Origin of the sequence: Hydrogenophaga sp. RWCD_12, from assembly GCF_046604225.1 — a bacterium.
Classification (GTDB): domain Bacteria; phylum Pseudomonadota; class Gammaproteobacteria; order Burkholderiales; family Burkholderiaceae_C; genus Hydrogenophaga.
Genome location: NZ_JBKIXC010000003.1, coordinates 111,717 through 167,902 on the forward strand (window position 1 = coordinate 111,717; position 56,186 = coordinate 167,902).

The 56,186-nt window shown below is 66.9% G+C and carries 54 protein-coding genes (2 of these 54 cut by a window edge); 25 read left to right on the forward strand and 29 right to left on the reverse strand.

Annotated features, from left to right (window positions below; all coding sequences use genetic code 11):
* Nucleotides 1–431, reverse strand: the 5' portion of a protein-coding gene (locus tag ACLIJ1_RS12470) for an MFS transporter (protein WP_411366397.1). 787 nt of this gene lie to the left of the window's left edge; the window shows 431 of its 1,218 coding nt (coding positions 1–431); the start codon lies at nt 429–431; its stop codon lies beyond the left edge, outside the window.
* 78 nt (nt 432–509) lie between these two features.
* Between ACLIJ1_RS12470 and ACLIJ1_RS12475 the strand changes: the two genes are divergently transcribed.
* A complete protein-coding gene (locus ACLIJ1_RS12475) occupies nt 510–2,012 on the forward strand; it encodes a C13 family peptidase (RefSeq protein WP_411365856.1) in 1,503 nt (500 codons plus the stop codon).
* A 24-nt stretch (nt 2,013–2,036) separates the two neighbouring features.
* On the opposite strand, the gene ACLIJ1_RS12480 is transcribed toward ACLIJ1_RS12475, so the two are convergent.
* From ACLIJ1_RS12480 to xylF, 8 genes are all read right to left on the reverse strand, one after another.
* Nucleotides 2,037–3,041 carry a Gfo/Idh/MocA family protein gene (locus ACLIJ1_RS12480; RefSeq protein ID WP_411365857.1) on the reverse strand — a complete coding sequence of 335 codons (1,005 nt, stop codon included), beginning with the start codon at nt 3,039–3,041 and terminating at the stop codon, nt 2,037–2,039.
* A 50-nt stretch (nt 3,042–3,091) separates the two neighbouring features.
* Nucleotides 3,092–4,156: a substrate-binding domain-containing protein gene (locus ACLIJ1_RS12485; protein ID WP_411365858.1), complete on the reverse strand. Its 1,065-nt coding sequence runs from the start codon at nt 4,154–4,156 to the stop codon at nt 3,092–3,094.
* A gap of 51 nt (nt 4,157–4,207) precedes the next feature.
* Nucleotides 4,208–5,524: a xylose isomerase gene (gene xylA / locus ACLIJ1_RS12490; RefSeq protein ID WP_411365859.1), complete on the reverse strand. Its 1,317-nt coding sequence runs from the start codon at nt 5,522–5,524 to the stop codon at nt 4,208–4,210.
* Between the two features lie 34 nt (nt 5,525–5,558).
* A complete protein-coding gene (gene xylB, locus ACLIJ1_RS12495) occupies nt 5,559–7,007 on the reverse strand; it encodes a xylulokinase (RefSeq protein ID WP_411365860.1) in 1,449 nt (482 codons plus the stop codon).
* 12 nt (nt 7,008–7,019) lie between these two features.
* Entirely contained in the window at nt 7,020–8,195 is a 1,176-nt protein-coding gene (locus ACLIJ1_RS12500) for an ROK family protein (RefSeq protein WP_411365861.1), read from the reverse strand.
* 26 nt (nt 8,196–8,221) lie between these two features.
* On the reverse strand, nt 8,222–8,983 hold the full coding sequence (locus ACLIJ1_RS12505; protein WP_411365862.1) for an ATP-binding cassette domain-containing protein: 762 nt from the start codon (nt 8,981–8,983) through the stop codon (nt 8,222–8,224).
* The gene (locus ACLIJ1_RS12510) at nt 8,980–10,113 is read right to left on the reverse strand and encodes a sugar ABC transporter permease (RefSeq protein ID WP_411366398.1); all 1,134 of its coding nucleotides are present in this window, start codon (nt 10,111–10,113) and stop codon (nt 8,980–8,982) included. The genes ACLIJ1_RS12505 and ACLIJ1_RS12510 overlap by 4 nt, the downstream gene beginning before the upstream one ends.
* A 138-nt stretch (nt 10,114–10,251) precedes the next feature.
* The gene (gene xylF, locus ACLIJ1_RS12515; RefSeq protein WP_411365863.1) at nt 10,252–11,271 is read right to left on the reverse strand and encodes a D-xylose ABC transporter substrate-binding protein; all 1,020 of its coding nucleotides are present in this window, start codon (nt 11,269–11,271) and stop codon (nt 10,252–10,254) included.
* A 220-nt stretch (nt 11,272–11,491) separates the two neighbouring features.
* On the opposite strand from xylF, the gene ACLIJ1_RS12520 reads away from it, so the two are divergent.
* Genes ACLIJ1_RS12520 through ACLIJ1_RS12530 form a run of 3 tightly spaced genes read left to right on the forward strand, consistent with a single transcriptional unit; the run spans nt 11,492 to nt 15,443 of the window.
* The gene (locus ACLIJ1_RS12520; RefSeq protein WP_411365864.1) at nt 11,492–13,102 is read left to right on the forward strand and encodes a CRTAC1 family protein; all 1,611 of its coding nucleotides are present in this window, start codon (nt 11,492–11,494) and stop codon (nt 13,100–13,102) included.
* A complete protein-coding gene (locus ACLIJ1_RS12525) occupies nt 13,099–14,463 on the forward strand; it encodes a vanadium-dependent haloperoxidase (protein ID WP_411365865.1) in 1,365 nt (454 codons plus the stop codon). The genes ACLIJ1_RS12520 and ACLIJ1_RS12525 overlap by 4 nt, the downstream gene beginning before the upstream one ends.
* Nucleotides 14,460–15,443, forward strand: coding sequence for an aldose 1-epimerase (locus tag ACLIJ1_RS12530; RefSeq protein ID WP_411365866.1), 984 nt, complete (start codon nt 14,460–14,462; stop codon nt 15,441–15,443). The genes ACLIJ1_RS12525 and ACLIJ1_RS12530 overlap by 4 nt, the downstream gene beginning before the upstream one ends.
* Here ACLIJ1_RS12530 and tal read toward each other — a convergent pair.
* Complete coding sequence (tal, locus tag ACLIJ1_RS12535; RefSeq protein WP_411365867.1) at nt 15,418–16,359, reverse strand: transaldolase; 942 nt, start codon at nt 16,357–16,359, stop codon at nt 15,418–15,420. The genes ACLIJ1_RS12530 and tal overlap by 26 nt on opposite strands.
* 86 nt (nt 16,360–16,445) lie before the next feature.
* Between tal and ACLIJ1_RS12540 the strand changes: the two genes are divergently transcribed.
* Nucleotides 16,446–17,294: a MurR/RpiR family transcriptional regulator gene (locus tag ACLIJ1_RS12540; protein ID WP_411365868.1), complete on the forward strand. Its 849-nt coding sequence runs from the start codon at nt 16,446–16,448 to the stop codon at nt 17,292–17,294.
* 249 nt (nt 17,295–17,543) lie between these two features.
* Here the strand turns inward: ACLIJ1_RS12540 and ACLIJ1_RS12545 are convergent, their stop codons facing one another.
* The 7 genes from ACLIJ1_RS12545 to ACLIJ1_RS12575 all read right to left on the reverse strand — a co-directional run bounded on the left by ACLIJ1_RS12545 (nt 17,544) and on the right by ACLIJ1_RS12575 (nt 25,310).
* Nucleotides 17,544–18,545 carry an ABC transporter ATP-binding protein gene (locus tag ACLIJ1_RS12545; protein ID WP_411366399.1) on the reverse strand — a complete coding sequence of 334 codons (1,002 nt, stop codon included), beginning with the start codon at nt 18,543–18,545 and terminating at the stop codon, nt 17,544–17,546.
* A 14-nt stretch (nt 18,546–18,559) separates the two neighbouring features.
* Nucleotides 18,560–19,540 carry an ABC transporter ATP-binding protein gene (locus ACLIJ1_RS12550; protein WP_411365869.1) on the reverse strand — a complete coding sequence of 327 codons (981 nt, stop codon included), beginning with the start codon at nt 19,538–19,540 and terminating at the stop codon, nt 18,560–18,562.
* Nucleotides 19,537–20,448 (reverse strand): ABC transporter permease, encoded by a 912-nt coding sequence (locus ACLIJ1_RS12555; protein ID WP_411365870.1) that lies wholly within the window; start codon nt 20,446–20,448, stop codon nt 19,537–19,539. Before ACLIJ1_RS12555 ends, ACLIJ1_RS12550 begins: the two co-directional genes overlap by 4 nt.
* 128 nt (nt 20,449–20,576) lie before the next feature.
* A complete protein-coding gene (locus tag ACLIJ1_RS12560; protein ID WP_411365871.1) occupies nt 20,577–22,148 on the reverse strand; it encodes an ABC transporter substrate-binding protein in 1,572 nt (523 codons plus the stop codon).
* 28 nt (nt 22,149–22,176) lie between these two features.
* Entirely contained in the window at nt 22,177–23,400 is a 1,224-nt protein-coding gene (locus ACLIJ1_RS12565) for a M20 aminoacylase family protein (RefSeq protein ID WP_411365872.1), read from the reverse strand.
* Complete coding sequence (locus ACLIJ1_RS12570) at nt 23,400–24,380, reverse strand: ABC transporter permease (protein WP_411365873.1); 981 nt, start codon at nt 24,378–24,380, stop codon at nt 23,400–23,402. Before ACLIJ1_RS12570 ends, ACLIJ1_RS12565 begins: the two co-directional genes overlap by 1 nt.
* A 144-nt stretch (nt 24,381–24,524) precedes the next feature.
* Nucleotides 24,525–25,310, reverse strand: a complete 786-nt coding sequence (locus tag ACLIJ1_RS12575) for a DUF3047 domain-containing protein (protein WP_411365874.1) — start codon at nt 25,308–25,310, stop codon at nt 24,525–24,527.
* Between the two features lie 229 nt (nt 25,311–25,539).
* Between ACLIJ1_RS12575 and ACLIJ1_RS12580 the strand changes: the two genes are divergently transcribed.
* Nucleotides 25,540–25,881 (forward strand): ComEA family DNA-binding protein, encoded by a 342-nt coding sequence (locus tag ACLIJ1_RS12580; protein WP_411365875.1) that lies wholly within the window; start codon nt 25,540–25,542, stop codon nt 25,879–25,881.
* Between the two features lie 83 nt (nt 25,882–25,964).
* Here the strand turns inward: ACLIJ1_RS12580 and ACLIJ1_RS12585 are convergent, their stop codons facing one another.
* On the reverse strand, nt 25,965–26,885 hold the full coding sequence (locus tag ACLIJ1_RS12585; RefSeq protein WP_411365876.1) for a porin: 921 nt from the start codon (nt 26,883–26,885) through the stop codon (nt 25,965–25,967).
* Between the two features lie 230 nt (nt 26,886–27,115).
* Complete coding sequence (locus ACLIJ1_RS12590; protein ID WP_411365877.1) at nt 27,116–28,078, reverse strand: porin; 963 nt, start codon at nt 28,076–28,078, stop codon at nt 27,116–27,118.
* Between the two features lie 254 nt (nt 28,079–28,332).
* Between ACLIJ1_RS12590 and coq7 the strand changes: the two genes are divergently transcribed.
* Nucleotides 28,333–28,971, forward strand: coding sequence for a 2-polyprenyl-3-methyl-6-methoxy-1,4-benzoquinone monooxygenase (gene coq7 / locus ACLIJ1_RS12595; RefSeq protein WP_411365878.1), 639 nt, complete (start codon nt 28,333–28,335; stop codon nt 28,969–28,971).
* 16 nt (nt 28,972–28,987) lie between these two features.
* Here coq7 and ACLIJ1_RS12600 read toward each other — a convergent pair whose 3' ends face one another.
* Nucleotides 28,988–29,437, reverse strand: coding sequence for an OsmC family protein (locus ACLIJ1_RS12600; protein ID WP_411365879.1), 450 nt, complete (start codon nt 29,435–29,437; stop codon nt 28,988–28,990).
* 231 nt (nt 29,438–29,668) lie between these two features.
* On the opposite strand from ACLIJ1_RS12600, the gene ilvA reads away from it, so the two are divergent.
* Together ilvA and ACLIJ1_RS12610 are read left to right on the forward strand one after the other, a co-directional pair.
* Nucleotides 29,669–31,264 (forward strand): threonine ammonia-lyase, biosynthetic, encoded by a 1,596-nt coding sequence (ilvA, locus tag ACLIJ1_RS12605; protein WP_411365880.1) that lies wholly within the window; start codon nt 29,669–29,671, stop codon nt 31,262–31,264.
* A gap of 9 nt (nt 31,265–31,273) precedes the next feature.
* Complete coding sequence (locus ACLIJ1_RS12610) at nt 31,274–32,359, forward strand: nicotinate-nucleotide--dimethylbenzimidazole phosphoribosyltransferase (protein ID WP_411365881.1); 1,086 nt, start codon at nt 31,274–31,276, stop codon at nt 32,357–32,359.
* Between the two features lie 43 nt (nt 32,360–32,402).
* Here ACLIJ1_RS12610 and ACLIJ1_RS12615 read toward each other — a convergent pair whose 3' ends face one another.
* Nucleotides 32,403–32,852 carry a type II secretion system protein N gene (locus tag ACLIJ1_RS12615; RefSeq protein WP_411365882.1) on the reverse strand — a complete coding sequence of 150 codons (450 nt, stop codon included), beginning with the start codon at nt 32,850–32,852 and terminating at the stop codon, nt 32,403–32,405.
* 215 nt (nt 32,853–33,067) lie between these two features.
* Here ACLIJ1_RS12615 and gspG point away from each other — a divergent pair, with 215 nt between their 5' ends.
* The 12 genes from gspG to ACLIJ1_RS12675 all read left to right on the forward strand — a co-directional run bounded on the left by gspG (nt 33,068) and on the right by ACLIJ1_RS12675 (nt 44,345).
* Nucleotides 33,068–33,484 carry a type II secretion system major pseudopilin GspG gene (gene gspG, locus ACLIJ1_RS12620; protein WP_411366400.1) on the forward strand — a complete coding sequence of 139 codons (417 nt, stop codon included), beginning with the start codon at nt 33,068–33,070 and terminating at the stop codon, nt 33,482–33,484.
* The gene (locus tag ACLIJ1_RS12625; protein WP_411365883.1) at nt 33,481–33,939 is read left to right on the forward strand and encodes a prepilin-type N-terminal cleavage/methylation domain-containing protein; all 459 of its coding nucleotides are present in this window, start codon (nt 33,481–33,483) and stop codon (nt 33,937–33,939) included. Before gspG ends, ACLIJ1_RS12625 begins: the two co-directional genes overlap by 4 nt.
* Entirely contained in the window at nt 33,936–34,307 is a 372-nt protein-coding gene (gspI, locus tag ACLIJ1_RS12630; protein WP_411365884.1) for a type II secretion system minor pseudopilin GspI, read from the forward strand. The genes ACLIJ1_RS12625 and gspI overlap by 4 nt, the downstream gene beginning before the upstream one ends.
* A gap of 1 nt (nt 34,308) precedes the next feature.
* Nucleotides 34,309–35,013: a type II secretion system protein J gene (locus tag ACLIJ1_RS12635; protein ID WP_411365885.1), complete on the forward strand. Its 705-nt coding sequence runs from the start codon at nt 34,309–34,311 to the stop codon at nt 35,011–35,013.
* Nucleotides 35,010–35,978 (forward strand): type II secretion system minor pseudopilin GspK, encoded by a 969-nt coding sequence (gspK, locus tag ACLIJ1_RS12640; RefSeq protein WP_411365886.1) that lies wholly within the window; start codon nt 35,010–35,012, stop codon nt 35,976–35,978. Before ACLIJ1_RS12635 ends, gspK begins: the two co-directional genes overlap by 4 nt.
* A gap of 85 nt (nt 35,979–36,063) precedes the next feature.
* A complete protein-coding gene (gene gspL / locus ACLIJ1_RS12645) occupies nt 36,064–37,263 on the forward strand; it encodes a type II secretion system protein GspL (protein ID WP_411365887.1) in 1,200 nt (399 codons plus the stop codon).
* Nucleotides 37,263–37,802, forward strand: coding sequence for a type II secretion system protein GspM (gene gspM, locus ACLIJ1_RS12650; RefSeq protein WP_411365888.1), 540 nt, complete (start codon nt 37,263–37,265; stop codon nt 37,800–37,802). Before gspL ends, gspM begins: the two co-directional genes overlap by 1 nt.
* Before the next feature lie 5 nt (nt 37,803–37,807).
* Nucleotides 37,808–38,590, forward strand: coding sequence for a type II secretion system protein N (gene gspN, locus ACLIJ1_RS12655; RefSeq protein WP_411365889.1), 783 nt, complete (start codon nt 37,808–37,810; stop codon nt 38,588–38,590).
* 34 nt (nt 38,591–38,624) lie between these two features.
* A complete protein-coding gene (gspD, locus tag ACLIJ1_RS12660; protein ID WP_411365890.1) occupies nt 38,625–40,754 on the forward strand; it encodes a type II secretion system secretin GspD in 2,130 nt (709 codons plus the stop codon).
* A gap of 10 nt (nt 40,755–40,764) precedes the next feature.
* Nucleotides 40,765–42,207, forward strand: coding sequence for a type II secretion system ATPase GspE (gene gspE / locus ACLIJ1_RS12665; protein WP_411365891.1), 1,443 nt, complete (start codon nt 40,765–40,767; stop codon nt 42,205–42,207).
* 7 nt (nt 42,208–42,214) lie between these two features.
* Nucleotides 42,215–43,441 carry a type II secretion system inner membrane protein GspF gene (gspF, locus tag ACLIJ1_RS12670; protein ID WP_411365892.1) on the forward strand — a complete coding sequence of 409 codons (1,227 nt, stop codon included), beginning with the start codon at nt 42,215–42,217 and terminating at the stop codon, nt 43,439–43,441.
* Nucleotides 43,442–43,448: 7 nt separating this feature from the next.
* Nucleotides 43,449–44,345, forward strand: coding sequence for a 5'-nucleotidase (locus ACLIJ1_RS12675; RefSeq protein WP_411365893.1), 897 nt, complete (start codon nt 43,449–43,451; stop codon nt 44,343–44,345).
* A 21-nt stretch (nt 44,346–44,366) separates the two neighbouring features.
* Here ACLIJ1_RS12675 and ACLIJ1_RS12680 read toward each other — a convergent pair whose 3' ends face one another.
* Genes ACLIJ1_RS12680 through ACLIJ1_RS12690 form a run of 3 tightly spaced genes read right to left on the reverse strand, consistent with a single transcriptional unit; the run spans nt 44,367 to nt 48,634 of the window.
* On the reverse strand, nt 44,367–46,160 hold the full coding sequence (locus ACLIJ1_RS12680; protein ID WP_411365894.1) for a DUF1566 domain-containing protein: 1,794 nt from the start codon (nt 46,158–46,160) through the stop codon (nt 44,367–44,369).
* 48 nt (nt 46,161–46,208) lie between these two features.
* Complete coding sequence (locus tag ACLIJ1_RS12685; protein WP_411365895.1) at nt 46,209–47,996, reverse strand: DUF1566 domain-containing protein; 1,788 nt, start codon at nt 47,994–47,996, stop codon at nt 46,209–46,211.
* Between the two features lie 23 nt (nt 47,997–48,019).
* Nucleotides 48,020–48,634: a hypothetical protein gene (locus ACLIJ1_RS12690; protein WP_411365896.1), complete on the reverse strand. Its 615-nt coding sequence runs from the start codon at nt 48,632–48,634 to the stop codon at nt 48,020–48,022.
* Between the two features lie 137 nt (nt 48,635–48,771).
* Between ACLIJ1_RS12690 and ACLIJ1_RS12695 the strand changes: the two genes are divergently transcribed.
* The 3 genes from ACLIJ1_RS12695 to ACLIJ1_RS12705 are packed head-to-tail and all read left to right on the forward strand — an operon-like array spanning nt 48,772 to nt 53,229.
* Entirely contained in the window at nt 48,772–49,485 is a 714-nt protein-coding gene (locus ACLIJ1_RS12695; RefSeq protein ID WP_411365897.1) for a response regulator, read from the forward strand.
* A complete protein-coding gene (locus ACLIJ1_RS12700) occupies nt 49,482–51,401 on the forward strand; it encodes a sensor histidine kinase (protein WP_411365898.1) in 1,920 nt (639 codons plus the stop codon). Before ACLIJ1_RS12695 ends, ACLIJ1_RS12700 begins: the two co-directional genes overlap by 4 nt.
* A gap of 55 nt (nt 51,402–51,456) precedes the next feature.
* Nucleotides 51,457–53,229, forward strand: a complete 1,773-nt coding sequence (locus tag ACLIJ1_RS12705) for an ABC transporter ATP-binding protein/permease (RefSeq protein ID WP_411365899.1) — start codon at nt 51,457–51,459, stop codon at nt 53,227–53,229.
* Nucleotides 53,230–53,253: 24 nt separating this feature from the next.
* Here ACLIJ1_RS12705 and ACLIJ1_RS12710 read toward each other — a convergent pair whose 3' ends face one another.
* Nucleotides 53,254–53,694, reverse strand: a complete 441-nt coding sequence (locus ACLIJ1_RS12710; protein WP_411365900.1) for a hypothetical protein — start codon at nt 53,692–53,694, stop codon at nt 53,254–53,256.
* Nucleotides 53,695–53,875: 181 nt separating this feature from the next.
* On the opposite strand from ACLIJ1_RS12710, the gene ACLIJ1_RS12715 reads away from it, so the two are divergent.
* A complete protein-coding gene (locus ACLIJ1_RS12715) occupies nt 53,876–55,114 on the forward strand; it encodes an MFS transporter (RefSeq protein ID WP_411365901.1) in 1,239 nt (412 codons plus the stop codon).
* Between the two features lie 21 nt (nt 55,115–55,135).
* Here ACLIJ1_RS12715 and ACLIJ1_RS12720 read toward each other — a convergent pair whose 3' ends face one another.
* The 4 genes in view from ACLIJ1_RS12720 to ACLIJ1_RS12735 are tightly spaced (at most 19 nt apart) and all read right to left on the reverse strand, a layout consistent with a single transcriptional unit that may run on beyond the window.
* Nucleotides 55,136–55,516, reverse strand: a complete 381-nt coding sequence (locus ACLIJ1_RS12720; protein WP_411365902.1) for a hypothetical protein — start codon at nt 55,514–55,516, stop codon at nt 55,136–55,138.
* Between the two features lie 19 nt (nt 55,517–55,535).
* A complete protein-coding gene (locus ACLIJ1_RS12725) occupies nt 55,536–55,934 on the reverse strand; it encodes a VOC family protein (protein ID WP_411365903.1) in 399 nt (132 codons plus the stop codon).
* A gap of 12 nt (nt 55,935–55,946) precedes the next feature.
* On the reverse strand, nt 55,947–56,162 hold the full coding sequence (locus ACLIJ1_RS12730; RefSeq protein WP_411365904.1) for a hypothetical protein: 216 nt from the start codon (nt 56,160–56,162) through the stop codon (nt 55,947–55,949).
* A protein-coding gene (locus ACLIJ1_RS12735) for a LysE family translocator (protein WP_411365905.1) crosses the window boundary here: on the reverse strand, nt 56,159–56,186 show its 3' portion. It continues 614 nt past the right edge of the window; the window shows 28 of its 642 coding nt (coding positions 615–642); its start codon lies off the right edge, out of view — the gene reads right to left on this strand; the stop codon is at nt 56,159–56,161. Before ACLIJ1_RS12735 ends, ACLIJ1_RS12730 begins: the two co-directional genes overlap by 4 nt.

Consider the following 56,186-nt stretch of genomic DNA (forward strand, 5'->3'; position numbering starts at 1 on the left):
GTGGAGGTGACTGCGGTCGCGCGGGCCAGAAGCGGCGCCGGCACCAGCGACGGCAGCAGCGCTTGCTGTGCCGACATCTGGAACGGCCGGATCGCCCCCAGCACGGCCGACAGCACCAGCAGCCATTCGCGCGAGACGGCGAGCGCCAGCGTTCCCGCGACCAGCAGCACCGCCACCACCGCCTGAACGGACAGGCACACCGCCACGATGCGTGCCCGGTGATGCCGGTCGGCCGCGTGACCGGCCGGCAGGGTCATGGCCAGGGCCGGCAGGAACTGGAACAGCCCGACCAGCCCCAGGTCCCAGGCACTCGCGGTCAGCTCGTACATGTGCCAGCCGATGGTCAGCATCAGCATCTGCATGCCCGCCACCGCCGCCACGCGGGCACACCAGAAGCGGACAAAGGAGGGGTGAGCGAGCAGTTCGGGCATGCGTTCGAGGCTAGCACGCACGCACAGCCCCTTATGCACTGAACGACAATGCACCGTCAGCTGTCACACACCCCTTGCATGACCACCGATCACGCGCCGCTCACGCCAGACACCCCATCCGAAGCACCACCATCGCCACCACCGATCGACGGGTCTGACTCACCCGCCGAACCGCCGCCGGTACACGCGCCCGTCGGCCCGTCTTGGCGGCGCTGGTGGACCGAAGGACTGCGCGCCATGCTGTTGCGCCCGCTGCGCGAACTGCCGGTACATGTCGGGCCACTCGCCATGGCCGCCGTGCTGGTGCTGACCGCCTTGCTGATGCTGGCGGCCGACCGGGCAGCCTATCCCCAGGCGATGGACTTTTCGCCATACGGCTGGGGCTGGAGCCAGATCCACCTGCTGTTTCCGCTGGCGGTGGTCTGGTGGGTGTTTGCGTCGACGCGGCGGGGCCGCCGGCAGGACAGCCCGGTGGCGGCCTGGGTGCTGCTCAGCCAGCTGGCCATGGTCGGCCCGGCGCTGGTGATGCGGGGACTGGCTGCCGCCACGGGCCACGGCTGGATGCCCGCGCTGGCCCGCCAGGAGTGGGTCGGCTGGACCCTCTATGGCCTGTGCATGCTGTGGGTGCTGGTCATCTTCTGGCGGCTGGCGCAGGCACTGCACCAGTGGCGCGCCGTGCGGCTGGGGTTGCCGGCGCTGGTCCTGGGGGTGATGGTGCTGCAGAGCTGGACCCTGCGGACTTCCGCCTGGGAGCCCCGGCTGGACGCCGACAACGAGAACCGCCCCCAGCTGACCCTGAGCCAGTCGGTGTTCCTGGCGCAGGAAGCGCTGCTGCAGAAAACCCTGTCCGGTCTTGAGGAACGACCCGCCGCCGACGACATCCGCGTGTACGGCCTGGTCTACGCGCCCTATGCCCAGGACGTGTTCCAGCGCGAGAGCGACATGGTCGCCGAACGCATGGTCCGCCGCCTGGACGCGAACGGCCGCGTCGTGCGCCTGCTCAACCACCCGGCCGCGACCGAACAATGGCCCTGGGCCACGCCGCTAAACCTGCAACGCGCCATCCAGGCGCTGGCGACCCGCATGGACCGCGAGCGCGATGTGCTGGTGATCTACATGACCTCGCATGGCGGGCGCGACCACCACCTGTCCTCGTCGCACTGGCCGCTGGAGGTGGACGAGCTGACCGCCGCACAGCTGCGCCGGTGGCTGGACGACGCGGGCATCCGCTACCGCGCGATCGCGGTGTCGGCCTGCTACTCGGGCGGCTGGATCGATCCGCTCCAGGGGCAGGACACGCTGGTGATGACGGCCGCCGACGCGCAGCACACGTCCTACGGCTGCGGCAACCGTTCGGAACTGACCTTTTTTGGCAAGGCCGTGTTCGGAGAGTCGCTGGACCGCATGCTGTCGCTGGAGGCGGCCTTCGCCGACGCCGTGCCGCGCATCAAGGCCCGCGAAGTCGACGCGGGCAAAGACGACGGCTTTTCGAACCCGCAGATCGCGGTTGGCGAAGGCTTTCGCGCGCAGTGGGCGCGCTGGATGGCATCACGCGCTGCCGCGGCCGACGGCACGCGTTGAGCGCAGGCTCCGCGCCGCCCGGTATCAGGCCACCGTCTCCCAGCACCCGCTGCGTTCGGATCGCCAGAGCGCATCGATCACCTGCGCCTGGGCCACGGCATCGGCGAGTCCGTCGCCAGCCGGCGGCCCGCCTCCCCGCAGGCGGCGTGAAAACGCTTCGACTTCCAGCCGGTACTGGTCGGCCGCAGGCAGGGTCTCCACCGTCACGCTGCTGCCATCCAGCCGTCCTCCGACATCGAGCGCCAGCCGCATCTGTCCGCCACGCTCGGCGTTGAACGGAACAAACAGCTCGATCCGTCCGAGGGTGCCCACCACCTGCGCCCTCTGGAACGGCACGCACTGGGTCGACACCGTGAAACTCAGCTGCCGGCCCGCACCGAAATCCAGCAGCGCGCTCGTCAGCCGGTCGGTCCCGAGCACCGGGTCCCGGTCGACCAGCGACACGGCCCTCAGAGGTTCGGCTTCGAACAGATAGCGGCCGGCCAGAACCGCGTAGCAGCCAATGTCGTACAGCGCGCCGCCGCCCATCGCGGTCTGGTTGCGGATGTTGGCCGCGTCGTCGTTGAAGTACGAGAAAAACACCTGGACCGCCCGTGGCACGCCGATGCGCCCGGCCTGCACCAGGTCCCGCGCACGCTCCCATTGCGGGTGGTGGCGCACCATGAAGGCCTCTTCGATGTGCACCCGCGCCGCGGCAACCCTGGCACTCTGCGCCTCGGTGGTGTTCAGGGCAAAGGGCTTCTCGCACAGCACATGCTTGCCGGCCGCGGCGGCCTGCAAGGTCAGCGGAACGTGCAGATGGTTGGGCAGGGGGTTGTAGATTGCTTCGATGAAGGGATCGGCAATCAGCGCCTCATAGCTGCCGTAGGCCAGCGGAATACCCGCCAGACGCGCGGCGGCCTGGGCCGAAGGCAACGACCGCGAGGCAACGGCGCGCAGTTCGACCAGCGGGCTCGACAGCATCGCCGGGATCACCTGCTCGCGCCCGATCTTCGAGGTCCCCAGAATGCCCCAGACCACTGGCTTCATGCGGCCCTCCCGGTAGCGGTATGTGGTTGCATCACCGGTGATCCATCCACTCAGCGGAACAGGTAGTCCTTGTAGTACCCGGAGGTCACAAGGGCTTCGCGCCAGTTGGCCACATCCACCACGACCGGCTTCAACAGCAGGGAACGCATCGTCTTGACGCCGTTGTCGTAGGTCTTTTCGTCATTGACCTGCGGCTTCTTGTTGCTGAGCACTGCCTCCGCCATGGACGCCGCCGCCAACGCCAGCTGGCGGGTGTCCTTGAACACCGTGAACGACTGCTCCTTGCGGATGATCGAGCGCACCGATTGCACGTCGGCATCCTGGCCGCTGACCACCGGCCAGGGCTTTCCTTCGGTGCCGTAGCCCTTGAGTTTCAGCGCTTGCAGCAGCTCAATCGCAATGCCATCGTTGGGAGCGAGCACCGCATGCAGTCGTTGTTTCACGTACGTCTTTTCCAGGATCTTCTCGAACCGGAAGCGCGCCGTCACACCGCTCCAGGCCTGGGTCGAGACCAGATCCATCCCCGTCTGCCCCGACCCGACGATCAGTTGCCCGTTGTCCAGATAGGGCTTGAGCACCGACATCGCACCGTTGTAGAAGAAGAACGCGTTGTTGTCGTCGGGCGACCCGCCAAACAATTCGATGTAGAAGGGGCCGGCGGTCTCGCCCAGCTTGAGCCGACGGACAATCTCCGTCCCCTGCAGATAACCCACGCCGAAGTTGTCGAAGGTCGCGTAGTAGTCAACATGCGGCGAGTTGCGGATCAGGCGGTCGTAGGAAATCACCGCGACCTTCTGGTCCGCCGCTTTCTTCAACACGGGCGCCAGGGCGGGACCGTCGATGGGCGTCACGATCAGCGCCCTCGCTCCCTTGCCCAGCATGCCGTCGATCTGCGCGATCTGGGTCTGCACGTCGTTGTTCGCGAACTGCAGGTCGGAGACCAGTCGCATGCCGTTGAACGAGCGCGCGAGCGCGAGGCCGTCGATGACCCACCGCTGCAGTGCCAGGGTGGGCATGGCCAGTCCCACATCGATCTTGGTCTGGGCCAGCAGCGGGCGGGCGGCGACCGCGCCTGCGGCCAGGGCGGACAGAAGACATTGGCGACGTGAGATCAAAAGGAACTCCAGCAGGCAAAAGTCGGTAGACCACCTCCGGGCAGCCGGCGATCAGAGATAGCGGTTGAGCAGGTTCTCCAGGTATTCCTGTCGCCCAGACACCGGCCGCGTGTCGTGGTTCTGTTCCAGGGCACGCGCCGCCACCTGGTCCAGACCGAAACGACCGGCCATCAGGTCCTGACCAAAGGGGGTGTTCCAGCCAGCGTAGCGGGCCTCGACGTGGCGGGCCAGCTGGCCGTCGGTGATCATTTCTTCTGCGATCAGCAGTGCCCGCGCCGACACGTCCATGCCGCCGATGTGACCGTGGAACATGTCCTCGGCGTCGATCGACTGGCGGCGCACTTTCGAATCGAAGTTCAGCCCGCCGGTGGTGAAGCCGCCGCCCTGCAATATCAGGTACATCGCCAGCGCGGTCTCGGGAATGTTGTTGGGGAACTGGTCGGTGTCCCAGCCGCACTGCATGTCGCCGCGGTTCATGTCGATGGAGCCGAAGATGCCCAGATCGATGGCGGTGGCGATCTCGTGCTCGAAGCTGTGGCCCGAGAGGGTGGCGTGGTTGGCCTCGATGTTGACCTTGATTTCCTTTTCCAGGCCGTGGCGCACGAGGAAGCCGTAGACCGTGGCGGTGTCGAAGTCGTACTGGTGCTTGGACGGCTCGCGCGGCTTGGGTTCGATGAGGATCGTGCCTTTGAAACCGATCTTGTGCTTGTAGTCCACCACCATGTTCAGGAAGCGGCCCATCTGGTCCAGCTCCTGGCCCATGCGGGTGTTGAGGAGGGTCTCATACCCTTCGCGGCCACCCCAGAGCACGTAGTTCTCGCCGCCCAGTTTCAGCGTGGCGTCCATCGCCTCCTTCACCTGCAGCGCGGCCAGCGCGAAGATCTCGGGATCGGGGTTGGTCGACGCACCCGACATGAAGCGGCGGTGACTGAACAGGTTGGCCGTGCCCCAGAGCAGCTTCATGCCGGTCTGCGCCTGCTTGGCCTGCAGCACGTCCACCATCTCGTGCAGTTGGTTCACGCTCTCGCGCGGCGTCGCTCCTTCGGGCGCCACGTCGCGATCGTGGAAGCAGTAGTACGGCGCACCCAGACGCGCGAAGAAGTCGAATGCCGCGTCGGCCTTCATGCGTGCCGCCGCCATCGGGTCGGCCACGCGCTGCCACGGGCGCTCGAAGGTGCCGTCGTAACCGAACGGGTCGAAGCCGTTCCAGCAGAAGCTGTGCCAGTAGCAGACAGCAAAGCGCAGGTGGTCCTCCATGCGCTTGCCCAGCACCAGGCGGTCCTTGTCGTACCACTTGAAGGCCAGCGGGTTGTTCGACTGCGGGCCTTCGTAGGCGATCGCGGGAATGTCGGAGAAGTAGTTGCTCATGGTGGTCTCGGGTGAAATCGTTCGGTGGAAGTCGTCAGGGCCTGCGGTACAGGCTGCGAAACTGGGCGTGGCGGTGCTGCAGCAACGCGCGCTCAGACGGATCGGGGAGATAGGTCGCGTCGATGGGCGGTGCCTGGCACATCTCGTCCAGCGACCGGCCAGCGGCCAGGGCGCCCAGGCGCGCGGCGCCGAGGGCACCACCGACCGCGGAGCCGCTGTGGGTGACGATCTCGACATCCAGCGCACTGGCCAGCATCTGGGCCCAGAAGGCGCTGCGGGCGCCCCCGCCGACCAGCGACAGGCGCGAGACGCTGCTGCCAGCGGCATTGAGAGCGGCCAGGCCATCAAGCAGGCCGAAGCTCACACCCTCCATCACCGCGTAACCCAGGCGCGCGGCATTGGTGTCGAAGTCCAGACCGTGAAAGCTGCCGCGCACCTTCGCATCGTTGTGTGGCGTGCGCTCACCGCCGAGGTACGGCAGAAACAGCGGGGCAGCCTCGCGTTCGCCTGCAGTCAGGCTTGCCGCCCGCGCAGCCACCTCGCCGGCGTTCGCCGCGCCCAACAGGTCGGCCACCCACTGCAGCGCACTGGCGGCCGAGAGCATCACGCTCATCTGGTGCCAGCGGCCTGGGACCGCGTGACAGAAGGCATGCGTGGCGCTCGCCGCATTGGGCTGGTAGTCGGGCGTGACCACGAACAGCACGCCACTGGTGCCGAGCGAGAGAAAGCCCTGGCCCGGCTGTACCGCGCCCATGCCGACAGCGCTGGCGGCGTTGTCGCCCGCGCCACCTGCCACCACCGTGCCCGGCCGCAGGCCCAGCGCCTGCGCCACGTCGGCCTTCAGCCGTCCACCGGCTTCGCTGCCTTCGACCAGGCGCGGCATGTGCGCGCGCGTCAGACCGGTGAGGGCCAGCAGTTCGTCGGACCAGTCGCGGCGCCGCACATCGAGCCAGAGAGTGCCGCTGGCGTCCGAGAGGTCGCTCACGTGTTCGCCGGTCAGCATCAGCCGCACATGGTCCTTGGGCAGCAGCACCTTGGCCACGCGCTGGAAGACCTCGGGTTCGTGGCGCGCGACCCAGCGCAGCTTGGGCGCGGTGAAGCCGGGCATCGCCAGGCTGCCGCCAAGCTCGCTCAGCGCGGGGAGCTCGGCCATCATTTCGCTGCACTCGGTCGCGCAACGTGTGTCGTTCCAGAGGATGGCCGGGCGCAGCACGCGGTCCTGGTCATCCAGCAGCACCGCGCCGTGCATCTGGCCCGAGAGCCCGATGGCTTCGGTCGCCGCGTATTCGAGCGAATGCGCGGCGCGCAGGCTGGCCAGCGCCGCCTGTGTGGCGATCCACCATTCGGCGGGGTCCTGTTCGCTGTGGCCAGGCTGGGGCCGCGACACGCTGAGGGCCGAGCCCGCCGAGCCGATCACGCGCTGGTCGGGGCCGAGCAGCAGGGCCTTCACCTCGGAGGTGCCGATGTCGATGCCGATGTACATGTTGAAGAGGTGTCAGTGGAGGACCAGATGCGTCCCGGTGGGCCAGTCGGATTCGGTCTCGCCCGGCGCGGCCACGTTGGCGCGGGCGTGCATGGGCCGCAGTTCGTGGTGGAGCACCAGCGCCGCCGCTCCGACGGCCGACGCCAGCAGCGCATACCGCGCGGGCCGGACCACAGGCGCCGGAACGCCCGCGCTGGCGGCGTAGGCCAGCAGGGTGTCGCGCGCCTGCCGCACGATGCCCGGGTACTGCTCGCAGGAAGGTCCGCCGACCACCAGCGCGCCGGGGTTGAAGGTGGTCCACAGGTTCTGCAGCACGACGCCGAGGTAGACACCGCCCTGCGCGGGATCCGGCAGGCGGTCCAGCGCGCGGGCGCCGAAGAAGGTTTCGGCACAGCCCCGGCGTCCGCAGGAGCAAGGCAGGCCATCGACCTGCAGGATGCTGTGGCCGATTTCACCGGCCATGCCCTGCAGGCCGGTGAACAGGCGGTCGTTGAGCACGATGCCCGCGCCCACGCCGGTGCCACAGGTCACGAAAATCAGCGAGTCCATGACATCGCCCTCGCTGAACTCGTACTCGCTGAGTGCGGCGGTATCGGCTTCGTTCTGCACGTGCACCGCGACCGGTGGAGCGCCCGCATCGGACAGCGCCTGCGTGATCAGCGGCAGGAACCCCACGTTGCGCCAACCCAGGTTGGGCGCGAACCGCACGGTGCCGGTGGCTTCATCAAACGCTCCGGGCAGGCCGATGCCGATGCCCGACACCAGCAAGGCCCGCTCGGCGAGCACCCGGTGGGTGCGAACCACCAGTTGCGCCACCTGGCGACACACCGGCTCGGGCTCGCGTTCCGACAGGGACTCCTCGATCGACCAGATCACCTCGCCGGTGAGCGACACCGCCACCACCCGCAGAGATTCCACGGCGACTTCCACCCCGATCATGGCGCGGCGGCTGCCGTCGATGCGCAGCGGCGTCGACGGCCGGCCCAGGCCCTGCGCGGCGGCGATGCCGGTTTCGGTGATCCAGCCTTCGTCGATCAGTTCGCGCACCAGCAGACTGACGGTCGATTTGGTCAGCCCGCTTTCCTGCGCGAGCTGCGCGCGGGAGAGCCCGCTGCGCCGCCGCAGCAGCCGCAGCAGCACGCTGCGGTTGATGCGTTTGACAAGTTGCTGGTCGCCGGTGGTCTTCATGGGATTCTCAGGAGGAGAGGCTGGCCTCAGACACTGTGGGCCTGCGCCTTTCCGTCGGGTTGTTTGCCAGCGATGATCATGCCAAGCACTTCGTCCTCCGTGACCTCGGCGGTCCGGTAGGCGCCGACCATGCGCCCGTTCTTCATCACCGCCAGCCGGTCGCTCAGACCAAAGACATCCGGCATGTCGTGCGTGATCAGGAAAATGCCGACGCCCTCGGCCTTGAGCTGGCGCACCAGGTTGCCCACCATGGCTGTTTCCTCCGGCCCCAGCGCGGCGGTGGGCTCGTCCATGATCAGGATGCGAGCATTGAAATAGATGGCGCGCGAGATCGCGACCACCTGCCGCTGACCGCCCGAGAGACGGCGCACCGGCGTGCGCACATTGCGGAAGTTTTTGTTCAGACGATGGAACACCTTGCGGGCCTCGGCGTCCATGCGGTGATCGTCCAGCGTGTTCCAGCGGGTGAGCAGTTCGCGGCCGAGAAACAGGTTGGCCACCGCGTCCAGGTTGTCGGCCAGGGCCAGCGTCTGGTAGATCGATTCGATGCCACAGCGCTGGGCGTCGACCGGGGTGCGGATGTGGGCCGGCTGGCCATTGATCAGGACCTCACCGCTGTCGATCGGGTAGGCCCCGGCCAGCATCTTCATCAGCGTGGACTTGCCCGCGCCGTTGTGGCCGAGCAAGGCCACCACTTCGCCGGGGTAGAGGTTGATGGACACATCGTCGACCGCGCGCACGCCGCCGAAGGATTTGCCGATGTGGCGCATTTCGACCAGCGCGCTCATTGGGTATCTCCGGTCAGGCGGCGGTAGACCACGTCGAACACCACGGCGGCGATCAGCACCTGCCCGATGATCACGTAACGCAGGCCGATCGAGATGTCCAGCAGCAGCAGGCCGCTGTCGATGCTCTGCATGATCAGCGCCCCCAGTACCGAGCCGAGGATCGAGCCGCTGCCACCGGCCAGCGCCGTGCCGCCGATCACCGCGGCAGCGATCACGTACAGCTCCATGCCGGTGCCCAGCGAGTTGGTGCCGGCGTTCAGGCGGGCGATGGACACCATCGCCGCGATCGTGATGAGCACGCCCATCAGCGCAAACAGCATCAGTGTCACCCGGCGCACCGGGATGCCGACCAGGGCCGCGGCCTCGGGGTTGCCGCCCATGGCGAACACGTAGCGGCCAAAGCGGGTGCGGTGCACGATGAAGGACAGCACCAGGGCCACCGCGCCCCAGATGAGCACCGGTATCGGCACACCTTGCGGCGCTTCCTTGTTGGCGATCTGGTAGGCGTTCATCGTCGCGACGAAGGCCACCACGATCACCGCGGGTACCGCCGCCACCAGGACATCCAGCCACAACGGCGGGTTGGGCACGTCGTAGTTCGCCTTGGCGCGGCGGCGCAGCCAGGTCATCACGCACAGCGCCGCCACCAGCACGGCCGCCAGCACCCAGCTGGCCTGCACGCCGATGGCGCCGTCGTAGCCGCCACCGAGCCTCTGGAAGAAAGCGTCGTTGACCGGCTGGGTCTTGCCGTCGGCGACCAGAAAGGCGGCGCCCCGGAACGACATCAGGCCGCCGAGGGTGACCACGAACGAGGGCACGCCCAGCATCGCGGTCAGTGCGCCCTGGTAGAGCGACACGGCGATGGCCACGGCGAGGCCGGCCAGCGAGGCCTCGATCCAGTGCCATCCGGCCGAGTACATGAGCGTGGCGATCAGCACGCCGACAAAACCCATCACCGAGCCGACCGACAGATCGATGTGGCGCGCCACGATCACCAGCACCACCACGGTCGCGACGATGCCGACCACCGCGGTCTGCTGCGCGATGTTGTAGAGGTTCTCGGGCGAGAGGAAGAGCCCGCCCGAGAGGATGTTGAACACGATGGCGGTCGCCACCAGGACGAGCCCCATCAGCACCAGCCGCCAGTCGACAGCCAGTTGCCTGAGAACGTTGGAAACAGGACTCACAGGAATGCTCCGCCAAAAAAAGACCGCGGGCTGACCCAGCCCGCGGTCCGAGGGCCCCCATCCATCAGGAGAACGAAAGGATCACTTGCAGGCGGCCGGGCCCTTGCCCGCGTCCACGCCCTTGCACAGGTCTTCCTTCTTGATCCAGCCCGCCTTGACCACCAGGTCCAAGTTCTTGGCCGTGATCGGCACTGGCTTGAGGAACTGTGCCTGCAGCGACACCTTCTTCTCGCCACCGGCCCAGGTCGTTGCACCGCTGACCTTCTGGCCCTTGGCCAGGGACACGGCGGCGGATGCGGCGTCACGACCGAGATCGCGCGCGTCCTTCCAGACCGAGACCGTCTGCGAGCCCGAGGCGACGCGGTTGAGCGCCGCGTGGTCGCCGTCCTGGCCGGACACCGGGATGCCCTTGATGCCCTTGGCGGTCAGTGCAGCGACCACACCGCCGGCCGTGCCGTCGTTGGAAGCCACCACGGCGTCGATCTTGCCGCCGGTCTTGGTGATGATCTGTTCCATGTTCTTCTGCGCCACTTCAGGCTTCCAGCCGTCGGTGTATTCCTCGCCGACGATCTTGATGTCGCCCTTCTTGATCGCCGCTTCCAGCACTTCCTGCTGGCCGCCGCGCAGGAAGTTGGCGTTCGGATCGGTGGGCGAGCCCTTGATCATCACGTAGTTGCCCTTGGGCTTGGCTTCGAGCACGGCGCGGGCCTGCATGCGGCCGACCTCGACGTTGTCGAAGGTGATGTAGAACACGCCGGGCGCCTCGATCAGGCGGTCATAGGCGACCACCGGAATCTTCTGCTGGCTGGCCTTGTTGACGGCCGGCAGGATGGCGTCCTTGTCCATCGCCAGGACGATCAGCACCTTGGCGCCCTTGGCGATCAGCGAGTCGACGTCCGACAGCTGCTTCTCGGGCGAGCCACCAGCATCGGCGCTGATGTAGCTGGCGCCCAGCTTGGCCAGCTGGTCCTTGATCGCCTTCTCGTCGGTCTTCCAGCGCTCTTCCTGGAAGTTGGACCAGCTCACACCCACCACCTGGGCCATTGCGCCAGCGCTTGCCAGACCCAGTGCCAGGGCGGTCAACGTTGTCTTCAGTTTCATCCTTGTCTCCAGTGAACGGCCCGACTGCGGGGCCTGCGTTGTTGAACGGACTTGTTGTTCCCATTGCACCGCTGGCTCCTCGCTCACAGCCATTTAGTACGGACAACAAACTAATTATTCAATCCGGATCCAGCGAGCTCCATTGGGACAAACCCGACATAGTTCATCGACCGAACTTAATAAGATCGGGCGCACCCCCAGTCTTCGTCGAAGGTCCCGCGTGCGTCTGATCTGCCGGCCCCTGCCCAGGCTCTCCCTTCCCCTGCTCCTGCTGCTTCCCCTGCTGTGTGCAGCGGCGCCGCCCGCGATCCCGCGTTTCGCCGAGGAAACCGAAAGCGCGGGCCTGCAAAGCCGCTTCGAGGGCGAAGAGGAATACATGGTCGGCGGCGGCGTCGCGACCTTCGATTGCGACGACGACGGACTGCCCGAGCTGTACGTGACCGCCGGGGTCGGGAAGGCCAAGCTCTATCGCAACCGCAGCCCGCGGGGACAGGCGCTGAAGCTGCAGGAGTTCCGCTCCGGCCTGGAAACCACCAACGCCATCGGCGCCTACCCGCTGGACATCGACGGTGACCGCATCACCGACCTGGTGGTGCTGCGGGTCGGTGAGGTGCAGGTGTTCCGGGGCCTGGGTCAATGCCGGTTCGAGCGGGCCAACGAGGCCTGGAACCTGCATTCGGCCAACCAGTGGCACACGGCGATGTCGGCCACCTGGGAACGCGGCCAGCGCTGGCCCACCCTGGCGATTGGCACCTACTCCGACCGCAGCAAGCCCGACTTCCCCTGGGGCACCTGCACGCCCACCCTGCTGGTGCGGCCGCGGGCGGAAGGCGGGTTCCAGCCGGCCACACCGCTGCTGCCTGGGCACTGCGCGCTGTCCATGCTGTTCTCCGACTGGAACCGCTCCGGCACGGCATCGCTGCGGGTGAGCAACGACCGCGAGTACTACAAGGGTGGCGAGGAGCAGCTCTGGCGCCTGCCGGCTGGCGCCGCGCCTGCGCTTTACACCAGCGCCGAGGGCTGGAAGCCGCTGCAGATCTGGGGCATGGGCATCGCCAGCCACGACCTGACCGGCGACGGCTACCCCGAGGTGTTCCTCACCAGCATGTCCGACAACAAGCTGCAGACCCTGGAAAACGGCGCCGCGCAGCCCCGCTATGTCGACATCGCCTTCAAGCGTGGCGCCACCGCCCACCGCCCCTACGTCGGCGGCGATGTGCGTCCATCCACCGCCTGGCACGCCCAGTTCGCCGACCTCAACAACGACGGCCGCACCGACCTGTTCGTGGTCAAGGGCAACGTCTCATCGATGCCGGACTTCGCGGCCCTGGACCCCAACAACCTCCTGCTGCAGATGGCCGACGGGCAGTTTGTGGAAGCGGGCCACACCGCCGGGCTGGCCAGCGTGCTGCGCGGCCGCGGCGGCATGGTCGTGGACTTCAATGGCGACGGTTTGCTGGATGTGGTGGTCGTCAACCGGGGCGACCGGGCGCAGCTGTGGCGCCAGTTGCCCCCCGAGGCACCGGATGCGGCGCACTGGCTGCAGCTGCGGCTGCAGCAGGACGGCGGCAACCGCGATGCGGTGGGCGCCTGGGTCGAGGTGCGCCTGGGCGAAGGTGACAGCGCGCCGGTGCTGCGCCAGGAACTGACCGTGGGCGGCGGTCATGCCAGCGGGCACCTGGGCTGGATGCATTTCGGTCTGGGCACGGCCAGCCGCGTCCAGCTGCGCATCCAGTGGCCCCATGGCGACTGGAGCGCCTGGCAGACCGCCGAGGCCGACCGCTTCTACCTCGCCGGCCCCTCGGGTCTGAGCCTCTGGAGGGCACCATGATGCGCTGCCACCTGTCCGCCTGGTTGCTCGGCCTGTTCGGGCTGTGCGCACTGTGGGCCAGCGGGTCCGCGAGCGCACAGACCCCGGCCATCCCTTCACCGCCGGCCGAGCGCTACAGCGCGGAGGTGGCCACCGAATGGTTCGGTCTTGCCCTGCAACTGACCCAGCAGACCCCGGGCATGAGTCCGCCGGTAGCCTCGCGTGCGCTGGCCTACCTGGGTCTCACGCTCTACGAATCGGTGGTGGCCGGCATGCCGGGATACCGCAGCCTCGCGGGCCAGCTCAACGAGTTGCAGTCGCTGCCCATGACGCAACCCGACGAGCCGCTGCACTGGCCCACGGTGGCGCACTCGGCACTGGCGAGCATGACGCGCATGATGTTCCCGCACGCCAGCGCGGAGAACCGCATGCGCATCGACCTGCTGGAGCGCAGCCTGCCGCAGAAGCTGGCGCGCGACTTCGACCCGCAGGTGGTGGGCGCCGAGGTCCGGACGCGATCCGAGACCTTCGGCAAGCTGATGGCCATGGCGGTCATGACCTGGGCAAGGACCGATGGCGGGCACGAAGCCTGGGGGCCGCTGCGCCGCCACCAGTCGAACTACGTGCCGCCCAGCGGCAGCGGGCAGTGGTCGCCGACACCGCCGAACTTTGCCCCCGCACTGCTGCCCTGGTGGGGCACGGTCCGGCCGTTTGCGCTGCCGCGCGCCGATGCCTGTCCCGCGCCGCCGCCGCCGGCCTATTCGGAGCAGGCCGGCTCCGCGTTCTACAAGGAGACCGAAGAGGTCTACCGCATCAGCCGGGCCGCCACGCAGGAGCAGCGGCAGGTGTCGCTGTACTGGGCCGACGACCCGCTGAAGACGCCCACGCCCGCCGGTCACTGGTCGTTCATCGCCACCGACCAGCTCAAGGAAAGCAAGGCCAGCCTGGCGCGGGCGGCCCTGGTGTATGCACGGCTGCACGTGGCCATGGCCGACGCCTTCATCGCCACCTGGAACACCAAGTACGCGGTCAACCTGCTGCGGCCGGTGACCGCCGTGCAGCTGATGATCGACAGCCAGTGGGTCCCGACGCTGATGCACACACCGCCGTTCCCCGAATACCCGTCCGGCCACTCCGTGCTGTCGTCGGCCGCCGCCGAGGTGCTGGAACACGAGTTCGGTGCCCGCACGCGCTTCACGGACAACACACACAACGACCGCGGCTGGGGACCGCGCAGCTTCGCCAGCTTCCGCGCCGCGGCAGACGAAGCAGCGCTCTCGCGCCTGTACGCCGGCATCCACTTCCGCAGCGGCATCGAGGGCGGCAAGAGCCAGGGCCGTTGTGTGGCCTCACGGGTGGTGGGCCTGGCAATGGCGCCATGAGCACCAGCCGCTCGGTTTTGCTGACCAGCCTCTGCGGCGGCCACACCGTCCACTGGCTGGACGACGGCCGCCAGCGGCTGGGGCTGGTGCCGGGCATGGGCGGCAGCGTGGCCACCTGGATGCTGCACCCGTCCCCCACGGCGTCCGGCCACCCGGGTCACACGCCGTTTCATCTCTGGCGCCCATGGTTCGGCGACCCCGATCCGTTCTCGGTGGCCTCGCTGCCGCTGGTGCCCTGGTCCAACCGCGTCAGTGGCGGCGGCTTTGAACTCGGCGGCCAGTTCCACCCGTTGCAGCCCAACCGCGCCGGCGAGCCCTACCCGATCCATGGCGAAGGCTGGCTGCAGCCCTGGGAGGTGGTGCAACACGACGACCGGCAGCTGGTCATGCGGCTGACGTCGGCCCGCTTCATGGACAGTCCGTACCACTACTGCGCCACGCAAAGCTACCGCCTTTTGCCCGACGGCATCGAGCAGACGCTGTCGGTGACCCATCTGGGCGAGCAGCCACTGCCCTACGGTCTGGGGCAACACCCCTGGTTGCTGCGCACGCCCGACACCAGACTACGGGCGACCGTGACAGGCGTCTGGCTGAGCCATCCGGATCGCCTGCCGCGCGAACACAGCAGCGTCCTGGGCACATGGGATCTGCAGCACGGCATCAGCGCCCACGGCGCTCTGATCGACAACGCCTTTACGGGCTGGCAGGGTGCGGCCCGCATCGAGTGGCCGGAGGCGGGTTGGGCACTGACGGTGCGCGAGCCCGCCACGACCCGCGACGGCGTCCTGCTGGTGTTCCGTCCGGAAGCCGGACCTACCTTCTGCGTGGAACCGGTGAGCCACCCGATCGATGCTTTCCACCTGCCGGGTCAGCCCGGGCTCTGCTGGCTCGGTCGCGGCGAATCGACGGAGCAGCGTCTGCTGTGGCAGTTCGAGCGGCTGAGCCGCCCTCCCGTCAGCGCATCATCGCTTCGAGCTTGATGGTGTCGGCCACGAAGGCGCGGATGCCTTCGGACAGCTTCTCGGTCGCCATTGCGTCTTCGTTGAGCGCGAAGCGGAAACCGGCTTCGTCGTACTGAACGAACGGGATGTCCATCGTCTTGGCGGCCTCAGCGTTCAGAGCCAGTGCCAGCGGCGCCTCGCTGGCGGCCAGTTGCGCCAGCAGGTCGGGGCTGATGGTCAGCAGGTCGCAGCCCGCCAGCGCCGTGATCTGACCGACGTTGCGGAAGCTCGCACCCATCACCTCGGTGGCGATGCCATGCTTCTTGTAGAAGTTGTAGATCGCCTGCACCGACTTCACGCCGGGGTCGTTGGCACCGGCCATCGCGGCCTCGTCCCAGCTGGCGCCCGCCTGCTTCTTGTACCAGTCGTAGATGCGGCCGACAAACGGGGAGATCAGCTGCACCTTGGCCTGGCCGCAGGCCACCGCCTGGCAGAACGAGAACAGCAGCGTCAGGTTGGTGTGGATGCCGTCGCGCTCCAGCCGCGCGGCGGCCTGGATGCCTTCCCAGGTCGAGGCGATCTTGATCAGGATGCGGTCAACGTGCACGCCCTCGCCCTGGTACAGGTCGATGATGCGGCGGGCGCGGGTGACGGTCGCTTCGGTGTCGAAGCTCAGGCGCGCGTCGACCTCGGTCGACACCCGGCCCGGCACGTGTTTCAGGATCTCGATGCCGAACGCCACCAGCAGGCGGTTCATGACTTCGTCCTTGCCCTGGGCGCCGTACTTCGACACCGCATCCTGCAGCAGGTGGGCGTACTCGGGCTTCTGCACCGCCTTGAGGATCAGCGACGGATTGGTCGTCGCGTCGCGGGGCGAATAGGCGGCGATCTGGTGGAAATCACCGGTGTCCGCGACCACGGTGGTGAGCTGTTTGAGGGCGTCAAGCTGGTTCATCGCGCCATTATCGGGTGTAATAAGGTTTCATGACCGACTGGTAACCCAGTCTGAAACCGGTTCGTAACTCCTGACGGCGCCCCACCATGCTCGACCGCATCAAAGCTTCCATGCCTTCCCTGGCGCCCGCCGAACAGCGCGTGGGCAAACTTGTGCTGCTCGATCCGCGCAGCTTTGCCAGCCTGCCGGTCTCCGAGCTGGCCGACCGCGCACACGTGAGCAAGCCGACCGTGGTGCGCTTCTGCCGCAGCATGGGTTACGACGGCCTGTCGGACTTCAAGCTCAAGCTGGCCGGCACGGTGAGCGAGGGCGTGCCCTTCATCCACCGCAGCGTCGACGTGGACGACAAGGTCGGCGATGTGCTGGTCAAGGTGATCGACAACACCGTGGCGGCGTTCCTGAAGTACCGCAACGACGCCTCGACACACTCGATCGAAAAGGCCGTCGACGCACTGCTGGCGACCTACAAGAACAAGGGCCGCATCGAGTTCTACGGCGCCGGCAACTCGGGCATCGTGGCGCAGGATGCGCAGCACAAGTTCTTCCGCCTGGGCATCAACGCCATCGCCTACAGCGACGGCCACATGCAGGTGATGAGCGCTTCCCTGCTGGGCCCCGGCGACTGCCTGGTGATCGTGTCCAACTCGGGCCGAACGCGCGACCTGATGGACGCCGCCGACATCGCGCGCAAGCATGGCGCGACGGTGATCGTGGTCACCGCCAGCGGCTCGCCCCTGGCCACCGCCGGCCACATCCACCTGGCCGCCGACCACCCCGAGGGCTACGACCGCTACAGCCCGATGACGTCGCGGCTGATGCACCTGATGGTGATCGACGTGGTCGCGACCTGCCTGGCATTGCGCATCGGCGGCAACAAGCTGCAACCGCTGCTCAAGGAAATGAAGAACAACCTGAGGAGTAAGAGATACGCTTGACCGTGCGCGTTGCGCACAGGTCCAGCGTCCCCCTGCGCCGCTTCGCGTCTTCCCCCAGAGGGGGACGATGCCTGCGGCTCGGCAGAGCCGAAGCCACGGCATCCTGGACTTGAAGACCCTTCACGCCACCATCTCAGGATGACGGGCGCTCCCCGCAGCGAAATAAAGGAGGAGGCCCGCGCAGTGGGCCGGGGGACATTCGCGGAGGGGAGCGCCCGTCGTGCGCGCCAACGCCCAGATGTCTGAGCGTCAGATCCGCCCTTCTTCCACCGCGTGACACGCGATGCGGACACCACCAATCGCCTGCAGCACCGGCCGCTCCACGCGACAGCGCTCGTTGACATGCGGACAGCGCGGATTGAAGGCACACCCGGCCGGCGGGTCCAGCGGATTGGGCACCTCGCCCTGCACCGGCGTGCGCGCACGGCCGGTCTCGTGGATCTTCGGGATCGCGTCCAGCAACATGCGCGTGTAGGGGTGCCGCGGGCTGTCGAACAGCGTGCGCTTGTCCGCCAGTTCCACCAGCCGCCCCAGGTACATCACCCCCACGTGATCGCTCACGTGCCGCACCACCGCGAGGTTGTGGCTGATGAACAGGTAGGTCAGGCCCTGCCGGCGCTGCAGGTCCTTCATGATGTTGAGCACCTGCGCCTGCACGCTCACGTCCAGCGCCGAGGTCGGCTCGTCGCAGACGAGGAAGTCCGGCTGCGTGGCGAGTGCGCGCGCGATCGAGATGCGCTGGCGCTGCCCGCCCGAGAACTGGTGCGGGTACTTGAGCGCGTCCAGCGGCGACAGCCCGACCGACTGCAGCAGTTCGCCGACCCGCCCGCGCAGTTCGCCGGCGCCCGACAGCAGCCCATGCTCGATCAGCGGTTCGCCCACGATGTCCTGCACCCGCCAGCGCGGGTTCAGGCTCGCATACGGGTCCTGGAAGATCATCTGGATGCGCCGCCGCAGTTGCCGCCCCTGCGGTGTCTTGAAGGCCGCGTGCGCGTCCTGCCCGTCGAACTCGAAGCCGCCGCGCGTGGGCGCGTACAAGCCCACCAGCAGGCGGGCCACCGTGCTCTTGCCGCAGCCCGATTCGCCGACCAGCGCCAACGTCTGCCCGCGCTGGATCTCGAAGCTCACCCCGTCGACCGCGCGCAGCAACTGGCGCGGCTTGCGCTCCAGCACGCGGTTGAGCCATGGCACCGAGACGTCGAAGGTCTTGGCCAGATCGGTGGCGCGCACCAGCGGCGCCTCCGAGGCCATGCGGTCTGTCTCGCTCACGACGACGTCCTCCCGTTCGAGCTGTCGTGCAACCAGCACGCCACGCGCGTCGCATCCGCCGGCAGCAATTCAGGCCGCTGCTCCCGGCAGCGATCGAAGGCCCGCTCACAGCGCGGGTGGTAGGCACAGCCGGCGGGAATGGCGTTGAGACGCGGCATGGCGCCATCGATCTGGTGCAGGTGTTCGCGGTCTTCGGTGATGTCGGGAATGCAGCCCATCAGCCCCGCCGTGTAGGGATGCGCCGGCCGGTGGATCACGTCGTGCACCGGACCGATCTCGGCGATGCGTCCCGCGTACATGACCGCCACCCGGTCGCAGGTCTCGGCAATCACGCCCATGTCGTGCGTGATCAGCATGACGGCCGCGCCGCGCTCGCGGCACAGCGTCTTGAGCAGGGTGATGATCTGCGCCTGGATCGACACGTCCAGCGCCGTGGTCGGTTCGTCCGCCACGATCAGCCGCGGCTCGGCCGCCAGCGCCAGGGCGATCACGACCCGCTGGCGCATGCCGCCGGAGAACTGGTGCGGATAGTGGTCGATGCGCTGCTCGGGCGCGGGAATGCCGGTGTCCCTGAGCAGCTGGATGGCGCGCTGTCGGGCTTCGGCCTGGCTCACCGGCAGGTGCGTGGTGATGGTCTCGAACAGTTGCCGACCCACGGTGTAGAGCGGGTTCAGCGAGGTCAGCGGGTCCTGGAAGATCGCGCCGATCTGGCGGCCGCGCACCTTGCGCAGTTCCTGTGGCGGCAGGTTGTCGATGCGCCGTCCTTCCAGCAGGATCTCGCCACTGGCGATGCGCCCCGGCGGCTCGAGCAGACCGATGATGGCCGCGCCGGTGAGCGACTTGCCCGCGCCCGACTCGCCGACCACGCCCAGGATCTCGCCCGGCGCGATCTCGAACGACACACCGTCCAGCGCCCGCAGCGTGCCTCGGCGGTGCGGAAACTCGACGACCAGGTCACGCACTTGCAGCAGGGTCATCTCAACCTCGGGTTGAGTGCGTCGCGCAGCCAGTCGCCCAGCAGGTTCACCGACAGCGAGATCAGCACCAGCATTGCGCCTGGAAACACGGTGATCCACCACTCGCCGGAAAACAGGTAGTCGTTGCCGACGCGGATCAGAGTGCCCAGCGAGGGTGAGGTGACCGGTGCGCCGACGCCGAGAAAGGACAGCGTGGCCTCGGTGATGATGGCGGTGGCCACATGGATCGTGGCCAGCACCAGCACCGGCCCCAGCACATTGGGCAGCACATGGCGCCGCATGATGCGCAGCGGCGGCACGCCGATCACCTGCGCGGCCTGCACATACTCCTTGCGGCGCTCCACCAGGGTCGATCCGCGCACCGTGCGCGCGTACTGCACCCAGCCGGTCAGCGTGATCGACAGCACCAGCACGCCAAACGCCAGCGAGTCCTGCGCCTGCGGGAACAGCGCGCGACCGACACCCGCGATCAGCAGCGCCACCAGGATCGGCGGGAACGACAACATCACGTCGCACAGCCGCATCAGGAACGCGTCCATCCAGCCGCCCAGAAAACCGGCCAGCAAGCCCAGAAACACGCCGATTGCCACCGACAGCAGCACCGAGGTCACGCTCACCGCCAGCGAGATGCGCGCGCCGTACATGACGGCCGACAGGATGTCGCGCCCCTGGTCTTCGGTACCGAGGAGGAAGTCGGGGTTGCCGCCCTCCATCCATGCCGGCGGCAGCCGCGCATTGGAGAGCTCCAGCGTCGCCAGGTCGAACGGATCGTGCGGCGCGACCCAGGGTGCGAACAGCGCACACCCCACGCAGACCAGCGCAATCAGCGCCGCCACCATCGCCATCGGCGAGGAGCGGAAGCTGTGGCCGACATCGCTGTCGAGCCAGCGGCGAGCAAAAGCAATCAACGCAGGACTTTCGATCTCAAATGTCAGGGAAACGGAGGGGGAGCCTGTCAGGGGCCGGCGCGGAACCGGCTTCGCCGGGCCGCTGACCGCGTCCCCCTGGGGGGAAGCCGCGCAGCGGCGCAGGGGGGTTACTTCACGCTCATGTAGCGGAACGGCATCTGGTTGTCGGCACGCTGCGTCAGCTGCACGTTGTCGCCCACGCCCCAGGCCAGTGCCTGCTGGTGCAGCGGCAGATGGCCGATGTCGTCGGCGTGCAGCTTGAACGCCTCCTTGATCATCGCGTCGCGCTTGGCCTTGTCGGTCTCTGACTGCACCTTGACCGTCAGCTCGTCCACCTTCGGATTGCAGTAGGCGCCGAGGTTGAACTGGCCGGAGCCCTTGTCGTCGACGCAGCGCATGATGGCGTTGAGCACGTTGTGCGCGTCGTAGGTGCTGGGCGACCAGCCCAGCAGGTAGAAACTGGTGTCGCGCTTGAGGATCTTGGGAAAGTAGGTGCCCTTGGTCTCGACCTGCAGGTTGATCTTCACCCCGATCTTGGCCAGGTTGGCCGCGACCGCCTGGCAGATGTTGCTGTCGTTCACGTAGCGGTCGTTCGGGCAGTTCATGCTGACCTCGAAACCGTTCGGGTAGCCGGCCTCGGTCAGCAGCTTCTTGGCGGCGTCGGGGTCGTAGGGCAGGCGGCCGCCCGTGCTGGCGTCGTAACCGTTCACGCCCGGACCGATCAGGTGGGCCGCCGGTGTGGACGCCCCACGCATCACGTTCTTCTGGATGCCGTTGATATCGATGGCCTGGTAGAAGGCCTGGCGCACCCGCTTGTCCTTGAACGGGTTCTTGCCCTTGATGTTCGAGTACAGCAGTTCATCGCGCTTCTGGTCCATGCCCAGGAAGATCCAGCGCAACTCGGGGCCCTGCAGCACCTTGGCCTTGCCGCTGCCGTTGATGCGCGCCACGTCCTGCAGCGGCACCGGCTCGATCACATCCACCTGCCCAGACAGCAGGGCTGCGGCGCGGGTGGCGTCGTTGCCGATCGGCGTGTACTCCACGTTGACCACGTTGCCTTCGATCTTGCCCCAGTAGCTGCCATTGCGCACAAAGGCAGTCTTGACGTTGGGCTGGCGCTCCCGCAGACGGAAGGGGCCGGTGCCATTGGCGCGGAACGACGCGGCGTTCTCGATGCCCTTGCGGCGGTCGACCGGCTTGGTGGCCTGGTTCTCTTCGCACCAGGCCTTGCTCATGATGTAGAAGAACGAGAGCTGGTCGGGCAGGATGGGAAACGGCGACTTGGTCTCGATCTCGACGGTGAAGTCGTTGATCTTGCGCACTTCCTTGAAGTCGTTGGTGTAGGAGCGCATGTCCGAACCGTCGCCCGCGCCACGCGCCAGGCTGAACACCACGTCGTCGGCGGTGAACGGCTTGCCATCGTGGAATTTCACGCCCTTGCGCAGTTCGAAGCGCCACACGGTCGGCGCGGTCTGCTTCCACGACGTCGCCAGCGCCGGCACCAGCTTGAGGTCCTTGTCGCGGTTGACCAGCGGCTCATAGATGTTGCCCAGCACGCTCAGCTGCAGCGACTCGTTGAGCGAGTGCGGGTCCATCGAGAGCGCGTCGCCCTGGTTGCCGATGCGCACGGTCTGCGCCGAGGTGGCGCCTGCGGCCGCAGCCAGCACGAGCGCGGTGATCAGGGACGTCTTGAAATTCATGGCTCTCTCCTGGAAGTGGTCAAAGGATTCAGTGTTCTTCGGTCTGCAAGGGCATGCCCTGCTCCACCAGACCCGCGTGCAGCGCCGCACCCAGCGGCAGCACCTCGTCGTTGAAATCGTAACGGCTGTTGTGCAGGAAACAGCTGCCTTCGCCGCCCTGCCCCAGCCGCAGGTAGGCGCCGGGCTTGACCTGCAGCATGAACGAAAAATCTTCCGCGCCCATGCTTGGGTCCATCTCGGTGTCGACGTGCTCTTCACCCACCAGCGCCTGCGCCACTTGGGCGGCGAACCGGCCCTCGTCGGTGCTGTTGATCGTGGCGGGGTAGATGCGTTCGTATTTGACATGCGCCGTCGCCCCCAGGCCCATGGCCACGCCCGAGCAGACCTCGTTGAGCCGCCGCTGGACCAGCGCCTGGATCTCCGGGCTGAAGGTGCGCACGGTGCCGACCAGCGTCGCCGAGCCGGGCACCACGCTGAAGGCGCCGAGATCACCCGCCTGCATCGCACACAGGCTGATGACCGCGCTGTCGACCGCCCGCACATTGCGCGAGACGATGCTCTGCACCGCCGTGATGATGTGCGCCGACACCACCACCGGGTCGACCGTCAGATACGGATGGGCACCATGACCGCCCTTGCCGGTGATCTCGATCGTGATCCGGTCGGCCGCCGCCATCATCGGGCCAGGATTGACGCCCACCGTGCCCGGGCGCATCTGCGGCCAGTTGTGCATGCCGTAGACCGACTGCACCGGAAAGCGCTCGAACAGGCCGTCTTCGATCATGGCCTTGGCGCCCGCGAAGCCTTCCTCTCCCGGCTGGAAGATCAGCACCGCCGTGCCATCGAAGCGCCGCGTCTCGGCCAGGTAACGCGCTGCTCCGACCAGCATCGCCGTGTGGCCGTCGTGACCGCAGGCGTGCATCATGCCGGCCTTGGTCGACTTCCAAGCGAAATCGTTGTGTTCGGTCATCGGCAGCGCGTCCATGTCGGCGCGCAGCCCGATCAGGTGGCCGCTGGTGCGCTGCCGACCATGGATCACTGCCACCACACCGGTCTTGCCGATGCCGGTGTGGATCTCGTCGACACCGCACACCTTGAGCGACTCGATCACGCGCTTGGCGGTGTAGTGCTCCTCGAACCCGATCTCGGGATGCGCATGCAGGTCGCGGCGCAGGGCAGTCAGTTCGGGATGGTAGGCAGCGATGTGCGCAAAGGCTCGCCCCTGGGCACGGATGCGTGCGGTGTGTGGCATCAATGGGCTCCCGACCGTTCGACGCGCAAGCGGGGATCGACCGCAAAGTACAGCAGGTCGACCACCAGGTTGATGACAACAAAGATCAGCGCGATCAGGCAGAGGTAGGCCGCCATCACCGGGATGTCGGCAAAGGTCACTGCCTGAATGAACAGCAGGCCCATGCCGGGCCACTGGAACACCGTCTCGGTGATGATGGCAAAGGCGATCAGGCCGCCGAGCTGCAGGCCCGTGATGGTCATGACGGGCACCAGCGTGTTCTTGAGCGCATGGCCGAAATGCACTGCACGGTCAGAGAGCCCCCGCGCCCGCGCGAACTTGATGTAGTCGGTGCGCAGCACCTCCAGCATCTCCGCCCGCACCAGCCGCATGATCAGGGTGAGCTGAAAGATCGCCAGCGTGAGCGCCGGCAGAACGATGTGGTGCCAGCCCTTGGCCGTCATCAGCCCGGAACTCCACCAGCCCAGGGACACCACGTCTCCGCGGCCGAAACTCGGGAACCAGCCCAGATTCACCGCGAAGACCAGTATCAGCAGGATGCCGATGAGAAACACGGGAAGGGAGACACCCAGCAACGAGATGGTCATCAACAGCTGGCTCAGGAAACTGCCACGCCGCAGGGCGGCATACACCCCCATCGGAACACCAACCGCCAAGGCCAACGTCGCCGCGACAAAGGCCAGCTCCAGCGTGGCCGGCAGGCGCTCCGCGATCAGGCGGGACACCTTGGCCCCCTGGCGCAGACTGATGCCGAATTCGCCCTGGACCGCGTTGACGAGGAAGTGCCAGAACTGCACCACGAAGGGTTGGTCCAGGCCGAGGTCGGAACGCAATTGCCGGATCTGCTCCGGGGTGGCATCCTGACCAAGCAGGAACACGACCGGGTCACCGACGAACTGGAACAGCATGAATGCGATCAGTGCCACGCTGACCATCACCAGCACAGCCTGCACCAACCGTCGCAGGATGAAGGCGGTCATGTCCTCTCAACCATCCAAGCCAACGGCACGCCGCCTGGAGCTCCGGCGCGAATTTGGAGAGAGGTCAGACTCGTCATGCTCAGGCACTTTGCCGGGGTTGGAAGACCTTGTTGATGCGTGACAACCCTATCACAAGGTCACCAGCTAGCGCGAGCCCAGCTTCATCGGGCCGTACCAGGCGCGCAGGCGGGAACGGGTGTTGTCCGTATCGGTCATCAAGGCCACCGCCCGCAACGGTCCGGGTTCCTCGCCGAATGCACGGATGAAGTCCGAGCGCACATCGCGCCGGTAGTCACGCCAGCGGCCCACATGCGCCGTGCCGCTTTCCACAACCACCTTGCGGATGCGGTCCGTGCGCGGATTGATGACCACCGTGTCCGGCGCGTCCTCATTGCTCCAGACGTACATGAGCGTCGCGTAAGGCAACTCCTCGCCAGTGAGCAGGCGGCTCATCTCGGAGAGGCGGTGGGTACGGGCCGATAGCTTGCTGCGGTCACCATCAAAGGCCAGCAGGATGCGTACCGGTGCGTCCTCGTTTTCGGCCTCATGCAAATTGGCTCCCTCGGGCAGTCCTTCGACCATCCACGAAAAGTCGATGTGCCCCACCTCCAGCCCGCCATGGGTGAACTGGCGCCGCAGAATGCTGACCGACTTGTCGGATTGGACCGACAACGCCGCCCTGTCTTTCTTGCGATCAATCTCGAAGCCGGCGTATCGCTTGCCCGGCAGCCGGAACGGCTTCCACGGGTCACCTCCCGAGGGCGTGTGCAACAGATCGGTCACCGCGGCATTCCACGCTGCACTTTGCATGTTCTCGGTATCGACATCCGCTCGGGACGCCTGGGACAAAGACGATTCATCGCCGCCCGCCATCCCCGCGCAGCCCGCTATCGCAGCGCAAATCGCGCCTGTGACCAGAATCTTGAACACAAAGCCCCTGTGACTGAAAACCGAGTCCGATGCATCCTCAACTGATTGCGTCGGTGGTGACATTTTGTTTCTGTGCAGCGTAGTCTACCGCCAGCCCGCACGCTCATCCCTTGTGCAGGGGAAGCTGCTCTGGCAGTAAATCGCTACATTTTTGCCCGTGGCACCGAGTCGGTGACCATGGCAGGCTCCCATCAAGGGCTGCCTTTCAACGCAATCAAGGAGGAAATACATGTTGAAGCGTTTGTTCACCCTTTTGATATCCATTTGCGCAGCGACTGCCTTTGCTGCGGTGGATGTCAACACCGCTGGCTCAGCAGATCTGGACAGCGTGAAGGGCATCGGCCCGGGTACGTCGTCGAAGCTGCTGGAAGTTCGCAAGAACGGCAAGTTCAAGGATTGGCCCGACCTGATCGCCCGCATGCCTGGCATCGGCGAGAAGCGCGCGGCCAAACTGTCGGCTGAAGGCCTCACGGTGAATGGCGAAAGCTTCAAGGCAGTGGCAACCACCACCACCAAGCCTGCGGCAGACAAGCCGGTCAAAGCCGCAGCTGCACCGACCCCCAAGCAGTAAGGCATCACCCATAAAAAAAGCCACTTGGCGAGATGCCAAGTGGCTTTTTAACGTTCTGACTCAAGCGGCCGAAGCCGCAGTCATCAGAAGGTGTGCTTCAGACCGAAGCCGTAACGCGTGTCAGGACCGGTGTTCTTGGTGTCCAGGAAACCGCCGTACACGGTGGTGCGCTTGGACAGCGAGTAAGCAACGCCAACACCCAGACCGGACAGACGCTCGGCACCGTCGGCCTTGGAAGAAGCGTAGCCAGCAGACAGCGTCAGGTTGGCACCCAGCGGCACGTCAGCGCCGAAGGACAGGTCGGTGGTCTTCACGCTACCGGCCTTGACGTTGCCGTAGCCAGCCAGCAGCTTGGCAGCGCCCAGATCGTAGGAAGCGTTCAGGCGGGTGAACTTGGTGTCGCCCTTGGCGGTGGTGTCCTTTTGGTAAGCAACGCCAGCGTACACGGGGCCGCCGTTGTACTGAACGTGGAAAGCGGTCGACTGGTTGCCGGAGCCTTCCTTCAGGTTCGTGCTCAGAGCACCGCTCACGCCACCAAAAGTGGGGGTGGCGTAGTAGATGCCATTGGAGGGGTTACCAACGTAGCCGGTAGAGGCCCACACGCTGTTGACAGGCGACAGAACCGAGTCAAAGACCGGGCTGGCAGCGCCGGAGATGTCGTCGTAGGCGGACCAGATCTTGCCCAGCTTGAATTCGCCGAAGCCGCCGGACAGGCCAACGTAAGCCTGACGGTCAAACGAAGAACCAGTGGTACGTTGCGTGCCGGTGTCGACGTTGAAGCCGTGTTCCAGCAGGAAGTTGGCCTTCAGACCACCACCCAGATCTTCCGAGCCCTTGAAGCCCAGACGGCTGCCGCTCACGCCACCCGAAGTCAGGGCAGCGGAAACACCCTTGTCCTTGTGCAGCACTGCGTCAACGACGCCGTACACGCTGACAGAAGACTGAGCTTGTGCGAAACCAGCCACCGAGCTCAGAACGGCCAAAGCAATCAGAGATTTTTTCATTGCAATTCCTTAAATGCTGGGCTCCCAGAGCCCGGTTGAACAACTGACATGTCATCGTAGCGCGTTGCGTTCGAGCCCTCGGGGGAAAACCCTTAAAAATTTCCCGTCTTGTGGGGTTTTGACCACAAGAACACGCCGTTTCGCCGCGCACAGTAAGAAAAAAAGCCTGCCTCGTTTCCAAGACAGGCTTTCCTGCTTTGATTTCATCCGGTGACAAACACCGGAAGCCATCAGAAGTTGTGGTGCAGGGTCAGATCGAGACCGCCGACCTTCTTGTTGGTGCCCTTGACCACAGCCTTGCTGTCGCGGCCGTAGGTGAATTCCACCGCGGTGCGCTTGCTCAGCGGGTAGTAGTAGCCCAGGCCCAGTTTCTGGTTGGTGGTCGTGGTGTCGTTCTTGGCGCGAGCAAAGCCCACCAGAACCTTGCCAGGACCGGCAGGGATCGTGGCACCCAGCAGCAGACCCTTGGTCTTGGCGCCAGCAGCGGTCTTGGCGTTGCCCAGACCGAAGGCCAGCTTGGCGACACCCAGATCGTAGATGGCATAAGCGTTGGTCAGCGTACCAGCGACGCCCTTTTCGGTACCAACACCCACGTCCAGAGGACCGTTGGCGTAGCCCACAGCCAAGCTGTTCTGGGCCTTGGCAGCGCCTTCCTTCAGACCGGTCGACACGGCGACGTTCACGCCGCTGAAGCTGCCGCTGTAATGGATGATGTTGGCCGTGCGGATGAAACCAGCCAGGGTGGTGGTTTGCATGCCGACGCCGCGCAGAGCGCCTTGGCCGTCGCCGCCGAACGGATCCGGCTTGTTGTTGGCACCCAGGAAGTTGGCGCTGTAGTAGCGGCCCAGGCGGATTTCACCGAAGGAACCAGCCAGACCAACCGTCGACATGCCGTTCCAGAAGGTGGCAACAGCAGGGGTCTTGCCATCGGCGGAGGCGGGAGTGAAGCCAGCATCGGTGCCGGTGTCAGGACGGAAGCGGTGCTCGAGCTGGAACTTGGCTTGCAGACCGCCACCCAGATCCTCGGTACCACGGAAGCCCAGACGGCTGCCGTGCGGGTCGCCCACAGCGGCGGACGAACCATTGGCCTTCTCCAGGCTCACGTCAACCTTGCCGTAAATCGTCACGGAGGACTGTGCAAAAGCAGCGCCGGTGGCAGCCACTGCGGCCAGAGCAATCAGGGTCTTTTTCATTGAGGGTATCTCCAAGGTTAATAAAAGGCTCGTCGGTCTTAGGCCCCGAGCCAACCTCCGTTACGGGAAGTTTCACGATTGCACCAGAAGGCTCCCGGCCGCGCAAAGCTTTCACCCGGGTTTGTCGTGCAGGGACAACAGGAATTCACCCTACTAGTAGAAATACTTAGAACGTTAGTTCGCCAACAAATAAGCGCAGATGCATCAAAATTCCGCATCCATATCAGCAGATCACACGAACACCAACTCCATTCATGGACAGCCTACTGATCGCCGCCGACTCTGCTTTGCGTACCCTGTTTGCACAGCCCCGGGCAACCCGGCCGTGCAATACCCTGCCCGAACGCGACGGCCCTGCGCTGAGCGACGACGATCGGAAGTTGTCCGGCGCTCTCATGCGCGTCAACCACGTCGGCGAGGTTTGCGCACAAGCCCTGTACACCGCACAAGCGCTCGCGGCGCGGCAGAGCAACGCTCCGGGACGCGAGCCCCTTGCGCGACAGCTTGAAGCAGCCGGACGGGAAGAAACAGATCACCTTGCCTGGACCCGGGAGCGCCTGGACGAACTGGGTTCACGCCCCTCGTTGCTCAATCCGCTCTGGTATGCCGGCGCTTTCGGTATCGGACTGGTGGCAGGCCGATTCGGCCCGGGGGTCAGCCTCGGTTTCGTGGTCGAAACCGAGCGTCAGGTGGAAGCCCATCTGGCCTCCCACATGGAGCGACTGCCTGCCGCCGACCAAGACTCGAAGGCCATCGTGGCTCAGATGAAAGCGGACGAAGCCAGACACGCCCGCGAAGCCCAGCGCGCTGGCGCTGTCGAATTGCCGGCCCCGGTCAAGGCGGTGATGCGTGCAGCGGCGCAAATCATGACAACGGTCGCACACCGCATCTGAGCAATCACCAGCCGGCTCAAGCCTCCACCAGATCAAATCCGGTGGTGATTTCGGCTGTTTTTCCCAGCATGATGCTGGCGGAACAGTATTTTTCGTGGCTCATCGCAATGGCCCGCTCCACGGCCGCTGGTGGAATGCCTTTGCCGGTCACGGTGAATTGCATGTGGATTTTCGTGAACACCTTGGGATCTGCGTCGGCCCTCTCGGACGTCAATTTGACGCTGCACCCTCGCACATCGTGGCGGCCCCGTTTGAGGATCAGCACGACGTCATAGGCCGTGCATCCCCCGGTTCCGGCCAGCACGGTTTCCATCGGACGAGGCGCCAGGTTGGCGCCTCCGATTTCTGGCTTGGCCGCATCCGGCGCCCCGTCCATGGTCAGCACATGGCCACTGCCCGTTTCGGCCACAAAACCCATGTTCGATCGCGTCCCGGACCCACCGGTCCATGTCACCGTGCATTCCATCTGATTTGTGTGTGATTTAGTTGACGGGCTTCGAGAGGTAGCTCACTAAAAAGTAGCAAAACGAGCCACAAACATGTTGCATCGCAGCATGCTCCCGGTATACTGCAGGCATTGTATTGAAGGTTGTCTCCTCTGCCCTCCACGGGTGGATTCAAACCCGGACCGGCTCAGCCAGTCCGGGTTTTTTTTCGCCATGTCTGCCTCGGTATCATGGTCGGCACAGGAAAACCCATGACTTCACGCCCCTCCAAGCCACGCATCAGTCCGCCTGCGGACACTCCCCTCACCCCGGCTGACTATCTCAAGAAGATCCTCACCGCCCGTGTCTACGACGTGGCGGTCGAATCCGCGCTGGAGCCGGCGCGCAATCTCAGCAAACGCCTGCACAACCAGGTATTGCTCAAGCGCGAGGACCAGCAGCCGGTGTTCAGCTTCAAGCTGCGTGGCGCATACAACAAGATGGCGCACTTGTCGCCGGCGCAGCTGAAAAAGGGCGTGATCTGCGCCTCGGCGGGCAACCACGCGCAAGGCGTTGCACTTGGTGCCAAGCGACTTGGCGCCCGTGCCGTGATCGTGATGCCGACCACCACGCCCCAGGTCAAGGTCGATGCGGTCCGATCGTTTGGCGGCGAAGTCGTGCTCAGCGGCGACAGCTACTCGGACGCCTACGCCCACGCGCTGCGGTTGCAGAAGAAAGAAGGCCTGACCTTTGTCCACCCGTTTGACGACCCGGACGTGATCGCCGGCCAGGGCACGATCGCGATGGAGATCCTGCGCCAGCTGCAGAGCATCGGCTCGGACAAGCTGGATGCGGTGTTCGTGGCCATCGGCGGTGGCGGCCTGATCTCCGGCGTGGCCAACTACATCAAGGCAGTGCGCCCCGAGATCAAGGTGATCGGCGTGCAGACGGTCGACTCGGACGCCATGCTGCGCTCGGTGAATGCCGGTGAGCGGGTGACACTGAACGATGTCGGCCTGTTTGCGGACGGCACCGCAGTCAAGCAGGTGGGCGAAGAAACCTTCCGTATCGCCAGGGGCTTGGTCGACGAATTTATCGTGGTCGACACCGATGCGGTGTGCGCGGCGATCAAGGACATCTTTGTCGACACACGCAGCATTGTCGAACCCTCGGGCGCGATGGCCGTGGCCGCCATGAAGCAGTACGTCGCCAAGCACAAGACCAAAGGCGAGACCTACGCTGCCATCCTGTGCGGTGCCAACATGAATTTCGACCGGCTGCGCTTCGTGGCCGAACGCGCCGAAGTGGGCGAGGAACGCGAAGCCCTGTTCGCGGTCACCATCCCCGAAGAGCGCGGCAGCTTCAAGCGCTTCCTGGAGTCGTTCGAGGGCCTGCCCGGCGGGCCACGCAACGTCACCGAATTCAACTACCGGATCAGCGACGACAAAACCGCCCACGTGTTTGTCGGCCTGACCACGCAAGGTCCCGGCGAATCGACCAAGATCGCAGGCCACTTCCGCAAGCGCGGCTTCGAATCGCTGGACTTGACCCACGACGACCTGGCCAAGGAGCACATCCGCCACATGGTCGGCGGCCATTCGCCGCTGGCCAATGACGAGCGCCTGCTGCGTTTCGTGTTTCCCGAGCGGCCAGGTGCGCTGCTGAAGTTCCTGAACCTGATGCGTCCGGGCTGGAACATCAGTCTGTTCCACTACCGCAACCAGGGCGCCGACTACGGCCGCATCCTGGTCGGGCTGCAGGTGCCGCCCAAAGACGACAAGGCATTCGCCAAATTCCTCGACACCCTGGGCTATCCATCTGTCGAGGAAACCCACAATCCGGTGTACCGTCTGTTCCTCAAAAGCTGAACTTCTGCCATGAACACACGGCCAGCCCCGCTCTCGGAACTCCCTGCCGACAACGAAGTGACGGCCGCCGGTCCTTCGTGGCCCGAGGTGCAGCCGACCACCAACCTGCAGCTGGACCTGATGGTCCAGCACCATCTCACCGGTCCGACCGAGTCAGACCACGCCTTCGGGCACCTGGAGGTGCTGGCCAAGCAGTTGGCCTGTATCCAGCACAGCGACCAGAGCCTGCAGAACATCCGGTTTGAGGCACCCCAGCTGGTGGTGTTCGCTGCCGACCACGGCATCGCCGACGAGGGTGTATCGGCCTTCCCGCAGGAGGTCACCAAGCAGCGGGCTTTGGCGCTCCTGACCGGCAAGAGCCACGTGAACGCGCTCGCCGACCTGCATGGCTTTGCCGTCACGCTGGTGGACGCAGGCGTCGGATCGCACATCCAGCTGCCACCAGACACCGAAGCCGCGGTGCCGCTGCTGCTGCGCAAGATCGGCTACGGCACGCGCAACATGGTGATCACCCAGGCAATGTCGGTCGCGCAGGCCCGCGCGGCGATTGTGGCCGGCATGGACGTCGTGCGGCACCTGCCGGGCAATGTGGTTGCGCTGAGCAACATTGGTGTGGCTGGCAACGCCAGTGCCGCGCAGTTGCTGTCGCGTCTGTGTGGCGTGCCGCTGGCAGACGCCTGCGGCAAAGACATGGCGCAGGACGAAGTGCGGGCGCAGCGAAAGCTCGAACGGCTGTTTGCCGCCGCCAGCCGCCATCGCAAGGCCACCGCGCCGCTGGACGTGCTGGCCGCCATGGGAGGTTTTGAAATCGCCATGCTCTGCGGCGCGATCCTGCAGGCAGCGAGCGAACGGCGCGTGGTGTTGCTGGACGGATTTGTGGCCGGGGCAGCGGCTCTGGTGGCGCGCTCTCTGGTGCCCGCTTCGACCGACTACATGGTGTTTGCCCAGCGATCGGCAGAACCCGGCCACCGCCTGCTGCTGATCCACATGCAGGCCACGCCGCTGCTGGACATGAACCTGCGCACCGGTCAGGGTGCGGGCGCGCTGCTGGCCTGGCCGCTGCTGCTGGCGGCGCAGCGCCTGATCGAGCGCTGAAGAAACAAATGCTCACACAGCCGCGTCGGAGCTTTCCGAGCGGTCATTCCTTGAGTTCGGGAAGGCTCAGTTCGAATGCGGCCGGGTCGCCTGCCCGGGCACCCAGCCGGACCTGACGCTGGTCCACCGTCAACAAGCGCACCTCGCCATCGACCACATCGCCCACGGACACCGGCCGGGGTGGCTGGGCATCGACAGCGATGAGCGCCGCGCCACGCTGCCCCGGCTGTCCGACCAAGCCCATCAGCTTGAAACGAGAGGAAACAGGTGGTGCCACCGGTGCGTTGACTGGCGCCTCGGGCTGCGCGCCCAGCGCGCGCGCGACAGCCGCGACATCGGCCTGCAACGGATTGCCCGCCATCGCCGCGACGGGTGCCAGTGGCGCCCGCCCCCAGACCTGCAGCAACCAGTACGCGGTGACCAGCGCCGCCAGCAGCCACAGAATCCCCGCTGTCGCTGCAGGGGCCAGACGGCCACCACCGGATGGAGCCAAGGCCCCTCCCGATGGGCGAAACGGGCTCGAAGAGAAGGCGCGTTTAAGCATGGGCGCATTATGATCCACGCACTTCGGCAACCGGCCCTGCAAGACAGGCTCCGGGGGCCGCCTCCGGCAGGGCAGACATGGCCTGCCACCTGCGCTTCCGGGAGTCCGTCTTGAATTCTGTTTCCGCCCCCTCGGCAACACCCCTCACCCCGCTCACCGTCACGGTGCGCCGTCTGCAACGCGGCTTCACCCTGATCGAACTGATGGTCGTGCTGGTCATCATCGGCGTGCTGGCCGCGCTGATCGTGCCCAACGTGCTGGACCGCGCCGACGACGCGCGTGTCACCGCCGCCCGTACCGACGTCAACAACCTGATGCAGGCGCTCAAGCTCTACCGCCTGGACAACCAGCGTTATCCGAGTGGTGCGCAAGGCCTGACCGCGCTGGTGGCCAAGCCCACGGCCGCGCCGGCCCCGCCAAACTGGCGCCCCTACCTTGAAAAGCTGCCGGCCGATCCGTGGAACCGCCCGTACCAGTATGTGAACCCCGGCCTGCACGGCGAAATCGACGTGTTGTCGCTGGGGGCAGACGGCCAGCCGGGCGGCGAAGGCAAGGACGCGGACATCGGCAGCTGGCAGTGAAGCCAAGGTCGCGCGGTTTCACCCTGCTGGAACTGCTGATCGTGGTGTCGATCGTGGCACTGGCCACCGCGGGCGTGAGTCTCTCGCTGCGCGACACCAACGCCACGGCGCTCGATGACGAAGCAGTCCGGCTGGCCGCCATGTTCGAATCCGCGCGGGCGCAATCCCGCACCAGTGGCGTACCGGTGCGCTGGCGCAGCAACGCGCAAGGCTTCGAATTCCAGGGCATCACCACCAGTGCCGATGCCCGCGACTCGCTGGCGCGCCCCCGCACCTGGCTGAACGAACAGACGCGTGCGCGGGTGATCCAGCCCCCGGGTGCCAGCGGGTTGCTGCTGGGTCCGGAACCGCTGATCGCCGCGCAGCAGATCGAACTGGCGCAGGGCGACCGGCGTCTGGTGCTGGGCACCGACGGCCTCGCTCCTTTCGCGGTCGTGCCCGCGGCAGCTCCATGAAGCGTCGCGCGCGTGGCTTCACGCTGATCGAGATCCTGGTGGCACTGGCCGTGGTGGCGGTGGCACTGGCCGCCGGCTCGCAGGCCACTTCCGCCCTCACCCGCACCGCCGCCCGGCAGAGCGACCAGTGGCTGGCCCAGCTGTGTGCGGAGAACGAACTGATCCGGCTGCGGCTGCTGCGGCAACTGCCGGGCGTCGGCGAGACCACCAGCGAATGCAGCCAGGCTGGCCGAACGATGCAGTTGCGCGTGGCGGTGCAGCCGACACCCAACCCCAACTTCCGCCGCATCGACGCGATGGTGGAGTCCACCGTGGACGGCACCGAGGTCCGCCTGCTGAGTCTCTCGACCATCATGGGACGGTACTGACATGCACCGTCCCCGCCCGCGCGGCTTCACCCTGATCGAGTTGCTGGTGGCACTGGCCATCATGTCCATGCTCGCCCTGCTCAGCTGGCGGTCGATCGACGGCATGAACCGGGCGCAGACCCTGACCCGCGAACGCGCCGACGGGCTGCTGCGGCTGCAGGCGGCCCTGGGCCAGTGGAATGCCGATCTCGACGCCGTGGTCGATACCGACGAGCTCAACCCGCTGGAGTTCGACGGCAAGGTGCTGCGCATGACCCGGCGCGACGCCGCCGAAGGGGGCGTCGAGAGCGACGGGGTACGGATCGTGGCCTGGACCCGGATGCAGCGCGGCGACATGGCGGGAGCGCAGTGGGCCCGCTGGCAGTCGGCCCCGGTGCGCCGGCGCGACGAGCTGGCGCAGGCCTGGCAACGGGCCTATGAGTGGGCCGAAACGGGCAGCAGCGTACAGGCGGCCGACTCCCGCGACAGCGCCGTCACGCTCGGCGCCATCGACCAATGGCAGCTCTTCTACCACCGCGGCGAGACCTGGGGAAACCCGCTCTCGTCCGTGGGCAATGAAAGCCCGGGCAGCGCCGCGGGTGGCAACGACACCCTGCCCAACGCTGTGAGGCTGGTGCTCACGCTGAGCGCGGGTCAAGGACTGGCGGGCGCGGTGACCAGCGACTGGATCCGCCCGACCCTCGTGACAGGGCGGTCTGCTTCATGAAGCGGCAACGCGGCGCCGCCCTGCTGCTGGCGATGCTCACCGTCGCGCTGGTCGCCACGCTGGCGTCGGCCGCCCTTTGGCAGCAATGGCGCTCGGCCGAGGTCGAGTCTGCCGAGCGGCGGCGGCTGCAGGCCAGCTGGATCCTGGTCGGGGCACTGGACTGGGCGCGCCTGATCCTGCGCGAAGACGCCCGCGCCAACCAGAACACCGGCGCCGCCGACCACCTGGGCGAGCCCTGGGCCACGCCACTGGAGGAAGCCCGGCTGTCGAGCTTCCTGGCGGCCGACAAGAACAACAGCGCCGAAGAGCTGATGCCAGCCTTTCTGTCGGGCGAGATGATTGACCTGCAGTCGAGACTGAACTTCCGCAACCTGGTCAGGACCGTCGGTGCCGGCGCCCAGGCCAAGGCCGAGGTTTCGCCCGCCGATGTGACCACCTTCACGCGGCTGTTTTCGCTGCTGAACCTGCCCGCCTCCGAGCTCACGGTCGCCACGGCCAACCTGCTCAAGACCACCCAGCAGGCCGTGAGTGATCCCCAGCCCTCGGAGTCGCCGCTGTTGCCGCAGCGCTATGCGCAGCTGCGCTGGCTTGGCCTGAGCGCCCACACGCTTACCGTGCTGCAGCCACACGTCACCGTGTTGCCCGAGCGCAGTCTGCTCAACCTCAACACCGCCAGTGCCGAGGCACTGAGCGCCAGCATCGTGGGTCTTGACCTGGCTCTGGCACAACAGGTTGTTACCAGCCGGGCCTCGACGCCGTTCACCGACCTCAAAAGCGCGATTTCGCGGATTCCTAGCGCGACCGACAAGACCGTGACAAGCCAGAACCACGACGTGCGCAGCCGGTTCTTCGAGGTGCGCGCCCGGCTGCGGCTGGACGACACCCTGATCGAGGAACGTTCGCTGGTCCAGCGCAACGGCATGACCACGCAGGTCCGCTGGCGCGAACGGGTGGCGGCATCGTGAGCCTTCCCCATCCTGTCCCCGGCATGCGGCTCTCTAGAATGCAGGGCTGTCTGTCCCACCACCCGCGCCGCGGCCCGATACCGACGTGCTGATCCTCACCCCCACCGACTTCTCGCTCAGTCTGCCCACACCGACCTCGGTGCTGGACTGGGTGAGCACGCCCAATGGCCAGCAGGCCGGGGAACACGGCAGCAGCGCCGCGGCCCTGTTGCCGGCCGACGACGACGTGGTGCTGGTGTTGCCGCCACGCGCCGTGTCCTGGCACCGGATCGCGTTACCCAAGGTCGCCGGTGGTCGCTTGCGCGCTGCGCTCGATGGCCTGCTGGAAGACCGGCTGCTGGACGACACCGGTGAACTGCACTTCGCACTGGAGCCGGGTGGCAAGCCCGGTCAGACGCTGTGGGTCGCGGCCTGCGGCAAGGCCTGGCTCAAGGCCTGGCTGCAAGTGCTTGAAGGCGCCGGGCGGCCGGTGGCCCGCATCGTGCCTGCGGTCTGGCCGCTGGGCGCAGGAGCGGTCCCGTCGGCCGAACACTGGGCCCATGCGCAAGGTGGCCGCGCCTGGCTGGCCAGCGCGACATCGCAGGGCGTGACCACCCTTCCATTGCCGGCCGAAGGATCGATGGGCGTTTCGGACAGCGCCGAAGACGCCCGCTGGCAGACCGAGCCCGCAGTCGCTGCGCAAGCGGAACGCGCCCTCGACCGACGCCTGGATTTGCTGCCCTTGCACCTTCGGCTGCTGCGCGCCGCGCAGGGCGAATGGAACCTGGCGCAGTTCGACCTGAGTCTGTCGGGCAACGCGCGCCGCGGCCAGCGACTGAAGCAGTCGCTGCGCCAGTTTGTCAGTGCTCCCGAATGGCGCCCCGCCCGCTGGGGCCTGGTCGTGCTGCTGCTGTCGCTGCTGGGGGGCATCAACGCGCTGGCCTGGATGGAACGCAACAGCCTCAAGACCAAGAAGGATGCCGTCTCGCAGGTGCTGCAGAAGACCTTCCCCGAGGTGACGCTGGTGCTTGATGCGCCAGCGCAGATGCGCCGTGCGCTGGTGCAGCTGCAGCAGTCCAGTGGCGTGCTGTCGAACGACGACCTCGAGGCGATGCTGGCCGCGACGGCCGCTGTGGCGCCCGAAGCGTCGCCGGGCAGCATCGAGTTCGCGCCGGGCGACTCCAAGCTGGGCACATGGACCGTTCCCGAAGACCGCTTGCAAGTTCTGATGCAGGCCCTCAACGCGCGCGGCTGGCAGGCGAGCCTGGACGGCAGCACCTTGCGCATTCGACCGAAAGCACCCTGATGGCTGGCCCCGCAAGAAAACCCGATCTCTCGCCCCTGGCCAGCCTCGGTCAGCGTCTGAGCGTGACGATGCAAGGCCTGTCGCCGCGCGAACAGCGGCTGGTGCGGATTGCCGCCTGGGTGGTCGGCCTGGGCCTGCTGTGGTGGGTCGGGCTGGCGCCCGCGGTCGACACGCTGCGCCAGTCGAAGGCCCGTCATGCCAAGCTCGACAAGGAACTGGCCCTGGTGCAGGCGCAGGCCGCCAGTGCCGAGGTGCTGCGCACGCAGAACGCCACCCCGCCGCCCGGTCGCGAGGCCGCGCTGCGAGCGCTGGAGGAAGCGACGCGTGCGCTGGGCGCCAATGCCAGCCTCGCGCAGCAGGGCGACCGCGCCACTGTCACCCTCAAGGGCGTCGCACCCGGCGCACTGGCGCAATGGCTGCAGCAGGTGCGCGTCAATGCGCGCGTGCTGCCGGTGCAGGCGCAGATCCAGCGTGGCGACCAGTCCGCGTGGTCAGGACAGATCGTGCTGGCCGGCCCCGGCCTCGGGACGGGCAACTGATGGCGATGCAGCGCTCACGCCGCTGGGCCTGGTTCGGTGCGGTCACCGGACTGCTGGTGGCGACCGTCGTGTTTGCGCCCGCCGCCTGGCTGGGCAGTGCACTGGCCAGCCTCACCGACAACAAACTGCAACTGCTCAACGCACGCGGCACCGTGTGGAACGGCCGGGGCGACCTGCTGCTCAGCGGTGGCACGGGCAGCAAGGGCCAGACCGCCTTGCCCGAAGGCATCCGCTGGACACTCGGCCCTGGCTGGTCGAATGGGCCGAGCCTGCGCGCGCGCGTGAGTTCCCCCTGCTGCACCGAGCAACCCATCGCGGTCACCTTCAAGCCCGGACTGGGCAGCGCCGCCGTGCAGTTTGACGCCTTCAGCAGCCGCTGGCCGGCGGCGATGCTGGTGGGTCTGGGCACGCCATGGAACACGCTGCGTCTCGACGGTCAGCTGCTGCTGCAGTCGCCCGGGTTTGCCGTGGCCTGGAACAGCGGCCGCCCCAGCCTGCAGGGCCAGATCGCCGTCGAGGCGCAAGACCTGGCGACCCGTGTCTCCACCCTGCGGCCCCTGGGCAGCTACCGGGTCGAGATCCGGGCCGGCGCCGACGACCAGGCCAGCCTGTCGCTGGCCACGCTCAGCGGCGGATTGCAGCTGCAGGGCAACGGACAGTGGGTCGGCGGACGGTTGCGTTTCCGGGGCGATGCCCAGGCCGCGCCCGGCAACGAGACCGCACTGGCCAACCTGCTGAGCATCATTGGCCGCCGCGAAGGCACGCGCTCCCTGCTTACGTTCGGATAAGGGTCCACACAGGACTTCGCGATAGGATCAACCCATGAAACCGACCCTCTCTCCCGCCGCGCTCGCCCTGGCCATCGGCCTGGCCCTCGGCACGCTGGGTGCACCGAACATCGCCATGGCGCAGTCCAAGCGCGCCGCCGAACCCGTCACCCTGAGTTTTGTCGGCGCCGAGATCGAAGCCGTCGCCCGCACCATCGCCACCATCACCGGCCGCAACGTCGTCGTCGACCCGCGCGTCAAAGGCACGATCAACCTCTCGACCGACAAACCGGTGGCGCCCATGGTGGCACTCAACCAGTTCGCCGCCGCGCTGCGCCTGCAGGGCTTCTCGCTGGTGGAAACCGGCGGCCTCTACAAGATCGTTCCTGAAGCCGACGCCAAGCTGCAGAGCAACACGGTCAACGCCGCGCCGGTCGAGAAACTGCCCGCGAGCAACCAGATCGTCACCCAGATCTTCCGCCTCAACCACGAGTCGGCCAACAATCTCGTGCCGGTGCTGCGGCCGCTGATCGGCCCCAACAACACGATCAACGTCAACCCGGGCAACAACTCGCTGGTCATCACCGACTACAGTGACAACCTGCAGCGCATCGGTCGCATCATTGCCGCGCTCGACGTGGCTGGCGCCACCGATGTCGAGATCATTCCGTTGCAGCACGCCGTGGCGGCCGACCTCGCACCCGTGGTGCAGAAGCTGATCGAATCCAGCGGCGGTGCTGCAGGCGCTGCTCCCGGGCAGGCCGGCGATGCTTCCTACAAGACCACCCTGCTGGCCGAGCCCCGCAGCAACAGCCTGATCCTGCGCGCGGCCAATCCGGCCCGGCTGGCACTGGTGCGCTCGCTGGTGGCACAGCTCGACCGTCCGACGGGCACCAGCGCGGCCGGCAACATCCACGTGGTCTACCTCAAGAACGCCGATGCGGTCTCGCTGGCGACCACGCTGCGCGCGGCGATGGCCGGCGAGAGCGGTGGCGGCGCAGCGTCCGGCGGCACCACCACCGTGCGCAACGCCGCAGGCGGTGCCAGCAGCACGACCAGCCCGGGCAGCTCCAGCGCGGCGACCGCCCCGGTCACAGGTTCGGCCGGCCCGTCCACCGGCGGCCAGATCCAGGCCGACCCCGCCACGAACGCGCTCATCATCACCGCGACCGAACCGCAGTACCGCCAGTTGCGCGCCGTCATCGACCAGCTTGATGCGCGCCGTGCGCAGGTCTATGTGGAAAGCCTGATCGCCGAGGTCAACGCCGACAAGGCGGCCGAGTTCGGCATCCAGTGGCAAGGCCCGCTGGGCAACCTGGGTGACAACACCGTCGGCCTGCTGGGCACCAACTTCGGCACCGGCGGCAACAACATCCTGACCAACCTGCTGCCGATCGCCCAGGGCGACACCTCCAAGATCACGGCGCCGGGCACCGGCCTGAACCTGGGTGTGGCGGCGCGCCGCAACGGCGTCTACCTGCTGGGCTTCCTCGCACGCTTCCTGCAGACCAATGGCGACGGCAACATCCTGTCGACCCCCAACCTCCTGACGCTGGACAACGAAGAAGCCAAGATCGTGATCGGCCAGAACGTGCCCTTCGTGACCGGCCAGTACACCAACTCCAACAGCGGCACCTCGAGCTCCGGCACCGTCAACCCGTTCCAGACCATCGAACGCAAGGACGTGGGCCTGACCCTGCGCGTAAAGCCGCAGATCAGCGAGAACGGCACCATCAAGATGACCATCTTCCAGGAGGTCAGCAGCGTGCAGGCCTCGTCGGTCAACTCCACCACGGGCCTGATCACCAACAAGCGCACCATCGAGTCGACCGTGCTGGTCGACGATGGCGGCATCGTGGTGCTTGGCGGCCTGCTGCAGGACGAATACTCGGGCAACCAGGACAAGGTGCCGGGCCTGGGCGACATTCCCCTGTTTGGCAACCTGTTCAAAAGCGAAACGCGCGGCCGCAAGAAGACCAATCTGATGGTGTTCCTGCGCCCGGTCGTGCTGCGCGACGCGCGCGCCACCAACAACTTCTCGCTCGACCGCTACGAGCTGATGCGCTCGGTGCAGAAGGATGCCCAGCCGGCTTCGAGCGAGTTGGTGCGGGTCAACGAGGCGCCGGTGATGCCGCCGCAACGCGCGCCCGAAGCCACGCCGGTCAGCCCCGCTCCCACCAAGTGACCGCCTGGCGATGAAGCATCCGCTGCCCTACGCCTTCGCGCGCGAACACCTCTGGCTGCTGGAGGACGACGGCGGTCAGCTCACGCTGCACGGCAGCACCACCCCGGCGACCGACGATGCGGCACAGACCCGGCGCCTGTCGGCGCTGTCGGAGATTCTGCGCAGCCACGACGTGGGTGTGATGCAGTGGGAACCCGGCGAGATGCTGACCCAGCGCATCAGTGCTGCCTACGCGCAGGGTGAGTCCAGCGCCGCGGCGGTGGTCAGCGAAGTGCAGAGCGATGCCGATCTGAGCCGCATGATGCAGGAGCTGCCGGCGATCGAAGACTTGCTGGAAACCGCTGACGACGCGCCCATCATCCGCATGCTCAATGCGCTGCTGACGCAGGCCGCGCGCGACGGCGCCAGCGACATCCACATCGAGCCCTTCGAGCGCCACTCGAGCGTGCGCTTCCGCGTCGACGGCACGCTGCGCGAAGTCGTGCAGCCCAACCGCGCGCTGCACGCCGCCCTGATCTCGCGCCTGAAGATCATGGCCGAGCTGGACATCTCCGAGAAGCGCCTGCCGCAGGACGGCCGGATCTCGCTGCGCATCGGTACCCGCGCGGTCGACGTGCGCGTCTCGACCCTGCCCAGCGCCCACGGCGAGCGGGCCGTGTTGCGTCTGCTGGACAAGAGCGAGAGCCGCCTCAACCTCGAAGCGGTCGGCATGCAGGGCGATGTGCTCTCGCGTTTCGAACGGCTGATCCACCAGCCGCACGGCATCATCCTCGTGACCGGCCCGACCGGTTCGGGCAAGACCACCACGCTGTACGCCTCGCTGCAGCGGCTGGACGCGACGCAGCAGAACATCATGACGGTCGAGGACCCGATCGAATACGAGCTGCCCGGTGTCGGCCAGACCCAGGTCAACGCCAAGATCGATCTCGACTTCGCCCGTGCCCTGCGCGCCATCCTGCGCCAGGACCCGGACGTGGTCATGATCGGCGAAATCCGCGACTTCGAGACCGCCCAGATCGCGATCCAGGCCTCGCTCACCGGTCACCTGGTGCTGGCGACGCTGCACACCAACGACTCGGTCAGTGCCGTCACGCGCCTGACCGACATGGGGGTGGAACCCTTCCTGTTGTCGAGCTCGCTGCTGGGCGTGCTGGCCCAGCGCCTGGTGCGCCGCCTGTGCACGCACTGCCGCCGCCAGGATGCCACCGGTCGCTGGCAGCCGGTGGGCTGCGCGCACTGCAACCAGACCGGCTACAAGGGCCGCACCGGCATCTATGAGTTGCTGGTCTGCGACGACCCGATCCGCGCGCTGATCCACAACCGCGCCGCCGAGAGCGAACTGCTGACCGCCGCCACCGCCCAGGGCCTGCGTTCGATGCGCGCCGACGGCCAGCACCTGGTCGACGAGGGCGTCACGTCCGAAGCCGAAGTACTGAGCGTCACCCGGGACTGACCCCTTCATGCCCGCCTATTCCTTCGAGGCGCTGGACGCGCAAGGCGCGACGCAGAAAGGCCTGATCGACGCCGAGACCGCCAAGGCCGCGCGCACGATGCTGCGCGGCCGCGGGCTGGTGCCGCTGGCGGTCGATCCGGCCGTGGCGGCAGGCAATGCGAACAACGAAGGATTGAACATCACCCTGTTCGGTGGCCGCACGTTCAGTGCCACCGGGCTGGCCGTCTGGACGCGCCAGCTTGCCGGGTTGGTGTCTTCGGGCCTGCCGCTGGAACGCGCGCTCTCGGCGCTGTCCGAAGAAGCGGAGAAAGACGAACAGCGCCGGCTGGTTGCCAGCCTGCGCGCCGAAGTCAACGCGGGCGCGTCGTTTGCGACCGCACTGATGCAGCACCCGCGCGAGTTCTCGCCGATCTACACCGGCGTGATCGCCGCGGGGGAACAGAGCGGCCAGCTGGGCACGGTGCTCGAACGCCTGGCCGACGACCTGGAAACCCGCGAGGCGCTCAAGAACAAGCTGATCGGTGCCTCGCTTTATCCCGCCATCGTCACCCTGGTCGCGATCGTGATCGTGATTTTTCTGGTGAGCTACGTGGTGCCGCAGGTCGCGGGCGTGTTCGCCGGCAGCAAGCGCGCCCTGCCCTTCCTCACGGTCGCGATGCTGGCGATCAGCAGCTTCGTGCGCAGCTACGGCTGGGTGATGCTGGGGCTGGTGATCGCGGCTGGCGCATCGGTGGTGCTGGCCCGCCGCAACGACGCGCTGCGCCTGCGCATGGACGCGGCGTGGCTGCGCCTGCCGCTGGTGGGGCGCCTGGCACGCGGCTACAACGCGGCGCGGTTTGCCGGCACGCTGGCCATGCTCTCGGGCGCCGGCGTGCCCATCCTGCGGGCACTGCAGACCGCCGCCGAAACGCTGTCGAACCGCGCCATGCGTGCCGACGCGCTGGACGCGCTGGTGCTGGTGCGCGAGGGCGCGCCGCTGGCCTCGGCGCTGGCCAGCAAGAAGCGATTTCCGCCGCTGGTCGCGATGTTTGCGCGCCTGGGCGAACAAACCGGACAGTTGCCGGTCATGCTGCAGCGGGCGGCCGCACAACTGGGCGCCGAGGTACAGCGCCGCGCCATGCACATGGCGACCATCCTGGAGCCGCTGCTGATCGTGGTGATGGGTGCGGTCGTGATGCTGATCGTGCTGGCGGTGCTGATGCCGATCATCCAGTTGAATCAACTTGTGAAGTGATCCTGCCATGCCGGTGACGCTCGACGGACAACTGGTGGTGGCGATTTCCTCGCGGGCGCTGTTCGACTTCGAGGAAGAGAACCGCGTCTTCGAGACCGGCGACGACCGGGCCTACATGAAGCTGCAGCTCGAACGGCTGGAGCAGCCCGCGCCGCCGGGTGTGGCTTTCTCGCTGGTGCAGAAACTGCTGGCCTTCAACGACGCGACGACGCAGCGGGTCGAGGTGGTGATCCTCTCGCGCAACGACCCGGTCTCGGGCATGCGCGTGTTCCGTTCGGCGCAGCACTACGGTCTGCCGATCCAGCGCGGCAGTTTCACGCGCGGCCAGCCGCCGTGGCGCTACCTGCGGCCGCTGCGCGCCAACCTGTTCCTCTCGACCCACCTGGCCGACGTGCGCGCCGCGCTGGACGCGGGTGTGCCCGCTGCGCAGGTCTATCCGCAGTCGGTGCACGCCAGCGACGCGCACCCGCACGAAGTGCGCATCGCCTTCGACGGCGACGCCGTGCTGTTCTCCGACGAGGCCGAGCGCGTCTACCAGCGCGAAGGGCTCTCGGCCTTTCAGGCCCACGAAGCTTCCCACGCCGGACAACCCCTGGCTGGCGGACCGTTCAAGCCCTTGCTCGAAGCCCTGCACCGGCTGCAGGCCGAGGGCACGAACGCCATGCATGTGCGCACGGCCCTGGTCACCGCGCGCAGCGCCCCGGCCCATGAGCGCGCCATCCGCACGCTGATGGAATGGGACATCCAGGTCGACGAGGCCATGTTCCTGGGCGGTCTGCCCAAGGGAGAGTTCCTGCGCGAGTTCGAGCCCGACTTCTTCTTTGACGACCAGACCGGTCACATCGAGTCCGCCTCGCTGCACGTGCCGGCCGGGCATGTGGCCTCGGGCGTATCCAACGCCTGAGGCACGGAACCCTCACACCGATCAGGGGTTGATCCGGACCAGACGTACTCCGGTGGGGTCGGTGCGACCGGTGTAGCCCACGGCACCGGTGGTGAAGCCCACTGCCCAGGCGCCAGCCGTGTTCGCGACCAGTGGCGTCGAAGACCATGCCGCCGTCTGCCCCAGCGCAGGGAATGCGGTGGTGTCGATGCGCGGTGACGAAGTGCGCGTGCGATCGACGAGGCTGCCCAGTTCTTTGACGTTGGGCAGACGCCAACCGCTCTGGTCACGGGCATGCACCAGGGCCTGCTCCTGCGAGAAGCTGCCGGCGGTGCCCGTGCAGGTGCTGCCGTTCCAGACCATGCCCTCCAGGCAACGGCGCCATTGCAGACCGGTGAGTGCATCGTTGACCAGGTTGTTGGCGGCGTCGCCCGCATAACTCACGCTGCTGAAGCTGAAGCGCGGACCATTGAGCATGCTGCCGCGCACCAGCCGCACGTAGTTGGCGTTGCTGGTGCTGTCGGTGAACACCATGCCGTCGGCAAAGGACGTGGTGAAACCGTTCGACCCCGACGAGGTGTCGGACGACCAGTACTTGCCGGACTGCGTGCCTGCCGGCCCCTTGGGCAGCGCCATGGGCGGGGTGGTGTCGCCATACCGCACCATCGTCTGCAGCTCAAGGGCCGTGGGTAGTCGCCAGTCGGAGAAGCCACAAACGGCCAGTGCGTTGACCGCCGCCACATAACTGCTGGCATCGGTGGCGGCGTTGTTGCCCAGGCGGGTATAGGTGTTGGCGCCGGCGCGGGTGCCGGAGCCGGTCTTGCCTTCCCAGACCAGGCCGGTGATTTCGTCCGCCATGCACTGGTCGCTGGTGAATCCGGTCAGCAACAGGAAGCGCATGGGATTCAAGTTGATGCGGTGCCCGTCCTGCTGGGCGTTCAGGCTGGTGGTCACGCTGTCGGTGCAGGCGACCAGGGTGTTGCTGCCCGCCTGCAGACACTGGACGCTGCCCACGCCGGTGTTCGGCAGCTTTTCAGCCCGCCAGTTGGTGTCCAGCACGTAGTAGCCGATGCCCTCGAAGCTGTAGGTCGCCGCGAGGTTGGCGATGATGCTGTTCTTCTCGGCTTCGTTGGCCGTATAGAAGTGGAAGCCCTTGCTGGGCACGAAGAAGCGGTAGAACGGGATCAACCCCTGACCGGCAACCTGGCTGGCATGGTAGGCCACGCCTTCGTAGGTGAAGTGCGGCAGCGTCGCCACCACGTTGGCGCGCTCGCTCTCGCTGATGGTGTAGAAGTGCACGCCGGTCTGCGTGTTGTAGAAGCGGTGCACGGGCGAGAGGCCGGGCGAGAACGCACTGGCCACCGAGAAGGCCGCGCCTTCCAGACTGAACGGCGGCGAGAGCGTGGCGACGATGTTGTCGCGTTCGGTGGTGTTGGTGGTGAAGAAGTGCGCGCCGGTGCTGTTGTTGTAGAAGCGGTAAACGGGGATGCGAGTGGCCAGCGCCTTTCGGGAGACGGCACCGGAGTCGTAGGCGCTCTTGGCCGCGATCTGGCCGGGTTTGAGTTCATCGAGTGCAGTCGCTGAGCCGGAGGCATCGGCGGCCACGGCCGCCTTCTCGGCGGCGGCCAGCTCGGTGCTGCTGAGAGCGGCGCCACGGGCGAGCGCCTGCGTATCGGCAGTGGTGGACAGACTGGGGGTGGTGTCTGCCGAGGCTGCGGCGCTTCTGTCGTCAGCGCTGCCGGATTGACTGCCGCCGCAGGCGGCCAGCAAGCAGCTCAGCACCACGACAGCAAACCAGTTGGTGCGGAGCGAACAGGTCGAGGTCGGTGTCTTCATGGGAGTTTCTTTTGATGTGAACGCCAAGGGCGGCTGCGCCGCCACCCATCACTGACTGGCACGCACCAAACGAACCGCGTCGGTGAAGGTGCGGGCGTCGATGTAAACGCTGCCACCTTCGTTGAAGGAGGCGCCAGCGTCGAAGCTGACGTTAAGGGCCCGGCTGGGGTCGCTCACATAAGGGGAAGACGTCCAGACAAAGCTCACGCTGGCTGAGTGAAATGCTGCCGGGTCGATGCTCGAACCGCTCCTCACGCTAAGGTCGACCAGGCTGACCAGTTCCTTGATGTTGGGCAGGCGCCAGCCGCTCTCGCCTCGGGCGTGCGCCAATGCCTGTTCGTGGTTGAACGCGCTTTCAGTCCCCGTGCAGGCGCTGCCGCTCCAGACACGCCCCTCTTCACAGCGGCGCCATTGCAGCCCCGTCCATGCGTCGTTGACCACGTTGTTGGCCGCGTCGCTGCCGTAGACGATGGTGCTGAAGGTGAAGCGGGTGCCGCTGGGGGTGTCGCCGCGCACCAGACGCACGGCGTAGGTTCCGGCGCGAGGAAGGGCAGATGACGCCCCGCCACCGACCGCCCAACCCACTCGCCAAGCCCGGGTGTTGTCGGTACTCCGTACATCGGAACTCCAGTAGTCGACCAGCGCGGTGTTACCGAAGTAGGTGGTGTTGATGGGCGCGACGCCGGCCTTGCCGTAGTCCACCAGACCCAGCAGCTCTTGCCGAGTGGGCAGGCGCCAGTCGCTGAAGCCACACAGGTTCAAGGCATTCACCGCCGCCACATAGCCGCTGGTGTCGGTGGCGGCACCGCCGCCCAGGTTGGTGTAGGTGTTGTCCTTGTCGCGCAGACCGCCGTCGTCGGTCTTGCCTTCCCAGATCAGCCCGGTGACATCGGAGCGCACGCAACTGGTCAACGCCTGCCCCGCTACGGAGCTGTAGAACATCCTGTTGATCGCTGCCCGGTGACCGTCCTGCAGCGGATTCAGGTTGCTGGCTTCCGGCGTGCTGCAGGCCACCAGCACGTCGCTGCCCGCCTGATAGCACTTGCTGGCGGTCACGCCGCTGTGCGGCAACTTCTCGGCCTGCCAGTTGGTGTCCAGCACGTAGTAGCCGATGCCCTCGAAGCTGTAGGTCGCCGCGAGGTTGGCGATGATGCTGTCCTTCTCGGCTTCGCTGGCCGTGTAGAAGTGGAAGCCCTTGCTGGGCACGAAGAAGCGGTAGAACGGGATCAGCCCCTGACCGGCCACCTGGCTGGCATGGTAGGCCACGCCTTCGTAGGTGAAGTGCGGCAGCGTCGCCACCACGTTGGCGCGCTCGCTCTCGCTGATGGTGTAGAAGTGCACGCCGGTTTGCGTGTTGTAGAAGCGGTGCACGGGAGAGAGGCCGGGCGAGAACGCGCTGGCCACCGAGAAGGCCGCACCCTCCAGACTGAAGGGCGGCGAAAGTGTGGCAACGATGTTGTCGCGCTCGGTGGTGTTGGTGGTGAAGAAGTGCGCGCCGGTGCTGCCGTTGTAGAAGCGGTAGACGGGGATGCGCGTGGCCAGCGCCTTGCGGGCGACGGCACCGGAGACGTAGGCGCTCTTGGCCGCGATCTGGCCGGCGGGAAGTTCGTCCAGCGGAGTCGGCGAAGGCGATGCATCGGCGGCCACCGCCGCCTTCTCGGCAGCGGCCAGTTCAGCGCTGTTCAGAACAGCGCCGCCGGCAACTGCGGAAGATGCCCTGCCCTCCGCCGTTTCCGGCGAGCCGCTGCCGCCGCAGGCGGTCAGCACAGCAGACAAAACAACCGTCACCAGCGAGCGGGTGAGGAACGGACTGAACAAAGGACGGGGCTTCGACATCGGTTGCTCCTGTTGGTCAGCCGTCACACGGGAGCGCAGGGGTCGACGGTGGCCTTGTGGCCTGAAAAGACCTTCAAGCAGGTATCGGTCGGAGGTGCTGGGGCCGGTGCGGGCGCCGGTGCGGGCGCAGGAGTCGGCGCTGGGGCAGGAGCAGGAGTAGGCGCAGGAGCGGGTACTGGAGCTGGCGCCGGTGAAGCCACTGGCGCCGGTGCGGGTGTGGCAGCCGGCGCTGGTGCAGGTGCCGGCTCGGGAGCCGGGGCTGGCGTTTGCGCCACGACAGGCGCTGGCGCCGGCGCGGGAACGGGCGAGGCCTTGGACTTCGTGTTGGCGGCGCCCAGGCCCAGCTGGAACTGCCCATTGAGCCAGTCGTAGCCAACGGTCAACGCGCCATGCCGGAAGGTGTAGCCCACGCTGGTGTCGAAGCCCCAGGACTGCGTCGCGGCCCAGGGAAAGTAACTCACGCCCACCGCGGCAGCCAGCTTGTCGCGGCGGTCTGTCGACAGCAGCTTGACGGTGAAACCGGTGTCGCCGCCGAAGTTGTGACTGATGCCGAGCATCACGCCTGGCTCGGCATGGGCAGGCATGCCGACGGCACTGCAGACAGTGGCAACGACGGTGGCCAGCAGGGACTTTTTCATGAACTTCTCCGGACGGTGTGGGGTGGGCAGGAACGCTTTCATGCTATGGACCGCCCCGGCACCGCGATACCCCAGAACATGGGTGTCGCCCTCCGCAAAGGGGGCGCTAAGATGAATCGACCCGAGAACTCCGCCCCGTGAACGACACCACCACCGCCCGCCCCACCGACGATCACTGGCGCATCGTGCTGCTGGAGGACGACGAGCGCCTGCGGGGGTTCTTTGAGCAGAGCATCCGCCAGCACCCGGCGCTGGAGCTGTGTGGCTCCTTCAACCGGCTGCGGGAGGCGCAGGCCTGGCTGGAAGAGAACCCGGTCGATCTGCTGCTCACCGATCTGGCGTTGCCCGATGGGCACGGGCTGGAGCTGATCTACCGCCTGCGCAAGATGCAGCCCAACTGCGAAACGCTGGTCATTTCGGTGCTGGGCGACGAAGACACGGTGCTGGCCTGCGTGGAAGCCGGCGCGGTCGGCTACATCCACAAGGACACGCAGCCCGACGACATGGGCCAGATCATCGTGGACGTCAAGCGCGGCGCCTCTCCGATATCTCCCATGCTGGCGCGCAAGCTGCTCCAGCGCCTGCGGCAGTCCGACAGCGCAGAGCCTGCGCCATCGGTCCCGGCTGCGGCAGCGGTTGAGGCCGTGAGGCTGACCGCTCGCGAGACCGATGTGTTGCGGCTGATCGCGCGCGGCTACACCTATGCCGAGATCGGCGAGATGGAAGGCATCTCCAAACACACGGTGCAGATGCACATCAAGAACCTCTACGGGAAGCTGGCCGTGAACTCGCGCGGCCAGGCCGTGTACCAGGCTGGTCTGATGGGTCTGGTGGGGCCGCCCGGATCGTGACGGCACCGGTCCCAACCGTCCGCCCGCGGTGGCTGGCGCCGCTGGTGGTGCTGGGCCTGCTGCTGTCGCTGCTGTGGCTGCTCACACCGGGGCAGGCGGCGCCCGGGCCCGGAGCGCAGCTGCTGGACCACGCGCAACGCTTCACACCTCCTGATTCGAACGCCATCGAACAAGCCCTGCCCCTGCACTGGGACATCACGGCACCGGGCCAGCAAGCCACCACCGAGTTGCGGCTGCGCTTCGATTTCCCGGCCACCAATGCCAGCCCGGCGGAACCATGGTCGCTGCTGATCCCGCGGCTGGGCAATGCCTGGGCCATCGAACTCAACGGCCAGGCGCTGGCCAGTGCCGGCCGGCTGGACCAGCCCGGCGACGCCTGGGCCGCCAAGCGGCCGGTCTGGCTGACCCTGCCGACGGTGCTGCTGCAACCGCAGAACGAACTGCGCATCCGCCTGCGCATGGACACCGGGCGGCGTGCGGGTCTGTCGCGCCTGTGGGTTGGCCCCACCGCCTCCCTGCTGCCGATGCGGGACCGTGAGGACTGGCTGCGGTCCAGTCTGCCTCAGGCCGCTTCGGTGCTGAGCCTGGTCGTGGCCACGCTGTGCATCCTGCTCTGGCTGCAGCAGCACGATCCGCTGTATGCCTGGGCCGCCCTGGGGGAACTGGCGTGGGCGCTGCGGGTCGCGGACTCCTGGTGGGAGGCTTCACCACTGGGCTGGCCCGCCTGGGGGCTGTTCGTGCTCGGCCTGATCTGGATCTGGTCTGGCGCGCTCTACCAGTTCATCGCTGCATTGCAGTTCAGTCCCCGACCGCGCTGGGAGCGCAACACCATCTACGTGAGCCTGCTGGGCGGACCGCTGGCCTATGGTGTGAGCTGGGCCCTGCACACGCTCCGTGGCCGCGATGAAATGGCGCAGCACCTCGGCCCCCTGGCCTATGGCCTGGGCTCGGGCCAGCAGACACCGATGTTCCTGGTGGTGTGGATGCTGGGAACCTTGCTGTTCTGGGCGGTGTTGAACGTTCGCCTGGCGCGCGAGGTCTGGCGCAAGCCCGACCTGTCCAGGGCGCTCGTGGTGATCGCGCTGGCATTGAGCCTGATGGCCATCGGGCGCGACATCTACGCCGGCCGGGCCAGTGCCCTGCACTACGAAGAATCGGCATGGGCGAAGTACGCGGCCGTGACACTGGCGCTGTCGGTGCTGGTCATCGTGAGCCTGCGCTTCCAGCAGGCGCGCGATGAGCTGCTTCGCCTGAACAGCAGCATCGGCCAGAAGCTGGCGCAGCGCGAGGCCGAACTGACGGAGCAGCATGTCCAGGTGACCGCCCTCGAACGGGATCGCGCCGCCGCCGAGGAGCGCACCCGCATCCTGCGCGACATGCACGACGGCGCCGGCGCGCACCTGATCGCCGCCATCCACCAGGTCGAGAGCGGGCAGGCCACGCGTCAGGAACTCCTGCAGACGCTGCGCGAGTCGCTGGACCAGTTACGGCTGAACATCGACGCGATGCACCTGCCGCCCGGCGACATCAACGCCCTGCTCTCCAGCCTGCGCTACCGGCTTGAGCGGCGCATCCAGGCGGCCGGCCTGCGGCTGGTCTGGCGCGCCGACGAGCTGCCGTTGATCGCGCACTTCCAGAGCCAGCAGCTGCGCCATGTGCAGTTCATCGTTCTGGAAGCCATCTCCAACGCCATCCAGCACGCCCAGGGCAGCCGCCTGACCATCTCGGCCACTGCCGACCCCACGCATGTGGTGCTGGAGATCCGAGACGACGGTGTGGGCGCTGGGGCCGGTGCCGGCAACGGCCTGCGCAGCATGCGGGAGCGCGCCGCCCTGATCGGCGCGGCGCTCGAACACCTCAACGACGCCCCCGGCACGTGTGTGGTGCTGCGCCTGCCGCTGCAGCCGCCGGTATAGCATCGGCCACGCCCAGAGTTTCGGCCCTGGCTGTGTTTTCGCCGGAGAACCCCGCATGACTTCACCCACCAAGTTCCAGAACTTCCGCGCTTTCCTGCGCAAAGCCCTGGCCCTCGCCCTTCCCTACTTCAACTCCGACCAGAAGTGGAAGGCACGCGGCCTGCTCGCCGCCATCGTCGCGCTCAACCTGGGCGCGGTCTACATGCTGGTACAGATCAACGAGTGGAACCGTCTGTTTTACGACGCGCTGCAGAACAAGGACCAGCCAGCGTTCTGGCGCGAACTCGGGCGCTTCACCTACCTCGCCTTCGGCTTCATCATCATCGCGGTCTACCGCTTCTACCTGCGCCAGGTGCTGGAGATGCGCTGGCGCGCCTGGATGACGGCGCACTACCTCGACCGCTGGCTCGCCGACAAGGCCTTCTACCAGCTCGAACTCAACCGCTTTGCCCAGGACACCGACGCACCACCGGACAACCCCGACCAGCGGATTGCCGAAGACATCAACAGGTTCACCAGCGCCACGCTCGGCCTGTCGATGGGACTGCTCAACGCCATCGTCACCCTGGTCAGCTTTGTCGGCATCCTCTGGACACTTTCGGGCAGCTTCTCGTTCGACTTCCAGGGCAGCGCCTACACGATTCCCGGGTTCATGGTCTGGATGGCGGTGCTGTACTGCACGGTCGGCAGCGTGATTGCGCACTACATCGGCCGGCCCCTGATCCGGTTGAACTTCCAGCAGCAACGCGTCGAAGCCGACTTCCGCAACCACCTGGTGCGCATGCGCGAATACAGCGAGTCGATCGCGCTGGACCGCGGCGAGCCGGTCGAGCGGCAGTTCCTGGGTGATCGCTTCAGCGCGGTGCTGGGCAACTACTGGCAACTCATCAAGGCGCAGAAGCGCCTGATCTGGTTCACCAACGGCTTCGGCCAGGCCGCCGTGGTGTTCCCCTTCATCGTTGCGGCGCCGCGCTTTTTCAGCGGCGCCATCCAGCTCGGTCAGCTGATGCAGATCTCGTCGGCTTTCGGCCGGGTGCAGGACTCGCTGTCGTGGTTCGTCGACAACTACGACAGCCTGGCCGCCTGGCGCGCCACGACCGACCGACTGACCAGCTTCGAGGAAAGCTTTCAGGCGCTGCAGAAGGCGCCCCTGGAAACCACCGAAGCGACCGTGCCCGACACGCTGCAGATCGACCAGATCGACCTCGCCCTGCCGGGTGGTGTGGCCCTGTTCTCGGCGCACGGCCTGCGGCTGCAGGCGGGGGAGAGCGTGCTGATCAAAGGCCCGTCGGGCAGCGGCAAGTCCACGCTGTTCCGCGCGCTGGCCGGCATCTGGCCCTGGGCCAAGGGCAAGCTGCAGCGCCCGGCCGATTTCGACCAGCGCGTGATGTTCCTGCCGCAGCGGCCGTACTTCCCGGTCGGCAGCCTGCGCCAGGCGCTGGCCTACCCCGAACCGGTGAACCACTACGGCGATCAACAACTGAAGCAGGCGCTGGCCGACGCACTGCTGCCGCACCTGTCGACACGGCTGGACGACGACGACAGCTGGGGCCAGAAGCTCTCGGGTGGCGAGCAGCAGCGGCTGGCGATTGCCCGCGCCCTGCTCAAGCAGCCGCGCTGGCTGTTTGTCGACGAAGCCACCAGCGCCCTGGACGAAGCGGCGGAACGCACGGTCTACGAACGCCTGCAGGCACTGGTGATGTCGCAGAACGGCGCCCTGGTCTCGATCGCACACCGGCCGGGCGTGGCCGCGTTCCACGCGACGCAATGGGTGCTGACGCCGGGCGCCGGCGAAGGCGACACGCGCTTTCGCATGAGCGAAGCCTGATGGTTGCAGCCTGAGGGCTTCGGTCTAGGCGGCGCGCGGGTACTGCAGCTCGGCCCGCAGACCCGAGCCGTCGGGTCGGCGCTCGTTCACGCTCACGCGCACGCCCGACCGGTCTTCCCGGACCACCAGCTCGACCACGCCACCCTGCTGCAGCGCGTGGTCAACCAGCTGGTCGATCTCCTGGCGCATCGCCAGCACCTGGCCAGGAACGCGGTGCGTGGGCACGCCGGTGCGTCCGCCCGCATCGACCAGCAGGCGCACCCGCTGGCCGCGGGCATGCCGTTCCGCCACCAGGCGCACCACAAGGGCACCCAAGTCCAGCGGATCCTTGTTGACCTCGACCGCAGGTATGCCCGCCATGGCGCGACTGGCCACTTGCCTGGGCAGGCGCGGCAACTGGGGCTGTGGCTTCGAACGCCACAGCGCCGAACGCAGTTCTTTCAGGATGGAGACGAGGGCGGGCATGGTGCGACCCAGTGTAGGAACCGGGGCGCGGCGAAAACGCCGGAGTTGCGGGGAAAAACCCGTTCAATCCCGCGGCTCGGGCAAGCCATGGACGAGGACAACCGGGGGTTTCTACCAAGGCCTCGCACCCGAGGGTGGCGGACCTGTCAGCATCGCCGCTGATTTTTCAAAGTCCCATTCCGTGCAAGCTTCTGCCGCCGACTCCCGCCATTCCGCCCTTCCCGCTGCTCCGACCACCCGCCCCGGCCCGGCCATGTGGGCCATGGGCATGGGCGCCTTTGCCATCGGCACGGGCGAGTTCGTCATCATGGGACTGCTGCCCGAGGTCGCCAAAGACATTGACGTCACCATTCCGCAGGCCGGCCACGTCATCAGCGCCTACGCGCTGGGCGTGGTGATCGGCGCGCCGGTGCTGGCCGTCGCGGCCGCCACGTGGGGCCGCCGTGCACTGCTGGTGGCGCTGATGCTGGCATTTGCGCTCGGCAACTTCGCCAGCGCCGCGGCGCCCGGCTATCTCTCGCTCAACGCGCTGCGCTTCCTGACCGGCATGCCGCACGGCACCTACTTTGGCGTGACCGCGCTGGTGGCCGCGGCCCTGGCCCGCCCGGACCAGCGGGCGCGCGCGATCGGACTGGTGATGAGCGGGCTGACGATCGCGACGCTGCTGGGTGTGCCGCTGGCGGCCTGGCTGGGCCAGCACTTCGGCTGGCGGGCGGCGTTCGTGCTGGTCGGCGCCATCGCCCTGCTGGCCGCCGGTCTGATCCATCGCCACCTGCCGGTCATGGCCGCGCCCGCCGGCGCCAGCCCGCTGCGCGAACTGGGTGCGCTGCGCAACAAGCAGGTCTGGCTCACGCTGGGCATCGGCGCGATCGGTTTCGGCGGACTGTTCTCGGTGTTCAGCTACGTCAAGCCGACCATGATCGAGGTCGCTGGCCTGCCGCTGGCCGGCGTACCGGTGGTGCTGGCGATGTTCGGTCTGGGCATGGTCTCGGGCAATGTGCTGGGCTCTCGCCTGGCCGACAAGGCGCTGATGCCGACCGTGGGCGGCATGCTGGTCTGGTCGATCGTGGTGCTGTTGGCCTATGTTTTCACCGCGCAGCATGTGGTGCTGGGGGCGATCAACGTGTTCCTCATCGGCACCACCGTCGCCATCGGCCCGGCGCTGCAGATCCGGCTGATGGACGTGGCCGGTGATGCGCAGGTGATGGCCGCGGCGCTCAACCACTCGGCCTTCAACACCGCCAACGCGCTGGGTGCCTGGCTCGGCGGGCTGGCGATCAGCGCCGGGCTCGGCTGGACCTCGACCGGCTGGGTCGGCGCCCTGCTGGCGGCGGCAGGCCTGGGCATCTTCGGCTGGGCGCTGGCCGATGCGCGCCGGCACCCATCGCAAAAACACAAAGGGCCGGTGCGGTTGGTGTGAGCGAAGGCCGGGCGGCAGCCGTCAGGCAGCCAAAGCCCCCATCGCCCAGGCCAGCGCACAGGCGATGACCGTGCTAGCCGCGATCGAACCGATGAAGCTGCGGGTCAGGAAGCCGCCAGCATCTGGTTTGAAGAAGGTGCGCAAATCCCCGGTGTAGAGAAAGTACGCCAGCTGCAGCACCAGCGGCAGCAGCAGGATCCATTGGCGCGTGTGCCACCCGAGGTCTCGGGTCAGGAACAGCACCGCCGCAGACACCAGAAACAAGGGCACGGCCAGCGCGGCCTGAACCACGGGCGCCACACCGACCTCGCCGCCAGGAAAACGGCTGCGCGTGACAAGCACGATGTTGATCAGGAACGCCAGCACCACAAGGCCCAGCAAGTAGAAATACAGAGAGTCCATGGTGGCGGGTTCCAGATGCTCAGGGGGAGACGGGTGCGTGACAGGCCACGCACAGCTTGTTGCCTTCGGTGTCCCGGACGTAGGCGCCGTAGTAGTGCGCGTGGTACTCGGGCCGCAGGCCCGGCGGACCTTCGCAGCGACCCCCGTGGGCCAGGGCGGTCGCGTGGGCACGGTCGACGGTGGCATGGTCGTCGGCCAGGAAGGCGGTCATCTGGCCGTTGCCCGGTGCGTGCGCCTGGCCATCGAAGGGCACGCCAATCAGGAACAGCGGGCGCGGACCCGGCGAAGACTGCCAGCCGGCCCAGGGCCGCTCGGGCTCGCAGAAGCGCTCGGCCACGCCCAGCACCGGCATCAGCGCCCGGTAGAAGGACAGCGCGCGGGGAAAGTCGGACACGCCGATGAAGATGTGGGAGAACATGCGCTGCTCCGTTCAGGGTCGCCAGAAATACGGCACCGCCGCGATCGCCGCGCCGACCAGCAGCGTCATCAGCGTGCCGGTGACGAAGTACGGAAACACCATGAGTGCGACACCGCTGAGCAGCGGCGATATCGCGCGCTGCTTGCGCCCGTACAGCGCGTAGCCGGCGCCCAGTGCTCCGAAGAACACTGCCAGCAGCAGTGAGGTGGTGTCGGCGTTCGGGTTCATGACAGCATTGCCTTCGCGCGCAGT

Coding starts and splice junctions, on each gene's coding strand:
- ACLIJ1_RS12505 (WP_411365862.1), bottom strand. CDS start 8,983: ATGAGCGCGCTGGTCGAAATGCGCCACATCGGCAAATCCTTCGGCGGC.
- gspK (WP_411365886.1), top strand. CDS start 35,010: ATGAAGCGGCAACGCGGCGCCGCCCTGCTGCTGGCGATGCTCACCGTC.
- ACLIJ1_RS12720 (WP_411365902.1), bottom strand. CDS start 55,516: ATGGACTCTCTGTATTTCTACTTGCTGGGCCTTGTGGTGCTGGCGTTC.
- ACLIJ1_RS12480 (WP_411365857.1), bottom strand. CDS start 3,041: ATGAAGCCAGTGGTCTGGGGCATTCTGGGGACCTCGAAGATCGGGCGC.
- gspD (WP_411365890.1), top strand. CDS start 38,625: ATGAAACCGACCCTCTCTCCCGCCGCGCTCGCCCTGGCCATCGGCCTG.
- ACLIJ1_RS12690 (WP_411365896.1), bottom strand. CDS start 48,634: ATGAAAAAGTCCCTGCTGGCCACCGTCGTTGCCACTGTCTGCAGTGCC.
- ACLIJ1_RS12580 (WP_411365875.1), top strand. CDS start 25,540: ATGTTGAAGCGTTTGTTCACCCTTTTGATATCCATTTGCGCAGCGACT.
- ACLIJ1_RS12570 (WP_411365873.1), bottom strand. CDS start 24,380: ATGACCGCCTTCATCCTGCGACGGTTGGTGCAGGCTGTGCTGGTGATG.
- ACLIJ1_RS12725 (WP_411365903.1), bottom strand. CDS start 55,934: ATGTTCTCCCACATCTTCATCGGCGTGTCCGACTTTCCCCGCGCGCTG.
- gspE (WP_411365891.1), top strand. CDS start 40,765: ATGAAGCATCCGCTGCCCTACGCCTTCGCGCGCGAACACCTCTGGCTG.
- ACLIJ1_RS12600 (WP_411365879.1), bottom strand. CDS start 29,437: ATGGAATGCACGGTGACATGGACCGGTGGGTCCGGGACGCGATCGAAC.
- ACLIJ1_RS12730 (WP_411365904.1), bottom strand. CDS start 56,162: ATGAACCCGAACGCCGACACCACCTCACTGCTGCTGGCAGTGTTCTTC.
- ACLIJ1_RS12530 (WP_411365866.1), top strand. CDS start 14,460: ATGAGCACCAGCCGCTCGGTTTTGCTGACCAGCCTCTGCGGCGGCCAC.
- ACLIJ1_RS12500 (WP_411365861.1), bottom strand. CDS start 8,195: ATGAAGACCACCGGCGACCAGCAACTTGTCAAACGCATCAACCGCAGC.
- ACLIJ1_RS12705 (WP_411365899.1), top strand. CDS start 51,457: ATGACTTCACCCACCAAGTTCCAGAACTTCCGCGCTTTCCTGCGCAAA.
- ACLIJ1_RS12525 (WP_411365865.1), top strand. CDS start 13,099: ATGATGCGCTGCCACCTGTCCGCCTGGTTGCTCGGCCTGTTCGGGCTG.
- ACLIJ1_RS12510 (WP_411366398.1), bottom strand. CDS start 10,113: ATGGGGCTCGTCCTGGTGGCGACCGCCATCGTGTTCAACATCCTCTCG.
- gspN (WP_411365889.1), top strand. CDS start 37,808: ATGCAGCGCTCACGCCGCTGGGCCTGGTTCGGTGCGGTCACCGGACTG.
- ACLIJ1_RS12635 (WP_411365885.1), top strand. CDS start 34,309: ATGCACCGTCCCCGCCCGCGCGGCTTCACCCTGATCGAGTTGCTGGTG.
- tal (WP_411365867.1), bottom strand. CDS start 16,359: ATGAACCAGCTTGACGCCCTCAAACAGCTCACCACCGTGGTCGCGGAC.
- ACLIJ1_RS12560 (WP_411365871.1), bottom strand. CDS start 22,148: ATGAATTTCAAGACGTCCCTGATCACCGCGCTCGTGCTGGCTGCGGCC.
- ACLIJ1_RS12475 (WP_411365856.1), top strand. CDS start 510: ATGACCACCGATCACGCGCCGCTCACGCCAGACACCCCATCCGAAGCA.
- ilvA (WP_411365880.1), top strand. CDS start 29,669: ATGACTTCACGCCCCTCCAAGCCACGCATCAGTCCGCCTGCGGACACT.
- ACLIJ1_RS12685 (WP_411365895.1), bottom strand. CDS start 47,996: ATGTCGAAGCCCCGTCCTTTGTTCAGTCCGTTCCTCACCCGCTCGCTG.
- ACLIJ1_RS12540 (WP_411365868.1), top strand. CDS start 16,446: ATGCTCGACCGCATCAAAGCTTCCATGCCTTCCCTGGCGCCCGCCGAA.
- ACLIJ1_RS12610 (WP_411365881.1), top strand. CDS start 31,274: ATGAACACACGGCCAGCCCCGCTCTCGGAACTCCCTGCCGACAACGAA.
- xylB (WP_411365860.1), bottom strand. CDS start 7,007: ATGTACATCGGCATCGACATCGGCACCTCCGAGGTGAAGGCCCTGCTG.
- coq7 (WP_411365878.1), top strand. CDS start 28,333: ATGGACAGCCTACTGATCGCCGCCGACTCTGCTTTGCGTACCCTGTTT.
- ACLIJ1_RS12710 (WP_411365900.1), bottom strand. CDS start 53,694: ATGCCCGCCCTCGTCTCCATCCTGAAAGAACTGCGTTCGGCGCTGTGG.
- gspF (WP_411365892.1), top strand. CDS start 42,215: ATGCCCGCCTATTCCTTCGAGGCGCTGGACGCGCAAGGCGCGACGCAG.
- xylF (WP_411365863.1), bottom strand. CDS start 11,271: ATGAAACTGAAGACAACGTTGACCGCCCTGGCACTGGGTCTGGCAAGC.
- gspM (WP_411365888.1), top strand. CDS start 37,263: ATGGCTGGCCCCGCAAGAAAACCCGATCTCTCGCCCCTGGCCAGCCTC.
- ACLIJ1_RS12585 (WP_411365876.1), bottom strand. CDS start 26,885: ATGAAAAAATCTCTGATTGCTTTGGCCGTTCTGAGCTCGGTGGCTGGT.
- ACLIJ1_RS12675 (WP_411365893.1), top strand. CDS start 43,449: ATGCCGGTGACGCTCGACGGACAACTGGTGGTGGCGATTTCCTCGCGG.
- ACLIJ1_RS12565 (WP_411365872.1), bottom strand. CDS start 23,400: ATGCCACACACCGCACGCATCCGTGCCCAGGGGCGAGCCTTTGCGCAC.
- gspI (WP_411365884.1), top strand. CDS start 33,936: ATGAAGCGTCGCGCGCGTGGCTTCACGCTGATCGAGATCCTGGTGGCA.
- xylA (WP_411365859.1), bottom strand. CDS start 5,524: ATGAGCAACTACTTCTCCGACATTCCCGCGATCGCCTACGAAGGCCCG.
- ACLIJ1_RS12590 (WP_411365877.1), bottom strand. CDS start 28,078: ATGAAAAAGACCCTGATTGCTCTGGCCGCAGTGGCTGCCACCGGCGCT.
- ACLIJ1_RS12550 (WP_411365869.1), bottom strand. CDS start 19,540: ATGACCCTGCTGCAAGTGCGTGACCTGGTCGTCGAGTTTCCGCACCGC.
- ACLIJ1_RS12545 (WP_411366399.1), bottom strand. CDS start 18,545: ATGGCCTCGGAGGCGCCGCTGGTGCGCGCCACCGATCTGGCCAAGACC.
- ACLIJ1_RS12680 (WP_411365894.1), bottom strand. CDS start 46,160: ATGAAGACACCGACCTCGACCTGTTCGCTCCGCACCAACTGGTTTGCT.